The sequence below is a fragment of the Croceitalea dokdonensis DOKDO 023 genome, assembly GCF_001306415.1.
In the GTDB taxonomy this organism is placed as follows: Bacteria; Bacteroidota; Bacteroidia; order Flavobacteriales; family Flavobacteriaceae; genus Croceitalea; species Croceitalea dokdonensis.
The window spans coordinates 461,373-519,043 of sequence record NZ_LDJX01000002.1; the positions used below are offsets into that span (position 1 = coordinate 461,373).

The following is a 57,671-nucleotide window of genomic DNA, read 5'->3' on the forward strand; positions in this document are numbered from 1 at the left end:
TCAAAAGCCTCTTTGTCCAGATTAAGATCGCCCGCCTCCAGTTTTGTAATGAGGTCCAGGTCCTTTACAATATAAATTAACCGTTCCACCCCTTTGTTAGCGCGCTTTAAATATTTTTCATTGACGTTTTTATCATTCATTGCACCATCCAATAAGGTTAGGATATACCCTTGAACGGTAAATAGGGGAGTCTTTAGTTCATGTGAAACATTGCCTAAAAAATCTTTCCGATACTCTTCCCTGATTTTAAGGGTATCTATTTCCACTTTTTTATCCTTGGCAAATTTTTCAATTTCCTCCGTCAAGGTTTTCATATCCGTGGTCACTGGCTTGGAGGAAAATGAACTGGATTCCAACAGGGAAACCTCATCATATATTTTTTTGACACGCTTGTAGATAAACCGTTCCACACGGGATTGAATGATCAAAAAAGAGAGCAAAAAACTACCTGCAACAAAAGCAATCAAGATTATCCACTGAAACCGGTCAAAAAAATAGAGCAGCACCCCTAGTAGCAAGCCTTGAAATACACAGATATAAACGGAAGATCGGATGGCAAACCGATAGGATTTTTTTAATTTATTGGGCATTACAATACAAACTTATAACCAACGCCCTTCACGGTCTTAAAATGGTGGTCCCCAATTTTTTCCCTTAATTTACGGATATGCACATCAATGGTCCTACCCCCAACAACCACCTCATTGCCCCACACCTTATCCAAGATAACCTCCCGCTTAAACACCTTGCTGGGTTTGGAGGTAAGCAACGCCAAGAGTTCAAACTCCTTTCGTGGCAAAATAATTTCCTTGCCATTGTTCACAATTTTGTACTCCTCGCGGTTAATGACAATATTTCCCACGGTGACAATATCCTCAGATTCTTGCTTGTCCTCTTTAAGCCTCCGCAACAGGGCCTTTACCTTACTCACCAATACTTTGGGTTTTATTGGCTTTGTAATGTAGTCGTCCGCACCGGCATCAAAACCAGCAACCTGGGAGTAGTCCTCGCCCCTTGCGGTTAAAAAAGTGATGATGCTGTTTTCCAGACCAGGAGTCCTGCGCATAATTTCACAGGCTTCAATACCATCCATTTCTGGCATCATCACATCCAAGATGATCAAATGCGGTAATTTTTTCTTTGCCTTTGCAACACCCTCCACACCATTTTTTGCGGTATGTACCTCATAACCCTCTGCGGTAAGGTTATAACTTACAATTTCAAGAATATCCGGCTCATCATCAACCAATAGTATCTTAATATCCTTTGTTTTCATGGGAGTTGTGGTTTTATTTTTAAGGTTGGCCATATCAGTGGCACTGGCAATTGGTTATCATGGATAACAGTGCTATGTTATTTGGCATAATTCCAAAAATAAAGATAATACCATAAGAACCTAAGTCCTTAACATTGATTTAATCTGGTAACCTTTTTGTAACACTGCTGAAATAAACTCTTAACAAGTAGCTAACACGATCTTTACAGTGTCTAGCTTTATTTGCACTGATTTATTTAACGGCTTCGGCCAAAGCATAACGTAAATTAATAAGATGATGAAAAAAATGTTCTCTTTACTAGCGGTTTTTGCTGCTTTAACTTTTGTTGCCTGTGATGGTGACGATGATGACGGACCAACACCGCCAATGATTGCAGATGCAGACGGGGATGGTATTGAAGATAGTGTTGACAACTGTCCCAACCAATCTAACGCAGATCAAGCTGATGCTGATGCTGATGGTGTCGGAGATGTATGTGACCCTACGCCTAATGGTACAGGACCTCAGCCAGGGGATATCATAGTGGTAAGTTCCAACATCACTTCGGACACTACATGGGATTCTGACTTTATTTACCAATTAAATGGCCGTATAGCTGTTGAGGCGGGTGCTACCCTAACCATAGAAGCAGGAACGATAATCAAAGGTAATGCGGGTCAGGGCGAGAATGCCACTGCATTATTAATTGCTAGGGGAGCGACATTAAACGCCAATGGTACGGCTACGGCTCCAATTATAATGACGTCTACGGCAGATAATATTCAACCTGGACAAATTGAAAGCCCTAATCTTGACATCAACTTTAGGGGATTATGGGGAGGTTTGATTGTTCTTGGAAACGCTCCAATTTCTGTTGATGCCACGGATGAATTGACCATAGATGACGGAGTTGCTCAAATCGAGGGTATACCAGCAAACGATCCTAATGGAGCTTATGGAGGTTCTGACCCAATGGATAATTCAGGAACTATAACTTATGTTTCTGTTCGCTACGGAGGAACCAATATTGGGTCCGGAAATGAAATTAACGGAATCACGTTTGGAGGTGTCGGTGCTGGTACTACGGTAAGCCACATTGAAGTAGTGGCAAATGTGGATGATGGCGTTGAATTTTTTGGAGGAACAGTGAATGCAGATAACGTTATAGTATGGGCACAAGGTGATGACGCTATTGACATTGACCAAGCCTACTCGGGCACCATTAATAACGCTGTGGTGAAACAAGGGCCAACAAGCGATCATGCTCTTGAAATAGATGGCCCTGAAGGTGCCGCCTCTGGAAGTTATACTCTTGTAAACGCTACTTTATTGGGTGATCCCGATGGCGGAGCAATTGGAGATTTTAGGTCGGGTGCTACTGGGGCAAACAACAATATTTTGGTTCAGGATTTTCCCGCCGGTGCGGATGTAGAATTGGACAACCAAGGTGTTGCCGATAATTTCACCAATGGTACATTAACCTTTATGAACTGGGAGGTAGAATTAGCAGACGGAGTTACCTTAGGTGATATTTTCGATGATACCACGGGAACTACTACCGGTTTTGGTGATTTTGCCACAGCAGTTACCACGCCAACAGTAGGGGCGAATACGGCTGAATTTGCTGGATGGTCTATTGCAGGCATAGCACTCGGATTCTAATTGTGGATCAATACAAAGCTTAACAATATGTTAAAGCCCGTTGTTTATCATAACAACGGGCTTTTTATAATTTTCCGACTTTTTCAATTAGCGAACACCTTATGAAAAATCTATTCTTTAACTTTTTATTGCTATTTGTTTTGGGAACCGTTACAATGTGTGCCCAAACTGGGTTTGTTATCGGCACTATAAGCGATGGCGAATTCAATGATATATTGCCTTTCGCAAACGTCTTGGCCAAAGGAACAACCAATGGAACAACATCTGATTTTGATGGAAAGTATTCCCTTCAGCTAGAGGAGGGTACATATACTTTAGTATTCTCTTATTTGGGATACCAAACAAAGGAAATTACAGAGGTTGTTGTAGAGCCAGGAAAAGAGGTTGTGGTAGACATTACCTTAAATCCTTTGGCAAACCAATTAGAAGAGGTTGTGGTCACCACTACCGTAAGCAAAAACACGGAAGCATCCGTTCTAAACTTACAGAAAAAATCTGTAGCACTTATAGATGGTTTATCATTACAAAGTATTAAAAAAGTAGGTGCCAGCGATATCGCCAGTGCGGTAAAGAATGTTCCCGGAGTTTCCGTCCAAGGCGGGAAATTTGTCTTTGTCAGGGGACTGGGGGATCGTTATACCAAAACACTTTTAAATGGTCTTGAAGTACCCGGGCTTGATCCAGACAGGAATACGCTGCAATTGGATATTTTTCCAACCAACCTGTTAGATAATTTAATCGTTGTCAAGTCTTTTACGGCTGATCAATCCGCAGATTTTACGGGAGGTATCGTAGACATTGTCACAAAAGACTTTCCAACTACTGAACAGTTCAATATTTCCATTGGAAGTGCTTATAACCCAGATTTTCATTTTAATGATAATTATGAAACGTTTGACAGTGGAGGTCGCGCATTTGGTTTCAGGCGAAGTCTAAATAACGACCCAATTACAGAAAATATTCTCACACTCAATGTAGCTCAAAATGCCCCAGAGCTACGGGAACTAACCCAACGGTTTGACCCTCAGATGGCGGCTCAGGCCTCTACGAGCTCAATCGATAGCAATTTCAGTATTGATTACGGCAACCAATTTAGTTTAAATGAGGACAGCTCTTGGCGTCTAGGGTTTTTAACAGCACTTTCCTATAGAAACGAATCTGCATTTTATGAAAATTATATTGACGGCCAAGTATTTAGACGGGACTTTAGGGACAATACTGTACTTGAGCTACAAGCAGATCGTACTAACCAAGGCAGGCTATCTACCAATAACACACTATTAACTGGATTGGCCGGTGTAACCTTAAAAGGAGAACGCAGTAAATACAAACTTAATGTAATGCACATACAGAATGGTGAAACTAGTACCACCTTTCAAACCCAACAAAACTTCATTATCAATTCAAATCTTATTGAAAGGACTGCCTTACTTTTTACAGAACGCTCTATTACCAACCTAAGCCTCAACGGAGTGCATACGCTGGACACAGAAGCCAAATGGAACCTGGATTGGAAGGGTAATATTACATGGGCACGGGTTTACGACCAGGACTTTAGGGTATCTCCTTTCAGGGTAAATGAAGACACAGGGGAAAGAAGAATTGAACCAAGTGAGGCAGGTGACCCTATACGACTGTGGAGGGACCTGGAAGAAATCAATTATGTAGGAAAAGTAGACCTATCCAATAAACATACATTGTTCGATAACGATGCAAAACTAAAAGTTGGAGGTACCTATGTTTTTAAAAATAGGGTTTTTGACATTGCGCAATATGCATTGCCAAACCAAGATTTTGGTGCTGAATTTAGCCTACGATTTGAGGGGGATCCAGACCAGATATTAGCACCAGATAATATTTTGACCACAAACCCCTTGCAAGGAACATTTGTCCGGGAAGATTCTGGTGCGTCCACCTTTTTTGATTCAGATATCAACATTGCAGGGCTTTATGTTTCAGAAGAATTTAAACTTACGCCCAGATTTACATCAATAATCGGCGTGCGTGCAGAACAATTTCAATTAAGTTATACCGGTACTTCGCAAACACAGGGAACCTTAGAAAATGAACTGATTTTAGATGAATTTGATTTTTTCCCATCTGCAAACCTCATTTTAGAATTGGATGAAGAAGGAAATAGGAAAATAAGGGGCTCTTACGGAAGAACCACCGCAAGGCCTTCTTTTAAAGAAGCTTCCATTGCTCAAATTTTTGACCCAGTATCTGGTTTCTTTTTCTTGGGCAACTTAGATATAAAACCTACCTATATAGACAACTTTGACCTCAGGTTTGAGACTTATGGGAAAGGAACCAATTTCTTTGCAATTAGCGGCTTTTATAAAAGCTTTGAAAATCCAATAGAATTGGCATTCATCGCCGGTGCTACAGACCAGTTTACCCCAAGAAACCTAGGGGATGCCACCGTACTTGGAGCGGAAATTGAATTTAGGAGTGATTTAAGCATTATTGGATTGAACAACTTCTTTTTCAACGGAAACTATTCCTTAATTAATTCTACGCAAGATCTTAACGAAGATGAACGAATTTTGCGTGCAACAGAAACCAACTTAAGAGTAGGGGAAACACCAATTACGGAGCGCCAACTTCAAGGTCAGTCACCTTGGATATTAAATCTAGGTTTAAACTATAACAGTAATGATAATGGCTGGGAAGGAGGTCTTTTTTATAATGTGCAAGGACCCACGCTAGAAATTGTGAGTGACGGTAATATAGGAGATGTATTTACCCGTCCTTTTAACGATTTAAAGTTTAGTATAGGAAAGAGTTTTGGGCAAAATGATCAAAATAAGATCACCTTAAGAATTTCCAACCTTTTAAATGATGAAAGATTAAGTGAATTTGAATCCTTTGGGTCTACTAGAAAAACCTATTCCCTTTTGCAGCCAGGACAATCATTCTCAGTTTCTTATAGCACAAGGTTCTAAAAACCATAAAATGGTAATCACCCCCCCCCGGAAAATTCGGGGGGTTTTATTGTATTTTATCGAAAAGTGTGGCTTTTTTCCTAACGTAATCCCACATGGCCCTTCAATTTTTTTATATTTGTGGCATGGCTCTTGTAACCAATACTTTATGAAGCAATTTTACGTTGTCACCTTCTTTTTACTATCCACCCTTGCCTTCTCACAGGAAGCCCAAGGAAAAGGGGATATTGAGGGGTTTCAATTGTATCCCAACCCCACCACCAACGGTAAAATCTTTATAACCACTGCAAAACAGCAACCAAAGACGGTGTATATTTTTGATGTTTTGGGGACCAAGGTACTGGAGGCTACCATTCTAGGCAAAGAATTAAATGTTTCCGATTTGAATAAAGGCGTTTATATCTTACGCGTCATAGAAAAAGATAAGGTGGCCACACGCAAGCTGATCATAAAATAGGGAATAATTACTACCCGCTCCTTCCAAAGGGCAGCAGTTCATCGAACTTACCTACAAAGTTTTACGTTTCACAACAATTTATGGGATGTAATGGATAAGACCACTAGTTTTATAATGCTTTTGTCCCAAATTGGCATTTATGAAACACATCTACTTAATCTTTCTTATGGCATTACCTATCACTACCTCCGGTCAAGAACTGGTGAGCATCAACACCGTTGCACCAGAAGAAGTCAAAGGGTTTAAAATGTACCCCAATCCCGCTTATGGAGATGAAGTATACATTACCACGGCCAAAAATGGAAACAAGAAGATAACGGTATACGATGTCTTTGGAGAGGTGGTCCTTGTAGACAGGCTCACCACCAATACGTTGAATATTTCTGGTCTGGTACCTGGCGTGTATGTGCTGCAGGTCACTGAAAATAAAAAGACCATGACCCGTAAATTGGTCATTAAATAACTATCCAAACTAATCTTGATTAAGCCCCTTTTTAAAAAGAAGGGGCTTTCTATTTTCGGTATTTTTGTATCCAATGGATGTAGATACCTCACATATTTTTGCAATTGATGGTCCAGAAACATTTGAAACCTGCTGTTTAGCGGTATTCAACTATCAATACCAGCAAAATCCGGTATACCATACCTACTGTAAACTGCTTAAAAAACACCCGGACAACATCACAACATCGGCAGGGATTCCATACCTGCCCATTGAGTTCTTTAAATCCAAGAGTGTTGTTACCGCCAAGCTAAAAGCCAAAGACCCCATAATCTTTACGAGCAGCGGTACCACTGGCAGCACAATTAGCCGCCATATTGTGGCGGACATCACTATTTACGAACGTAGTTATCTTAAGGCATTTGAGCACTTTTACGGCCCCATTGCCCAGTATTGTGTGCTAGCACTTCTCCCTTCTTATCTTGATCGGCAAGGTTCTTCACTCATCTATATGGCCAATGATTTTATCCACCGCTCCCACCATAAAGAAAGTGGATTCTACCTAAACAATATAGAAGCGTTAAAACAGCAATTGGTGCGCCTGGACAATGAAGGCACAAAAATCCTACTGCTGGGGGTTTCCTTTGCACTCTTGGATTTTGCGGAAACCTACGGCCTTTCCTTAAAAAATACCATAGTCATGGAGACTGGGGGCATGAAAGGCAGAAGAAAAGAAATGATACGCTCCGCATTGCACCAGCGACTCTGCGAGGGCTTTGGTGTGGAACACATCCACTCAGAATACGGGATGACAGAGCTGTTATCACAGGCCTACTCCAAGGGAAACGGTATTTTTAAGTGCCCGCCTTGGATGCAGGTGAGTACACGGGATACGGAAGACCCCCTGACACCGCAAGCCGTGGGCAAGACGGGAGGGCTTAATATTATAGATTTGGCCAATGTGCACTCTTGCGCCTTTATTGCAACCCAGGATTTGGGCAAAACCTATGCAGATGGCAGCTTTGAGGTTTTAGGCCGCTTTGACCATAGCGACGTTAGGGGATGTAATTTGATGGTCATTTAATTAGGCCTAATGATCTCATAACTGCGAAAAGTACCAACTCTGCTCTTAGATATTGAAAGCATTGATGTTTGTCTAAAAAATTATCAATTACAAAGAGGATTGGGGAAATCCATGAGTAAAAACAATTTGTACACGAGTACATGAAAATATGTTTTTAGCTTAGTTCCGAAAAAGGTTGGTTTTTTGAAACATTCCTCGAAGCTGATAATAAACGATTACTTGAATTTTATAATCACTAAAAGTGATTAATCCAATAAGCCACAATCTATGGCTTTTTTAATAATCCCTACGCTATTTTTTGCCCCCAATTTACTCATTAGGTTCATTCGATGTGTTTCCACGGTTTTAATACTGACAAACAACTTTTTAGAAATTTCTTGTGTGGTCAACTCTTCACTGATGGCCTCTAAAACTTCCTTTTCCCTTCTGGTGAGTTTAGGTATAAAAGTTTCTGAATTTTGACGACCCAAAGCATAGTTCATTAATTTTTTCTCAATTTTATCTTGAAGGTATTGTCTGCCTTCCAATACAGTTTTCAAGGCTTCGATCAATTCGGTCTTTTGGGTGTTTTTGAGCAAATAACCACTGGCCCCATTACTCAACATTCTTTTTACAAAAGAAATTTCCTCAAAATTGGTCAATGCCAATATTTTAAGTTCAGGATATTGCTTAAGCAATGTTTTGCACAATTCTATACCATTTATATCTGGCAAATTAATGTCTAAAAGAAGAATATCGGGTTTGTCTAAATTTATTTTCTTCAATGTTTGTTGTCCGTTATCATAAGTTCCGACAACGTCTATCTCTGGGGTATTTGCAAGCATGGCTTTGATACCATTTAGTACCAAAACATGGTCATCGGTTATGGCTATTTTAGTTGTCATTTAAGTTGGTTGTATCTATTTCGATGCTATAGGAAGTTCCTTTTGAGTTAGAGATTACGTCTTTTGTGGCATTCAAATAATCTATTCTTGAATCTATGTTATTAAGGCCAATGCCTTTACTATCCACGTTATTTAAATCGTACCCTTTACCATCATCTTCTACGGTTACTTGGATGATATTCTCCCGACTGCTTATCTGTACTGTGATTTCTTTGGCTTCTGCATGCTTAATACTATTACTGACCAATTCCTGAATAATCCTATAGATATTTGCCTCGTTTTTTTTCGAAATTCGTGGATGCTCTCCTATATGATGGAAATTGATTTTTTGTTTCTGTAAATCATCCATAGTACTACAGTAATCGAACAAGGCCTCTACCAAATTGAATTTTTCAAGCGATGGCGGTACCAAATTATGGGAAATGGCCCTAACCTGTTCGCTGGACTTATCAATCATAGCCACTACTTCATTAATTACCACCGTATTCTGTGCTAACATTGAAGTTAGTTTGTATTTAATGGCGGAGAGGTCACCGTTAACCCCATCATGCAGTTCTTTAGCAATACGAAACCGTTCTTTCTCTTCACCTTCCATTAAAGACTCTAAAGTTTTTACCTGTTGTTCTCTTTTTAGAGCCAAAATCTCTTGATTTTTTCGCTTTTGTCGCTGTTGGTAGAGAAACCAGCCTAAAAGGGAAGAAACCAATAGAAAAATAGCGATTCCAGTCATGATACCATACTGTGTTTTCTTTTTTTGTAATTCTAACTCGTTTTTTTCTAGGGCCAATTTTTGTTCTGCTATTTCTTTGTCTTTTTTTTCTGTTTCATACTTAGTTTCAATTTCATTTATAATTTCTTCATTTGTCTCATTTAGCATACTGTCTTTATATCTAATATGAAGTTTATAACTTCCTAATGCCTTTACAGGTTGATTCTTTAAGGAATCAATATTACTTATGGCTAGATATATTTCTGAAATTGAAGGATAACTTTTTATTTTTTTTGCTAACACCAAAGCCTCATTGAAATGATTTTCAGATTTAACTTTGTTTGAAGTTTTACCATAAGTCGTCCCTAATGACATATGAGTTTGAATAAGATCATTTTCATCCCCTTGTTGTATTGAAATTTTTAGTGATTTATTCAAAAAATTTAATGCCTTTTCATAATCTCCTTTTCTGTCATATATAACGCCTAAATTGTTGTAATTTCTGGCGACCTCTTTTTTATTTTCGTTCTTTAGATTTACTTTGAGTGATTGCTCAAAATAATCAATTGCAGTATCTATTTTGTCCGTTTTACTATAAATTGTGCCAATGTTATTTAGTAAAGTTCCCAATGCAAAATTGATATTATCGTTGTTCGCTTTTTCCGATAACAATAAAGCTCTCTTGTTATACTTGATAGCATTATCATAATCCTTTTTAATATTATATAGATTGCCTATGTTTACTAGCTTAATGAACTCTCCGTAGGTGTTTCCGGTTTTTTCATCATATTTAACTCCCTGAAAATATGCTTGTAAGGCTTTTTCGTAATTATTTTGACGTTTATACATAACCCCAATAGAAGTATACAGAGCTGATTTTTCCAAGGAGTTTATTTCTGCAATTCTTAACGCCTTACTGAGATATACAAAGGCGGAATCATATTTGCCAGAAAATATAAATGCATTACCTATATTTTTATTAGCCAGCACTTTAAATTTTGCCAAATTCAGTTTTTCAGCATAACGCTCTAGTTTTTTTCCATAAGTAATAGCGGAATCAATATTTTCATACAAATAGTAATAGGCCAAGTCTCCTAGTATTTCGCCTTTAATAGTGTCTTGTTGTTTCTTTTTTAACTGTAGTTTTAAACTATCGATTACCGTAGTTTGTGAAAATCCACAAAAAGTAATTATCAGGAAGAATAGTAAGGTTGGTTTTCTCTTCAAAACACTTGAATTACAGAGTTTAAGATACATTTTTAATTTTGTCCATTCCATACTGCTAAGCTTCATTACTTAAATTAATGACAGTAATCGGAGTTTTGAACGTAATATCTTGAGTTATCCAAAAAAGTATTACCTTCTTCATTTGTTGATAGGTCGTACTCTACAATGGTTCCATCGGTGAAAGCGAGCTCTAAAACAGATATATCCCCAACGCTGTAAATATTATAGGTGCCCGAGTCGTTCTCATTGCTCCCAGCAGAACCGAATCCGTAACTTTCATCAAAGGCAATGTGTGAGTTGCCGTAATAGGCAAAGCTACCGTCAGGGCATAAATCAATGGTGCGTTTTTCAGAGCCATCGCCTCGAGTAAGTCCAAAATAGAGTTGTTTGCCCATGAGTTTTTGCTTCCAAAAAGTGGTTACATTACTATCTTCGGCTTTATAAAACTTTACTGAATTTGACAACTTATCAGCTTCTTTTTTATGTGTCGCAGTAAAGGCCGTGGTTTTGGTCACTATTAAAATGTTCATCCCTTTTCCTCTACCGTTGATGAGGCCAATTGCATAGGCTTTTACTTGCTGTCCGTTAAAAATACCGGTATAATAGCCTTCTACGCGATTATTGTTTTTCTCAACAAAATGGCTATCAGCTGAAAGCTGTACATTTCCTTCAGTGATGCCTTGTTCAGCAAAGGCCTTTAGTTCAGTTATACTTTTGGTGGTATTTGATGAAAGAATTAGTAAACCAGGTATGGTCTGATGCCCCAGTACGATATAATCACCATCTAACTGCCCTTGCCAGCCTTCTGGAATGTCAAAGCTTAGACCTAATTCTTGTAGATTTACTTGTTTTGAAAGTGTTTGTGCTTTCATCTGTATATTGCTCATTAAAATAATAAAAAGTATAAATGATTTTATAATTTGACCTATCATTTTCTTTTTGGTTTTTACAGTTTTAGATTGATTTTTGTGGTCAGTTGTTTTGTGGTTCTTTAATAAAAATGGAATTAGCATCACTCCGACCACTAGACAAAGGAATAGACACTCCATCTTTCCAGAATGTTGCAACATAATTTTCGTTACCTACTACGTAGACTACATTGTTATAGACATAAATTGATTTTGCAAAAGCGTTAGTACTTCCACCTGTTATAGAAGAAGCGATTCCATTTTTCCATGTGGTTGCCACCCATATGTTGTTGCCATTACGGACTTCTCCGGCAATATGAACATCATTATCGATGACGTAAACTGAGTTGGCGTTGGCCATGGTATTTCCATCTGTTAATGAAGTCGCTTCTCCATTTTTCCAGATTTTTGCTGTGGTAGGGCCATCGGATGTTTTTTGTTCCATACCAGCTACATACACATCATTTCCAGAGACATATACTGAATTTGCAAAACTGTTGCCAACTGTTAAGGAAATAGTTGCACTATTTTTCCAAACTGTAGCGTCAAATTGTTCATTACCTAAAATGGAACCCGTTACATACACATCGGCACCTGATACAAAGACATCCCTTCCCAAAACCTGAGCATTGACAAAACCAATACTTTCGGATAGCGTAGTGGTGACACCATTTTTCCAAAGTACTGGCATGAATCCGGTCGTATCGTCATACACATAACCAGTAGCATAGACATCAGCACCTTCAACATAGATTGAATGAGCCATGCTAATATCACTCGTTAGAGTTGTGGCGATGCCGTTTTTCCAAATAGTGGCTACCCCGTTTTGCTGACCGGCCACGTAAACATCATCATTCGTTACGTAGATCTTATTAGCGAGGCCACTACCACTTGCAAGATTAGTGACTGAACCATTTTTCCAAACCATAGCGACTGGTAAATCATTTTCATTCAGAGACCATCCAGCAATGTAAACATCCCCTTTATCGCATTCGGATACTTGTGTCTCTTCTACACTATAACACAAATCCATTTCACCCTCATCGACAACCAATTGTGCGATACCCACTAAAATATTACCACCGTTCCCTATTTTGCCTACCAAGTCAATAAACTTTAACAGGCTGGCAAATTGTTTTAGGTAATCTTCTACTTGTTCGGCACTGGTAAAACAGGCTGCAAGTGTAGTTGATTCATTAAAGAATGTATATAACACATCATGCAACAGGCCTAGTTTTTCTTGTTGTGTTGTAGCATCTTCAAAGCCGCCAAAAGTTTGCACATGCTGTTTGAAATTGGCAATCATTGGTTGTATACAATCGCCTAATGGAAGTACTTCAAGAATAATATCGCTCCCCCAGTTAATATAGTTGCTTAAAAGGGCCACTTGGTTTTCAATACTGGTGTCGGTTGATTTTCCGGTTCTTATCCTAATGTCATACTGCCCATCATTTTCAAAAGTATAGGTGTATTCAGCGGGTTGTAAGTCTCCTGGTAGCGGTGTTCCTCCATAAGCACTCGCAAAGGCGCCCATGGCTTGGCCGATAGTTGTTGGTAAAAAGGTAATGCGTTCTGAAGTAATACTTTTAATTTTCACTTCATCTTTATAGATGCCGATCTCAGTATCATATGTTTTACCAAGGTTGACAAAAGTAATTTCATTATTGGTCAACCTAATATCGACAGGGTCATAAGAATAATCCAGTTTACTGGACTTGCTAGCTTGAGGAAATAGCAGTTGATTGTAAAAAACAGAAACAGTTGTAGCTAGTTCAGGACTTGAAATATCTAAGGGACTTGTGTTGTTTTTTAGTTGTTTTTCAATGGAGTCCTCTATATTTTTAAGACCCGGATCTCCTAAAAATTTTGCTATCAATTCCTGTTTGGCCTCATCTGACATCAACAAGGAAAATGGCAAATTCATTAGCATCGCCAAAGCCGTTGATTTCGTATTAATTTCAAAATCGGTTTGTCCGGGATAGGTAAATCCCATCAACAGTACCTCGCCATTGTTATCACTCACCAATTGCGTTAAGAATTTATCTTCTTGGGTAACCATTTCATAGGTTCCATCTGATACAGTTGCTACGTCTATTGGCGATGAGATGGTGAGATTGTTAACATCTATACCGCTTTCAATCGGTACAACTATTTTCCCGGAAATGGTGCTCTGCGTAGTTGTGGGTGACGGGATTTCCGCTATGGGATCGTCATCTTTCACTATTGGTTCGTCTTTTTGGCAGCCAAAAACGGCGGCTAGAAAGAATACTACTATTGCTATTTTATTAAGTGCTGTTTTCATTTTATTTTAATATTCAAAAGTCCATACATCGTTCCATACCTCGAAACTTTGAAAACCTCCACTGCCGGCAATTTTCCAAATTTTATTAGCGTAGGTAACCGATGTGTGGAACGCTGATGCCGTATATCCAGCATTTTTTGCTGCTAGTTGCCAGTTTACCCCATCTTCGCTAAACCAAACATCGTCTAGTTCTACAAGCTCATTGGTCGCATTGTCAGAGCCACTCAACAACCAAATTTTGTCGTCCCATACGGTTATCGAGTGATTATGGCGTTGTCCATAGGGAGCATTATCTGTTTGTAAAGTCCAAACTTCTCCATCTATCGTGCTGTAAATTCTGGTATCGTTAAAACTACCTACACGCCAAATTTTATTTTGAAATACGGTAAATTCCGAGCCATTCATATTAAAGCCGGCATCATCTGTAACTTTTTGCCAATTTGTACCATCTGTACTGTTCCAAACTTGGTTGCGTGAATAGGAGTCGGCAATATCCCTGCCTCCAATGATCCACATTTTATTGTCAAAGACCAGCATTTTGTGATTAAATCTATTGTTGATATCTATGTGGTCGGTTACTTGTGTCCAGTTACTACCGTCACTACTGTTCCAGATATCATTAAACTCTTGGCTACCATTGCCGCCAATAACCCACATTTTGCCATCAAAGACTACCGAAGCATGACCGGTTCTAGCTGCGAAATTAGCATTGGCCGTTACTTGGGTCCATGTAACACCATCGGTGCTTGACCATACATCATTAAACTGTCCGCCGCAGCAAGAATTACCACCGATGACCCACATTTTGTTATCAAAAACCAAGGAATTATGGCCCCCTCTGGCTGTGAAACCGGCATCGTCCGTTACTTGAATGGCAGCTACTAAATCACGAGTTGTAAATGATTGCACGCTGCTTTCACTACTAGCATTAAAAACATCCCTTGCAACTACCTTCCAATAGTAGGTAGTATTATTTTTTAATGGACTATTGATGGTGTACGAATTAATTGTTAATTCATTGTCAATTATTGTAGTTGGGCTTGAAGATTCGTCTAGGAAAATTTCATAAACTATAGCATCGTTTTCTGCATCCGTAGCAACAGTCCAATTTAATTCAGGTGTTAACGACACTGATTCTTCATTTGCACTCGGCGCAGCTAAAACTACTGCAGATGGGGCTGTATTAGGTCGCATTTCGGTTTCAAAACTATATGGAGACTCCGAACTTAGCCCTTCCTCATCATAAGCTACAATCTTACCGGTAAATGAAGTGGAATAGGCTAAATCTGTAAAAGTGTAGGTGGTAGCCTCAATGTTTGATGCTACAGTTTGACCTTCCATTAAAACGGAATAAGAAACTTTGCCTCCTTCCGGATCATTTGCAGACGTCCAGGTGATGGTTGCAGTATTGTCCGTTATGGTTGTTGAAACAGTAAAGGCCTCAGGAGCTTCATTTTTTGTAGTATCTGCTTCGTCTTTTGAACAATTAATGAGAAGAAACATACTTAATGCTACACTCGAAATTTTTAAGCTTGTTTTCATATTTCATGTTTTTAATGGATAATTTTTTATTAGTTATTATTTACACGTAACTCCGTCATCAATTATAATTTCAGTACCATAATTAGTTAAGAGGTCACATACTGATTGTGGAATGGAAGTGAGGTAGTTTTCTTGTAACGACAATAGCGTTAAATTGGTCAAGTTTCCGATTTCGGAAGGTATTTCGGTTAGTTGGTTATTTTGTAAAGTCAAGTTTCCCAGATTAACTAAATCACCAAGTTTCCTAGGTATAGCCGTTAAATTATTTTTTTCTAATCTTAAGCTCACTAGATTTGTCAATTGACCAAGTTCTTCAGGTATTTCCGTTAAAGCATTATCGTATAACCATAAGGATCTTAAATTGGTCAATTGTCCAATTTGTAAAGGGAATGACGATAAGGAATTAGAGCTTAGAATTAAGCTCTCTAGATTTGTCATTTGACCAAGTTCTTCAGGTATTTCCGTTAAAGAATTACTGTATAACAATAAGGATCTTAAATTGGTCAATTGTCCAATTTGTGAAGGTATTGATGTTAAGGAATTTCGAGATAACACTAAGTCCTCTAAATTCGATAATCGCCCAATTTGTGAAGGAATTGATGTTATGGAATTATTATTTAGCCCTAAGGTTTTTAATTTTATTAGTTGTCCTATTTGGATAGGTATTTCTGATAAAGAATTATACTGTAACCATAAGCTTTCTAAATTAGTTAGTTGTCCTATTCGGGTTGGCACTTCGGTTAAGGAATTATGGTTTAACCAAAGGGTTTCTAAATTGATCAGTTGACCTATCTGTTCAGGTATTGATGTTAAGGCGTTGCTATTTAATCTTAAGGTATTTAATTTGGTTAGCTGTCCTATTTGAATAGGCACTTCTGATAAGGAGTTCTCCCTTAAATCAAATGTTTCTAAATTAATAAGCTCGCCTATTTGTGAAGGAATAGATGTTATGGAATTATAATCTAACCGTAGGTCTTTCAATTTTATTAGTTGTCCTATTTGGATAGGTACTTCCGATAATGAATTATTATGTAAAGTCAAACTTTCCAATTGGGAGAGTAAACCAATTTCTGGCGGTAACACATCTAAGCCTTTTTGCCCAAGTGATAAACGAGTTATAACACCGGCTTCATTTGTAGTGACCCCGGTCCAAGTACCAATATTTGGGTCGTTCAGTATCCAATCTAGTGTATTATTAGGGTTGGCATTAAAAATGGCTATTAATACGTCTCTTTCAGAATAAGAAATAGTCACCTCATAGATTGAGGAGGTATTGTCAGCCGCAGTAACCGTATAGTTCACTGGGTTTTTAAAGTTTTGTGTTCCAGAAGGGGTAATGTCAGCATTTTCAGACACTTGTATACTTGGCGTCAATGAATTGATATCTGCGGTCAATGGTACCGTTGCTGTTATGGTTTTAGCACTTTCATCTATTGTAGCAGTAATGTCCTCAGTTAGACCACTATTGTCATTGGCAGCAAAAACAAAACTTAGTATTTGTTTCCCATTACTCGGACCCAATGTGACGGTTACTTTATATATAACTGTGCTACCATCTTGAGCGGTAACAATGAACTCCTGCACTGTTGAAAAGTCTTTGGCCGTATTCAAATCCATACTCGCTTCCGGTGATAGTTCAATTGTAGGTAAAAGCGAGCTAATATCAGTTCCAAAAGGTACGGAGGCGCTAATAGTATTGGTTGTTTGGTCTATGGAAGCCGCAATATCTTCATCCAGAGCCTCATTATCCTCCGCTTTAAAGACAAAGCTCAACACTTCTTTTTCTGTGTTTGGCGCTATGTTCAATTCTGTTTCGTAAGTAGCTTTTGTGCCGTCTTCTGCCGTTATGGTATAGGTAATGGGGGTGCTGAAATCTTGTGCCCCTGTTGGAGTAACAGTAGCCTTGTCAGAAGCTGTTACGCTTGGGGTTAAAGCAGTAATAGTTGTACCGAAGGGTACAGTAGCTTCAATGGTTTTATTGGTCTCATCAATATTGGCAATTATCGCTTCAGACAATTCATTATTGTGGGTGGTATTAAACACAAAACCGGTTATTTGTTTTTCACCACTCTTTACAATTGTTTCCGTAACGGGTGACGTTACATTGCCATCATCATCTTTGCTGCAGCTTGCCAAAATCAATACCCCTATTAGGCAAATTAACTTTACGGTCGTTTTCATAACAAGACTAGTATAGAATTACAACCGCAAGCTAGGGTGAAGGGGTGAAAATAAGTTCAGGGCATATACTGAACTTTAAAAATTCAGGGTATACCCTGAGGAGAGAAGATTAGCACTAACTGGATAGTGGTAGCCATCGAGTGAAGTAAAAAAGGATATCAAGTAGTTATTGGTTTGGTTTAATTGTCATTACCCTTTAGGGAAGTTTGTAACTATACCAAAGCATAGACTGTAGTAATTCGTAAGAGTTCTTTTAAATGGCCGTTTTACGGCACAGTTCCTAAACCTTGGAAATATATCCCATCCCAGTTCCATTTTCCGTGTTTTTTAATAGTTTTAGAAATAGACCTTTTATGGGACCAAAAAATACATTGTTTTTTACCAGCAAAACAATTATTCATGGTGTTTGCCCTACTCCAAGTAGAAGATGTCTCTTGCAGTAATAGGGTCACTAGGACAATTACTTGACCACCAACACAAAATAATTCTTTTTCCCCCGCTGTAACAGTACAAACTTATGGTTCACAAGGTCTTTCTTGGTTATGGTATACGCCTCCGTGACCTTTTCCTTATTCACGGAAATGGAGTTCTGTTTCAATTCCCTGCGCGCTTCCCCATTGGAACCCAAAAACTTTGTTTTTGCAGCCAAGGCACCAATCATATCCAATCCTTGCTCTATTTCTGACATGGCGATTTCTGCTTTCGGCACCCCTTCAAAAATATCCAGAAAGGTGCTTTCATCCAACTGCTTTAAATCTGTGGAGGTAGACTTCCCAAATAAAATGCCGCTGGCCTTGATGGCATTGTCCAAATCTTCCTTGGAGTGCACCATAGTTGTGATTTCTGAGGCCAATTTCTTTTGGAGACTACGTAAATGAGGGGCCGCTTTATGTTCTTGAATAAGGGTTGCTATGGTTTCTTTGGATAAAAAAGTAAAGATTTTGATATACTTCTCGGCATCATCATCAGAGGTGTTTAACCAATATTGATAGAAACGGTAGGGCGATGTCCTTTTGGCATCCAACCAAACATTGCCGCTTTCGGTTTTGCCAAATTTGGTTCCGTCTGCCTTTGTGATCAAGGGACAGGTCAATGCAAACCCCTTTCCCCCGCCAATGCGCCGTATCAATTCCGTTCCGGTAGTGATATTCCCCCATTGATCACTGCCGCCCATTTGCAAAGTACAGTTATGGCTCCGGTACAGGTGCAAAAAGTCATACCCTTGAACCAATTGATAGGTAAATTCCGTAAACGACATCCCCTCTTTGGCTTCAGAGGACAGTCGTTTCTTTACGGAATCTTTGGCCATCATGTAATTCACGGTGATATGTTTTCCCACATCACGGATAAAATCAAGGAATGAAAAATCCTTCATCCAATCATAATTGTTCACCAAGACGGCTGCGTTATCCGCATCACTTTCAAAATCCAAAAAACGGGACAACTGTTCTTTTAATGCGGCTTGGTTATGGCGCAGGGTTTGCTCGTCCAGCAAATTGCGCTCAGCAGATTTCCCGGAGGGATCTCCAATCATTCCGGTGGCACCGCCGATAAGGGCAAAAGGCTTGTGGCCGGCCAACTGAAAGTGGCGCAACATCATTACACTCACTAAATGACCTATATGTAGGGAATCTGCCGTGGGATCAATACCAACATAAGCCGCCTGCATCCCAGATAACAGATGTGCTTCTGTGCCGGGCATGGCATCATGCAACATCCCCCTCCACTTTAATTCCTCCACAAAATTTTTGGTCATGGTTTTTTCCTTTTGAATAAGGTGCAAATATAACTTCTAGAATTTATTTGATGCCTCAAATTCAACCTACAAATAGTACATTTGAATATGGTATTGGTAACAGGGGGAACAGGTTTGGTAGGATCACATTTATTGCTGCAATTGGCAAAAGCAGGCCACCAGGTTCGTGCCCTGTACCGAACAAAGGAAAAAATTGCCCTGGTTGAAAAAATTTTTGGTTACTATGAGACCAATGCCAAACCATTGTTGGATAGGATAGAATGGCTAAAATCAGATATTCTGGATATCCCAAATCTTACGGTGGCCTTTACGGGCATTGACACGGTATACCATTGCGCCGCTTACATTTCTTTTGACCCTAAGGACCGCAAAAAATTACTTAAAACCAACATTGAAGGAACGGCAAATGTGGTAAACCAGTGCATAGACTCCAAAATTAAAAAACTATGCTATGTAAGTTCCATTGCCGCTATTGGCGGCACCCCAGATGATAGCTATGTTACTGAAAGTACGGAATGGAACAATACGGCTGGGTATGGCTATGCACTTTCCAAACATGGGGCAGAATTGGAGGTTTGGCGGGCTTCACAAGAAGGGGTTCCAAGCGTTATCGTAAATCCTGGAGTTATTTTGGGCCCGGGGTTCTGGACCTCTGGAAGTGGGCTTTTTTTTAAAGCAGCCTTTAAAGAACCAAAATATGCCCTGCCCAGTGGAACGGGATTTGTTACCGTAAGGGATGTAGTGAACGCTATGGTACTACTTATGGAACAACGCATTGAAAACCAACGTTTTATTCTGGTAAGCGTCAACAGGACGTACCTAGACGTAATGGCTGCTATGGCAAAAGCCATGCACAAAAAACCACCAAAAAAGGTGCTGAGCCAACTGGCCCTGCAAGTTGGATGGCGATTGGATTGGCTCAAAGGGACGATTCTCGGCAAAAGACGCAAACTGTCCAAGGCAACTGCGGCCTTGTTCTCCACACAGGAATATTATGACAGTAGCAAAATACTAAGTGTGCTTAAAGACTTTACCTTTGAGGATATAGATGCCGAAATAAAGAGAACAGCCGTTATTTTTTTAGCGGAGCAACGCTCTTAGGGGCTTTATTGGAGTCTACTTTTAGAAGGCTGTCCTTTACCGCTTTCCTAGCTTGATCAGTGCTGTCCTTTTTACGTTCCCGTTCTGCGTTAATTTCTTGGATACGGGACTCCAAACGTGCTTCCACGTTTTTATAAATGGTTTCATAGGTTAGTGGAACGGAAGCATAATACAGATCGCTTTCCGTAAACTGAATGCTGTCAATATCATATTTTTCGAACAAATAGGGCATTAATTCTATTTGGTGCTTTTCCAAGATTTGGATGTTCGTGGATTTAATGGAATTTAAAAGGGCCAGATCATAGAGAATATCGGTCATCTTTTCCTCACCAATTAAATCTTTTGGGGGTTCTATGACCTTTTCCGCGCAAGCAAGCACCCCAATAAAAAGTAATATGGAAAGTACTTTTCTCATCCTATCATCTATCAAAAGTTAGCCGTTGCCCATGTCTTGCTGGCAAAACCTTCCCGTTTTCAAAGGCAAGGTTCCCGTTCACAAAGGTTCTTTTCACTTGGTTGTTAAATGTGGTTCCCTCAAAGGGAGACCAACCACAGTGATAAAGAATATTATCCTTACTTATGTTAAGCGGACTGTCCATGGCCACCTCTACCAAATCTGCCTGGTATCCTTCCCTTAAAAATCCACGTTTGGCCACATCAAACAGCAAGGCAGGGTTATGGCACATTTTCTGCACCATTTTTTCCAATGAAATAACCCCTTCTTGGTATTTCTGCAACATAGCCAACAGAGCGTGTTGTACCAATGGGCCTCCAGAGGGGGCGTTACAATAGTTGTTTTCTTTTTCGGCAATGGTATGTGGGGCGTGGTCTGTGGCTATAACGTCTATGCGGTCATCCAGAAGGGCTTGCCACAAGGCGGTTCTATCTTCCTTGGTCTTTACGGCGGGGTTCCACTTGATCAAGGTTCCTTTTTCTTGGTAGTCTTCATCTGAAAACCATAAATGATGGATGCAGACCTCTGCAGTGATCTTCTTGTCCTTAAGGGGCACGGCATTGGTGAACAACTCCATTTCCTTTCCGGTGGATAGGTGAAAAACGTGTAATCTGGCACCGGTACGTTTTGCCAGGGCAATGGCCTTGGAGGAAGATAAATAACAAGCCTCCTCACTGCGTATCATTGGATGGTATTTTATAGGAATGTCTTCTCCATACTGTTCTTTATAACGGGCAAGGTTGGCCCTAATGGTACCTTCATCTTCGCAATGGGTAGAAATGACCATCTCTGTATTGGAAAAAATCTGTTCCAGTACTTTTTCATCATCCACCAACATATTACCGGTAGATGAACCCAAAAAGAGCTTTACCCCGGAACAACTGTTTTTATCCAATCGTTTTAACTCCTCAAGATTATCATTGGTTCCTCCAAATAGAAAGGAATAATTGGCGTAGGAATTTCCTTTGGCCAACCCATGTTTCTGTTCCAATTTTTCAATGGTAGTGGTTTGTGGATTGGTATTTGGCTGCTCCATAAAAGAAGTGATGCCCCCAGCTACGGCAGCCCTGCTTTCCGATGCAATATTGCCTTTATGGGTGAGGCCGGGCTCCCTAAAATGCACTTGATCGTCTATAATACCTGGAATCAACAGGTTTCCCCCAAAATCTATGGTTTTTGCGGAAGGGTGCGAAATAGACGTATCCATTTTAACTATGATTTGATCCTTTATGAGCAAATCTGTTTCAAATATTTTGCCTTCGTTGACCGCTTTGGCATTTTTCAGTAAAATACTATTCATAATCCTATGTACTTAACCTTATTAAAACCTAAAAAGAATTTCTTCTAAAAATACTTCTGACCCGCATACTGACCACCCCAAAAATAGCCTCCCAAACAATATTGGAACTCATTTTAGATTGCCCATTGATCCTGTCCGTAAAAATAATGGACACTTCCTTGATCTTAAATTTTTTTAAATAGGCCCTATATTTCATTTCTATTTGAAAGGCATACCCCACAAACCTGACTGAATCCAGATTTAGGTTTTCCAATACTTTTCTCTTGTAACACACAAATCCCGCGGTAGGGTCATGCACCCACATCCCAGTGATCAATTTCACGTAAAACGATGCGCCGTAGGAGAGTAAAACCCGGGAAAGCGGCCAATTAACCACATTTACCCCTTTTTTATATCGGGAGCCAACGGCAACATCTGCCCCGTCCAAACATGCCCTGTGCAAGCGTAAAAGATCACTGGGTTTGTGTGAAAAATCGGCATCCATCTCAAAAATATATGGGTAGTGTCTTGCCAATGCCCATTTAAATCCATGGATGTAGGCCGTACCCAAGCCAGATTTTTCCTTTCTGACCTCCAAAAAGAGGCGGTCCGGAAATTCTTCCTGTAACTGCCTAACATTGGCAGCGGTGCCATCCGGTGAATTATCATCAACAACCAGTAGGTCAAAGTCCTTTTTTAGGTCAAATACCGTCCTGACCATGGCTTCGATATTTTCTATCTCATTAAATGTGGGTATGATTACCAAACCTTCTGACACAAAAACCAATTTTAAGCTTCAAAAATAAGGTTTTAAAACGTAAAGAAATTTACAGGTGTTTCGTGCTTATAGCCAATGATTTGTACATTCGCATTACCGAATGACCAGCTTCATGTCCAATAAGTTTTCAAGGCTTTTTTTTATTTTTCTGGGAATCCTTTTTGTCCTTAACCTCATCCAAGGCTCCGTTACGGAACTGTTGTATGACGAGGCTTATTATTGGTACTATGCCCAAGATTTAAGTTGGGGGTATTTTGACCATCCGCCCATGGTGGCCTTCCTCATTTGGTTGAGCAGCCTAGTGTTTGACGGTGAAATGGGCGTTCGGTTTATGAGCTGTGTTTTAGGAATTGGTACCGTAAGCATCCTATGGCTATTGATTGAAGACCCAAAAAAGAAACAATATATCCCACATTTTTTTTTACTTCTGTTTTCAATGACACTGTTTAATGCCTACGGCTTTTTAACATTGCCAGACACGCCCTTGTTATTTTTCACGGCCCTTTTTTTACTGGTTTATAAGCGGTTCATCTCCAATCCCACTTGGCCTAAGGCCTTGGTCCTAGGGTTGGTCATGGCGTGTTTAATGTACAGTAAATACCACGCAGTTTTAGTTATTCTTTTTACCCTGCTATCCAATATAAGCCTGCTAAAAAACAAATATGCCTGGGTGGCCGTGCTATGTTCCTTGGCCTGTTACAGCCCACATTTTTTATGGCTATACCAAAATGACTTTGTGAGTTTGGAATACCATATCTCCGAGCGTCCCAACCAACCGTATTCTTTTTCTGGTTTTACCCTTGGGTATCTCCTAAATTTACTAGTGAATTTTGGTTTGCTTTTTCCTTGGTTTTACTACGCACTTTTCACTGCAAAACCTAAAGATAAATTCACTAAAGCCCTTGTATACGTAACTTTTGGGGTCATTCTGTTTTTCTTTTTATCCACCTTCCATAGACGAAGCCAGGCACAATGGGTCATTGTCATCTGTATTCCCATGGCCATTTTGGCCTACCAACTTTTACTGGACAATGCCAAGGCAAGAAAATGGATGTTTGGCTTATCTATCGCAAGCCTGGTGCTGCTTTGCTACGCAAGGGCATGGTTGGTTTACCAACCTTTATTACCCAAAATATTTGAGACCCATGGCACCGAAAATTGGGTCCATACGCTAAACCGCAAAGTTGAGAATGTGCCCGTGGTTTTTGAAAATAGCTATAGGACCTCATCCATGTACCATTTTTATTCCGGTGAACCCTCCTTCTCCCTTAATAATATTTTTTACAGAAGAAACCAGTACTCCATTGATGCATCTGAGGCTAAAATACAGGGGAAACGCATTGCTTACGTGACCAAATATGCGGACTCTGGGGATTTTTATTTTTATTATCCGGATGGCACCAAAATGTTTGTGAAATACAAAGATAATTTTAAGAGTTACCGCAGACTCAAAGGCTTTTTTGACCAAAACCAAGTAAAACGCAACAAAGCGCCACAGCTCCTTAAGGTGTATAATCCTTATGCAGAAAAAATACCTTTGGATCAACTGGTTTTTAGGTTGGCTTTTTTAAACGCCTACAAACAAATACAAGAGACCCAAACCATTACAATACAACCTGTGGAGGAAAACACCCTTGTTTTAAAACCTAGGGACACTACTGAATTTAGCTTTCGACTGCCCGCCCATAAAACCAAAAAGCCACAGTTTGTAAAGTTTTCAATTTCTGAGTTTGGACTTCCTACAGGAATCAACAGCCCTAGCATCCCCTTGGACTAATGGAAAGTATCTACCGAAACATAGTGCACCTAGACGGATTCACAATTGCCATGACCGTTTCATTGGCACTTTTGGCATTGGCAAAAAGTATGTTCCCAAGTTCTTTTTCCTCTTTCATTATCCTGCCTTTTAATGACAAATATGTGAAACTCACAAAAGACAAAGGGAAAATACGGAGCGGTTTTCATGTATTGCTCACCCTCTTTCAACTGCTTAATTTTTCCTTGTTCTGTTTTCTTTCCAATAATATCCTTAATGGACACCAAATTGATTTTTATCCCTTGGTGTTCTGGATCATGTTTGCAGGATTGCTATTTTTTGTGCTTGTCAAAATTGTGCTCCAATTTGGTAACGGTTATTTTTTTCAAAACCAATCCTTGATGACCAACCTTATTTTTGAAAAACTGAGCTATTTTAATTACAGTGGGCTCATTGCTTTTTTTGGCAACATCATCCTTACCTATATTTTTATTCAATCAGTTCCTACGATTTATATAATTTTCTTACTTATTGCCATGGTAAATCTCATTGGTATTGTAAATACCTTGAGAAACCGGCAAAAGTTAATTCTTAGCAACTTAATCTATTTTATTTTGTACCTTTGCGCACTCGAAATTTCACCCTTGGTGATACTTATTAGTTTTCTAAAAGACTGATTCTTATGAAAGTAAAAACGATTTTAGTCTCACAGCCCGAGCCAAAAATGGAAAACTCCCCATATGCCAGACTCATAGAGAAATCCAAGGTAAAAGTGGACTTTAGACCCTTTATCCATGTAGAAGGTGTTGATGCTAAAAACGTTCGCCAACAAAAGATAGATTTAAAGGATTTTACCGCCATAATCTTAACCAGCAGAAACGCTGTGGACCACTTTTTTAGAATTGCTGATGAAATGCGGTTTAAAGTGCCAGACTCCATGAAATATTTTTGCCAATCAGAGGCGGTAGCCTACTATCTGCAGAAATATGTGGTGTACAGAAAGCGCAAAATATACGTGGGCAAGCGTTTGTTCAGTGAGTTGACCCCAATGTTTAAAAAATATAAAGACGAAAAGTTTTTGCTTCCCTCTTCGGACAGTTTAAAACCAGATGTCCCTAAACTTCTTGATGAACTTAAACTAAGCTGGACTCGGGGGATTTTCTATAATACCGTGGTCAGCGATCTTTCTGATTTAAAAGAAGTATATTACGATGTCCTCGTTTTCTTTAGCCCGTCTGGAATAGAGTCATTACTCAAGAATTTTCCAGATTTTGAACAGAAGGATACCCGTATTGCCGTTTTTGGCAACAGTACCATTAATGCTGCCACAGAGGCTGGTCTGCGCATAGATATCAAAGCGCCTACACCGGAAACTCCGTCTATGACCATGGCGTTACAGAAATACATCACTGACGCCAATAAGGCATAAAACCAATTAGTTTTAGATAAAAAAAGCCCATGACAGCGAGTATCATGGGCTTTTTTTATTTGGTACGGCAACTTACTTTCCGCCGTCCAGCTTATCCTGTAACGTTTTTAGTTGCTCCCATTTCCCGGCAGCTGCCAATTTAGCTTGCTTGGGCCATGTGCCAGGTTTGTGCATGGTGTAGCGCGGGCCGGCTTCCCTCAATATTTTTTTGAGTTGGGCCACCTTGGCCTTCCCTAGATCGTTAAAGGTATGGATGCCGTTATCCCCCAATATGCCAGCTATTTTTGGACCAATCCCTTCAATTTTCCTTAAATCGTCCTTGACTATCTTCTTGGCCGTTTTAGCCTTGGCCACACTTGCCTTTTTTGGTGCCACCTTGGTTTTTTTGACCGTGGTCAAATCTACCACACAATTATCTATGCCATAAAAGGGAGAAGGCACATAGGCATCGGCAGACTCATCATTAAACCACATAAAATCGCGGTTTACATACCTAAACTCATACTTTTGACCGATTTCCAACTCAACCGTTTTGGTATAGTTACCACGCTTTTTCTCCAGTTGAAAATCAGGGTCGGCCATCTGCCAATTATTAAAATCGCCCAAAACAAAGACGTCAGCCTCGGATGGATTATGCTTTTCATTGATTTTAAAGGTGACCTCAGCCTTCTTTCCAGAGGTTTTTGTTTTCTTTGTAATTGCCATACTTCTTAAGTTAGTGACCTACAAAAATACAGGTACAACTAATTTAAAATCAACTATTAAGGTTAATTAATTGTTGTCATTTGTTTACGGTAATATCACCGCCGTGCCCAAAAGTTCGGCTTAAAAGGCGTACCGTTGCGGTCCACCACGACGAATTTCCTCATTGGCATCAGCCTCAAACTTTTTAAAGTTTTCCCGGAAGGCGTTAGATAACTTAAAGGCCGTCTTGTAATAGGCCTCATCATCATTCCAAGTGGCCCTTGGACTCAATACTTTGGTAGGGACTCCAGGACACGACCTTGGTTGCGCCACTCCAAAAACCGAATGGATATGGTAGGCATCATAACTGTACAGCCCCAAATCACCGTTAAGGACGGCACTTATCATGGCCCGGGTATATTTTAATTTCATCCTGGTTCCCACGCCATACGGTCCTCCGGTCCAACCCGTATTCACCAACCATACGTCTACCCCGGACTCAATCATTTTTTTACTGAGCATTTCCGCATACTTTGCAGGGTGCAGGGGCATAAAAGGTGCTCCAAAACAGGCCGAGAATGAAGGCTGTGGTTCTACCACACCAGCTTCCGTTCCCGCAACTTTGGCCGTATATCCAGATATAAAATGGTAGGCTGCTTGCGATGGTGTCAATTTGGAAATGGGAGGTAGTACCCCAAATGCATCCGCCGTTAAAAAGAACACATTTTTAACATTTTCCCCTATGGAAGGTTCCTGTATATTTTTAATATGATAAATAGGATAGCTTACCCTTGTATTCTGCGTAATACTGGTATCCGTAAAGTCCACCTCGCCAGAATCATCAAGGATTACATTTTCTAAAATGGCCCCTTTTTTAATGGCACCATAAATTTCTGGTTCGTTTTCTTTTGAAAGGTTGATGACCTTGGCGTAACAACCCCCTTCAAAATTAAAAACAGTGTTTTTTGAAGTCCAGCCATGTTCATCATCACCAATTAATTTTCTGTTTGGGTCAGTGGACAAGGTAGTTTTTCCTGTGCCAGATAATCCAAAGAAAATAGCAGTATCCCCGCCTTTACCAACATTTGCGGAACAATGCATGGGCAAGGTGTTCTTAAACACGGGTAAAATGAAATTTAGGGCAGAGAAAATTCCCTTTTTTATTTCACCGGTATAGCCCGTGCCACCAATTAACGCAATTTTCCTTGAAAAGTTAAGAATGGCAAAATTGTGCTGTCTGGTCTTATCCACTTTGGGGTCTGCCATAAATCCGGGCGCATTTATAACTGTCCACTCTGGGGCAAAACCTTCAAGCTCTTCCTCAGTGGGCCGCAAGAACATATTGTAAGCAAACATATTGGACCAAGGATATTCATTGATTACCCTAATGTTTAAACGATACTCCTTTTCTGCGCAGGCATAGGCATCCCTTACAAAGAGTTCCTTTTTATTTAAATAAGCAATGACTTTTTTATGTAAGGCATCAAAATCATCGGCGGCAAAGGGAATATTGATATTGCCCCACCAAACTTTATCTGCCGTGATGTCATCTTTAACAATAAAACGATCTAGGGGTGAACGCCCCGTGAACTCCCCCGTATTTACCGCCAATGCTCCCAAAGAGGACTCCACGCCCATATCCTTTGCAATGGTCATATCATGAAGTTGGTCTGAGCTAAGCTGATAGTGAATATTGTGGTGTGCAATTCCCAGATCCTGAAGCGAAATCGATTTCGTAGTTTGGGCATTTAAAGCCATATAGTTTAGTTTTTTGTAGTGCAAAGCTAAAAAAATATAACCCTTTACACTTTAGATTATTGTTTTAAAACCTTATTTCCTAGATAAAACGTTGTAAAGCAAAACCCCCCAAGCGGCAATGAGCAGCGTACCGCCTATGGGCGTTATAAAACCTATTTTTTTAAAATCGAATGAGGTCAATACATTGGTGGCCAGTAAGTAAATAGAGCCCGAAAAGAATATTAAACCAAATACCACCAAGTAAAAAACCGTTGTTTTTACCGTAGTGGCCACGTTGGGCAGGGCACTCAACAGCATTAAAAACAAAGCGTGGTACATTTGATATTTTACGCCAGTCTCAAACGTATTGATTTCTTCCGGACCAATCACTTTTTTTAAACCATGTGCCCCAAATGCCCCCAAAATCACTGCCAAAACCCCAAATACTAAACCCGTAGCCAAAATTGTTTTGTTCATAACTCAATCCTTTCAATCTTTTAAAAATATAACAATTTGATATCTTTAAGCCTATAAAATACAAAGGTAACCTAATCTTATGATGCGAAAAATTTTGCTGATCGGCGCAGGAAAGTCCACCTCTTACCTCATTGATTATTTTTTGGCCAAAGCTCCTATGGAAAATCTAAAATTGACCATTGGGGACCTAGACCCACAGACCATAAGCGAAAAAGTTCGTTCCCACGAACATTGTGAAGTCATTACCTTGGATGTCTTTAACCAAACAGATAGAAAAAAAGCTATTGAGGGCTCTGATATTGTGGTGTCCATGTTGCCAGCTCGTTTTCATATACAAGTAGCCAAGGACTGTATAACCTATTCCAAACATTTGGTGACGGCCTCTTATGTAAGTAATGAGATTAGGGAATTAGATGCCGAGGTAAAAAAGAAAGGGTTGGTATTTATGAACGAGATTGGGCTAGATCCAGGAATAGACCATATGAGTGCCATGGAAGTGTTGGACCGTGTCCGCGAGCAAGGTGCCAAAATGCTGTTGTTCGAGTCTTTTACCGGTGGTCTGGTAGCACCAGAAAGCGATGATAACCTTTGGAACTACAAATTTACTTGGAATCCCAGAAACGTGGTAGTCGCAGGCCAAGGGGGTGCCGCGAAATTTATCCAAGAAGGAACCTATAAGTACATTCCCTACCACAAGCTGTTTAGACGAACAGAGTTTTTAGAAGTAGAAGGCTTTGGTAAATTTGAGGCTTATGCCAATAGGGATTCGCTGTGGTACCGCGAGGCTTACGGATTACATGATGTTCTGACCTTGTATAGGGGAACCATGCGCCGGGTAGGCTTCTCCAAAGCTTGGAACATGTTTGTACAGTTAGGGATGACGGATGATACCTATATCATTGAAAATTCTAAAGGCATGTCGTATCGGGAGTTCGTTAATTTATTCCTCCCCTACTCCCCTACGGATTCTGTGGAACTAAAGTTAAGGCATTACCTAAAAATAGACCAAGACGATATCATGTGGGAAAAATTGTTGGACCTTGACTTGTTTGATGGCACAAAGAAAATTCAGAAAGCACAGGCCACCCCAGCTCAGGCGCTGCAGGAAATCCTTGAAACCAAATGGAGCCTAAAACCTGAGGAAAAGGATATGATCGTCATGTACCACAAGTTTGGTTTTGAACTCAATGGGGTAAAACAACAGATTGATGCCAACATGGTAGTGCTCGGTGAAACAAGCACCCATACCGCCATGGCAAAAACAGTTGGCCTACCGGTAGCCATGGCTACCCTTCAAATCCTAAATAAGAAAATCACCACAGCTGGGGTGCAAATCCCCATTTCAAGGGAGGTTTATCAACCGATATTAAAGGAGTTGGCTACATACGGTGTCACTTTTAATGAATTTGAGGTACCGTACTTGGGATATAATCCAGATTCCATCGCAGGCTAATACCGCCCACTGATGCCATAAGACGGCTGCATCATCATGCGATCACAAATGTTTGTGGATATACTAGTTCCAAAGCATATTTGGGTAATGATATTTCCAAAACCCCTCATTAGCCTTATTTTAGCCATACATTAAAGGTTAAATAATGAATAAGCCTAACAGTCTTGTGAAGTTAGATGGTATCGACAAAAAAATATTAAGGTTTCTGATGAAGGATGCCAGAAGGCCTATTTTAGAAATTGCCAGAAATATCGGTATTTCTGGTGCTGCCATCCACCAACGGCTAAAAAAACTGGAGGCCTCTGGTTTATTATCGGGCTCTAAGTTTGTGATCAACCCAAAAGTATTGGGCTATACCACAATGGCCTATATTGGCATCTTTTTAGACAAGGCCATGTCCAATCCCAGAGCGGTAAAGGCATTGGAGAAAATCCCCGAAGTCTTGGAATGCCATTACACCACGGGCAACTGGTCCATCCTTATTAAAGTATTGTGCAAGGACAATGAGCATCTCATGCATTTACTGAACAAGGAAATTCAGCAGATTGAAGGGGTTTCCCGTACGGAAACCTTTATTTCCTTAAACCAGCAAATAAACAGACAGATCAGTATATAAAAAAAGTCCCATGGAAACCCTGGGACTTTTCATTACGCAATTTATCTTTTTTATCAATCGCGGCTAGCCACCTTCATCGCAAAGTACAATAGGGTTGCCAGCGCTCCTATAGCTGCGACCACATAGGTCCTAGCGGCCCACTTTAGCGCATCTTCCGCTCCTGCATATTCTTCTTGGCTCACCATATTCTTATTTTTTAACCATGCCAAAGCCCTGTTACTGGCATCATATTCTACTGGCAAGGTTACAAAGCTGAACAAGGTACCAATGCCATACATGGCAACCCCGGCCCAAGCAATAGTACCGCCTATCGCAGTTGTTCCCATTAAGGCCAAACCGCCAAAAATGACCCACATGGACATATTAGAGGTTAATTTTAAAATAGGCACCATTTTAGAACGCATTTGCAACCAACTATAGGCCTGTGCGTGCTGTACGGCATGCCCTACCTCATGGGCAGCAACCGCTGCAGCAGCTGCATTTCTTTGGGCGTAGACGCCTTCACTGAGGTTTACGGTCTTATTGGCAGGGTTGTAGTGATCGGACAACATCCCCGGGGTTGATACCACCTTTACATCCCTAATACCATGGTCATCCAACATTTTTTGGGCAATCTCCGCTCCGCTCATCCCATTTCTTAACTGCACTTTGGAATAGTGCTTAAACTTACTTTTTAAACGGCTACTGACCAACATGCTAAAAAGGCCAAAAGCCCCAGCGATAATAATGTAACCCATATCAAATCCAAACATAGTAGTAGTTTTTATGTATTAAAGATAACTTGTTTTCCTAAATTTTATGCTTGGTATAAAACAAAAACCCCGCCAATTTTAAAAAATATATTGGCGGGGTTAAAAAGCTGACAAAATGTACGTTACACTAGGGCCGGTGTTCCCAAATCAAAGGTTTCTGCAATTTCTTTATAGACCACCTTGCCTTCTACAATATTCAGTCCTTTTTCCAAGGACGCATCATTTTGGCAAGCGGACTGCCATCCATTATTGGCCAATTTTAACACATAGGGCAGGGTTACGTTGGTCAATGCAACCGTAGAAGTGTACGGGACGGCACCCGGCATATTGGCCACACAATAATGGACTACATCATCAATAATATAAATGGGGTCTTCATGGGTAGTGGCCTTGGTGGTTTCCACACAGCCGCCCTGATCTACGGCCACATCCACGATAACGGCACCGGGATGCATGTCCTTAAGCATATCACGAGTAATCAAATTCGGGGCTTTTGCACCTTTTAACAATACCCCACCAATGATAAGATCATGTGTTTTTATATGCTTTCGGATATTGAACTCGTTGGAAAATTCAGTGACCACATGGGGTGGCATTACATCATTGACGTAGCGCAAACGCTTCATGTTCACGTCCATAATGGTAACATGCGCGCCCAATCCCGCAGCCATTTTTGCCGCTTGGATGCCCACGGTACCCGCACCTAATACCAGTACCTTACCGGGAGCCACACCAGGTACTCCCCCCAATAATACACCACGGCCCTTTTTGGGCTTTTCCAAATATTTTGCGCCTTGCTGAATGGCCATACGTCCAGCAACCTCGGACATGGGCGTCAACAAAGGTAGGCTGCCGTCCTCATCCTCAACGGTTTCATAAGCAATGCAAACGCCCTTTTGCTTGATCATGGCCCGGGTCAAGGTTTCACTGGAAGCAAAATGGAAATAAGTGAACACAATTTGGCCTTCTTGCACCAAATGATACTCCTCCTCAATAGGTTCTTTTACCTTCACTATCATTTCACTAATGGCATACACCTGGCCTATAGTGTCTAAAATAGTGGCACCAGCTTTTTGGTAGTCGCTGTTAAAAAATCCACTACCTTCTCCCGCACCAGACTGCACGTAGACCGTGTGGCCGTTTTTGATCAGTTCAAAAATGCCCGCTGGTGTCATGCCAACACGGCTCTCATTGTTCTTAATTTCTTTAGGTACCCCGATAATCATTTTACTACAAGTTTGGTTTATCATTCAAATGTGGCGCAAAAGTATATACCATGGAAAAATTTTCGATGAAATGCAGGGGTATATGTTTTAAATAGTATCAATTTACTTAAGTGACCCCAATTTTTTTAGGGTTATTAAAATTAAATAAGATATATTTTTAATTGTACCCCAAAATTTTATAGGGTTATTTTAAATTAGTTGTTTACGCAATAAGGAAGTGAATTTGTTGTAAATGTTCCATACCATCAAAAATAGAGACCTACTAAGCGGGTGCGGCTAGGCGCTAAACAAGCATTGCAAAAACCGAGAACACCCTACTTAAACCGGAGTTTAGCCACAATAATGGCAATGGCCAAAAGTAAGGTCACCACATTTGCTGCAATGATACTGATGCTGTCTATGGCAATACCGTAAAAAAGCCATAACAGTACCCCAACAACAAACACCAAATACATCAGCAAAGAAATGTCCTTGGTGGAACGGTGCTTCCAAGCCTTGTACACCTGGGGCACAAAGGCAGACGTGGTTAATACCGCTGCGGCCAAGCCTACTAATTCTACATTTTCCATTTTTTATGTGGGCATTACCCAACGATATTAACAATCTTGCCTGGCACTACAATCACCTTTTTAGGGGTGCGGCCAGCCAATTGTGCTTGGGTTTTTTCATTGGCCATAACAGCATCCTCAATTTGTTCCCTGGACATATCCAAAGGAAGCTCCATGGTAAAACGCATTTTACCATTAAAGGAAATGGGGTATTCCTTGCTGCTTTCCACCAAATACTTTTCCTCAAACTTGGGAAAGGGCGCATCGGAAATGGACGTGCCATGACCCAACTTTTCCCAGAGTTCTTCGGCAATGTGTGGCGCATAGGGTGATATCAAAATCACCAATGGCTCCAAAATGGATCTGCTGGTACATTTTTGTGAAGTAAGCTCATTAACGCAGATCATAAATGTGGATACTGAGGTATTAAAGCTAAAATTCTCAATATCATCTTCTACTTTTTTGATGGTTTTGTGCAAGGTTTTAAGAGACCCTCCCAGCCCTTCTGAAGAAGGGGAATCAGAAACGTAAAATGTTCCGTTCTCTCCAGTATGGTACAATCTCCAAAGCTTCCGTAGAAAGGAATGTACTCCCGTAATACCGGCTGTATTCCAAGGTTTGGATTGCTCCAATGGCCCAAGGAACATCTCGTACAACCTAAGACTGTCTGCCCCATATTCTTCACAAATAGCGTCTGGGTTAACAACATTAAACCATCTTTTCGACATTTTTTCAACTTCCCGACCGACTATGTATTTTCCATCTTCTAAGATGAATTCAGCCTCTTTATAATCTGGTTGCCATTGTTTTAGTTCTGTAATATCCACTTCGTCAGAGGCATTTACCAGATTGACGTCAATTCTGAGTTCTTCCACCTCATAATCATTTTTCAATCCAAATGAAACATACGTGTTTGTCCCTGAAACTCTATAGACTAATGCACTCGTCCCCGTAATCATGCCCTGATTGATGAGTTTTTTGGCAAACTCATCTTTGGGGGCGATACCCCTGTCAAACAAAAACTTTTGCCAAAAACGGCTGTACAATAAATGGCCAGTGGCATGTTCGCTACCGCCAATATATAGGTCCACGTCCTGCCAATAATCAACAGCCTCCTTAGCATAAATGACCTCCTTGTTGTGCGGATCCATATAACGGTTAAAGTACTGGGAACTCCCGGCCCATCCTGGCATGGTGTTCAGTTCTAGCGGCCCTCCGAGCCTTCCTTCAGGTGAGGAGTTGGCAAACTCCGCTTCGGACACTATGTTTCCTTCATCGCCGTACTGCAACCAATGCCATGCTTTGGCATTTCCCAAAGGGGGTTCGCCCGTTTCCGTGGGCAGATATTTGTCCACCTCCGGCAGCTCTAAGGGCAAATGCTTTTGGTCTAACATCTTTGGCATTCCATGGACATCGTAATAGACCGGGAAGGGTTCTCCCCAATACCGTTGCCTGCTAAATACCGCATCCCGTAATCTGTAATTGACCTTTCCTTTTCCCTGTCCAATCTTTTCCAACTCAAAAATGGCCCTTTTTACAGCCTTCTTATAGGATAATCCGTTTAAAAAGTCAGAATTGGCAATAATGGTTTTATCCTTATCTGCAAAAGCCTCGGCCGTAATATCGACCCCTTTAAAAATATTGGGGATGGGAATATTAAAGTGCTTGGCAAAGTCATAATCGCGTTGATCACCACAGGGCACAGACATCACGGCCCCGGTACCATAACCGGCCAACACGTAATCACCAATCCAAATGGGAATGGGTTCTTTCGTAAAAGGGTGTTCCGCATAAGCCCCCGTAAAAGCTCCCGAAATGGTTTTAACATCTGCCATACGGTCGCGTTCCGAACGTTTGGCAGTAGCTTGGATATACGCTTCCACTTCAGCTTTTTGCTCTGGTGTAGTTATTTTTGCCACCAGTTCATGCTCGGGTGCCAAGGTCATGAAAGATACCCCAAAAATAGTATCCGGGCGGGTAGTAAATACCTCAATAAAGCTTCCAGATTTCTGGGTGCCATGCGAATGGTCTTTGTGATCCGCTTGGACGTTTGGACTTAGGACTTTAAATTTAACCGAGGCCCCTTCTGAACGGCCAATCCAATTGGTCTGTGAATCCTTTAACGGCTGTGGCCAATCTATCGTATCCAGGCCATCCAACAAACGCTGCGCGTAGGCGGTAATACGCATCATCCATTGGGTCATTTTCTTGCGAATCACGGGGTGCCCGCCACGCTCAGAAACCCCATTGACAATTTCATCATTGGCCAAAACGGTTCCCAAGGCCGGACACCAATTAACCTCTGCATCGGCCAAATAGGTCAGACGGTATTTTAACAGCACTTCCTCTTTTTCTTTTTGGGGATACCCTTTCCATTCTTCCGCTGAGAAAATCACCACGTCATCATCGCAAGCGGCATTAACATTTTTGTTCCCTTCTTTTTCAAAGATGGCGATGAGGGAATCCATGCCTTGGGCCTTATTTGCATCCTTATTGTACCATGAATTGAACAATTGAATAAAAATCCATTGCGTCCATTTGTAGTAATCAGGGTTAGAGGTACGGACCTCACGGCTCCAATCAAAAGAAAAGCCCAACCTGTCCAATTGTTCACGATAGCGCTTAATATTGGTCTCTGTCGTAATCGCTGGATGCTGGCCAGTTTGGATAGCATATTGCTCCGCAGGAAGCCCAAAAGAATCGTACCCCATTGGGTGCAGCACATTAAATCCCTTATGCCGTTTGTACCGGGCGTAGATATCCCCGGCAATATAGCCCAACGGATGCCCAACATGTAGTCCGGCGCCGGAAGGATAGGGGAACATGGAAAGCACATAATATTTTTGCTTGGATACCGCTCCGCTCTGTGAAGACTCTAGGGAGTCGGTTTTAAAGGTTTGGTACTTTGCCCAATGGGCCTGCCATTTTTTTTCGATTTGCTTAAAATCGTAATTCATCTCACTGCTTCTTTTGTCATGCGCAAAAATAGGGGTAATGGCATTAAAACCGATTTACTTTTCTATTTTTACTCGATAAATGAAGGTGGTCCCCAAAAGACGCTTTTGTCTGTAACCCATGGATTTTTTATTTGTTTGCCTTGTTGGTACACCTTAAGGCGATGCTTAGTTGAGAAACACATATGGCCCAATATATTGAACGATACCAAAAACGACGATTGATATCGTCCTATTTTTCCGTAGTGCTTAGTATAGCCCTCGTACTTTTTTTGTTGGGCATTTTGGGGATGTTGGTGCTTAACACCAAGAAATTGGGGGATCATTTTAAAGAACAGATCACCATCTCTGTCTTTTTAAAGGACAACGCCAAACCTGTGGAGGTAGATCAATTGCAAAAGAGCCTTGCTCTAGCGGAGTACACTAAATCTGCCGTGTATGTTTCCAAGGAGGATGCCGCCGAACAATACAGCGAGGACATCGGCGAAAATTTTCAAGAGTTTTTAGGGTATAACCCCTTAAAAAATTCGGTTGATGTGAAACTGAAGGCCAATTTTGTTTCTCCGGAACAGATAGCCACCATTGCTGCTGAACTTTCCGAAAAAACCTATGTGAGTGAGGTAAACTATGACAAACCCCTGATCACCCTTCTCAATGACAACGTTAAAAAATTGAGTTTTTGGATATTGATAGCCAGTGCTGCCTTTACGGTCATTGCCGTTTTGCTGATCAACAGTTCCATTAGATTGTCCATTTACTCCAAGCGTTTTATCATCAAGACGATGCAAATGGTTGGTGCCACCAAAACATTCATAAGGAGGCCATTTATTGCCACCAATATTAAACTAGGCTTCCTTGGGGCGCTTCTTGCCATTATAGCCCTTGGTAGTGTGCTGTATTATGTACATCTAAATTTTCCGGAGTTAAACCTGTCTGGAGACATTCCCGTATTGGCGGGGCTGTTTTTGGCGGTTATGGGCCTAGGGCTCTTAATTTCTTACCTTAGCACCTATTTTGCGACCCAACGTTTTCTAAATTTAAGAACTGACGACCTCTACTATTAAAACAAAATTGACTTTTTGCCGTTATGAGTAAGAAAAATAAGACAAAGGAACAGCCAAGAATGGAATTCATTTTTCAGAAAAAAAACTATACCTTTTTGTTTATAGGTTTGGCGCTGATTGCCCTGGGGTTTATTCTAATGGCAGGTGGCGGTAGTGACGATCCCAATGTGTTTAATCCTGAAATCTATAATTTTAGACGTATTCGCTTAGCCCCCACCTTAATTCTTATTGGATTGGGCATACAGATTTATGCCATATTACTCAACCCCAATAAAAGGAAAAAATAATTTTGGAAATCATAGACGCCATTATTTTAGGCATCATTCAAGGACTCACGGAGTTTTTACCAGTTTCCTCTAGCGGACATTTAGAGTTGGGGAAAGCCATTTTAGGGGATAATTCCGTTCCGGAAGAGAGCCTTTTGTTTACCGTTGTTTTACACTTTGCCACCGCCCTAAGCACCATTGTGGTCTTTAGAAAGGACGTTTGGGAAATCCTTAGGGGCCTATTGCAGTTACAATGGAATGAAGAAGCGCGGTTTTCCCTAAAAATCATCATCTCCATGTTGCCTGCAGTTTTTGTGGGCCTTTTCTTTGAAGAGGAATTGGAAGCTTTTTTTGGAGGCAATATTCAACTGGTGGGCTTTATGCTCATTGTCACTGCGGTATTGCTTTATTTTGCAGATAAGGCCAAGGATACAGAAAAAAAAGTGAGTTTTGGCAATGCCTTCATTGTTGGTTTGGCCCAGGCCATTGCCATGCTGCCCGGAATTTCCAGAAGCGGTGCCACCATTTCTACCTCCGTTCTATTGGGCGTGGACAAAACCAAAGCAGCCCGTTTCTCCTTTTTAATGGTAGTCCCATTGATATTCGGCAAAATTGCAAAAGACATTATGAGTGGTGACCTCACTGCAAACGGGGACAATAACATCGCTATGATAGCAGGTTTTGTGGCAGCCTTTGTAGCCGGTTTGGCCGCTTGCACTTGGATGATACAATTGGTTAAAAAAAGTAAACTCAGTTATTTTGCCATTTACTGCCTTATTGTAGGCCTTATAGCTGTTGGATTTAGTATTTGGGGAAACCCTTAGAAATTCTAATTTAGCTTAAAATAAGCGTTATGATGACATTGGGTATGTTGGGTCCATGGCAAATTATCTTAATTCTTTTAATATTTATCGTAATACCTGGCCTATTTATCTATTGGTTGGTCAAAAAATTAAAAAAGTAATCCAGACCCTTGAATTTTAAAAACACCTCCAAAGAAGACTTTTTAGATGGGCAGATTATTTTGGTTGATAAGCCGCTGACCTGGTCCTCTTTCCAGGCAGTGAATGCCTTAAAGTGGGCCATCCGCAAGAAATTCCAATTAAAAAAAATCAAAATTGGCCATGCCGGCACCTTGGACCCATTGGCCACGGGACTTCTCATCATCTGCTGTGGAAAGTTTACCAAGCGCATCCCAGATTTGCAAGGGCAAATCAAGGAATATACCGGAACGTTTACCCTTGGTGCCACAACCCCATCATACGATTTGGAGACGCCAATTGATGCCTATTTTGACACTTCGCATCTTACCGAAGCACTACTTCATGCAACAACCAAACAGTTTCTTGGAGCTATTGAACAAAAGCCACCCGTATTCTCAGCTCTAAAAAAAGACGGTAAACGGCTCTATGAATATGCCCGCGAAGGGGAAACGGTGGAAATTCCGGCAAGAAAAGTACATATATCCACTTTTGAACTAACCCGTGTTAACCTTCCCGTAATCCATTTTAAGGTAACATGCAGCAAAGGAACCTATATCAGGTCCCTCGCCTATGATTTTGGAAAGGCCTTGGGTTCTGGCGCGCATCTTTCTAGCCTAAGACGAACCAAAATAGGGGATTATAACGTAGATAATGCAATAAGTCCCGAAGCTTTTAAAATACAGCTAGAATAGTTGACTTCGCTAAAGAGCAGCGCATTCACAAAATATTTTTAGTAAAACTGGGTTATTATACCACTATGAGCCTCAACAGAAAGCAATTATCCTTAATGATCACCATTTTTTCCATGGCGATTATCCTATTGCTATTGTACAATGTACATTTAGGAAGTGAACGGGTAGAGGAATATGTGATTGAGATGGCCCTTGCCGATGAGGATATTGAAAAACTGTTGGAAGAGGAGCAAAAAAGACTTGAAGAGCTAACCGATAAGGCAGACCCCATTAAATCCCATATGGCCTATAATGAGACGGCAAAACCTAGTGTTTCGGAACCAGAACCCTTAAAAACATTGGATCAATTACTACAAGAACGTGATATGGGACAAAACCCCAATGAGCCGCTGACCAATAGTGGTGGATACGCTGCAAATTTAAAGGAACTAGCAAAAAAACGGAAAGAGCGAAAAGAACAACTGAGCGAAAAAGAGGCAGAGAAGAAAACCTTCACCAACAACCTTAAGGACAAACGTACCTCCATATCCTATTCCTTGGTAGATAGGAATGCCTATGACCTACCACCGCCAATTTATACTTGTATACGCGGCGGAAAAGTAGTCATTAATATAGAGGTAGATGCCAGTGGCAGTGTAACGGATGCTTACCTAAACGAAAAAAGTTCCACGACCTCTGATTATTGTTTGATTGAAAATGCGATTGCCTATGCGCTAAAAGCACAGTTCAACAGTGGCAACAAAGCCACCCAAAAAGGCACTATTACCTATTTGTTCCAAAGTAAGTAAATGAACTAAAGGGAGGTTAACAGCTCCATTAGATCATCAAACACATCTTGCCCTTTATTTTTATTATACCATGTCTGCAGGTCTTGCTTTAAAGCTGCCCCCACGGTTCCATGCTGTTTCTTGTAGTCCTGCACCATCTTTGTGGGCACCGTGGAACGCGGGCCCCAATTGCCCAAAACCTCATGGGTAAGGGCATCCAACATAATCAATTTGGGAATGGACATGGCACCATTGGTCAGGAATGCGTTCATGAGGTCTACGTTTTCATCCCTAAAGACGATTTTTAGTTCTAAATCCTTTATAGCTTGCGCCATCTTGTGCATCACCGGCAAACTGGGAGATGCATCACCGCACCAACTTTCCGTAATGACCAGCCAAATGATTTTCCTTGGCAGTTGTAGCTCCCTTAAACGCTCTCCATCCAATTTTAAGGTCTTGTCCCAACGCCTCATGCGCCTATCGTTCAGCTGGGTATAATTGGCCAAGGCTTCGGTTTTTACCGGGCCCGAGTTGGAGGCCGTTTCTGACCAATGCTGCACCATTTTTCTATAGCTAAGGTAGTCTGTAGTATGGTTAAGGGCATTCTCAATAATTTCGGCAGTGGTTTGCAATGATTTTTCCATAAATTTTAGCATTAACAAAAGCTACTAATGTGTACAACTTACCAAGATATAGTCGTAGAAGCAAAAAAAACCTGACAATCATCATTGTCAGGTTTTTACTTTTATTGTCCTACATAGGGGCTAAACGTTTCTAGCAAATCCATCTCAGGTTCGTCCTCCTGATTTGCATCGTCCCAGACATCATGGAAATGGATTTCGCGCATATCAAAAATCATCCCTTTAAAGGCATCAAAGTCGTCCGGCAAATATTGTAACACCTCGTACCCCAACTCGGGTTCCTCATCCACTTCCACAAACTCTACTGTGCGGATAAATGCAGCGCGATCAGCCTCTGACATCTGCTCCACCCTGTCATTGTTGTGGTTCCCCATAGCGGTATAACTTGTGGCCGCTAACACTAGCATTGATAACATAGTCCTCTTCTTCATACTCTTGGCTTTACCTTGTTTCATTAAATTTAACTGTTGTACTCTTTCTTTATGTAATTACGATTTCTTGGCTTGTGACCGCTTTTTTACGGTCTATAAATAACTTTGCCGCATTGTGGTAAAAAGGTTTACCGCTCTTTTTCTTAAGGATGGCTATCTCTTCCCCATTACCCAATTTTATGATACCGGTAACATAGGCATGCACGCCCTCCAATTCCGATAATTCTTTTAAATCAGATATTTTAAGATTAAAGAAATCCAAGGAGCCATAGATATATTGAAAATATCGGTTAGAGGGTCTACCTATGGTCACCCCCGATCCTATGGTCAATTCCTTTAGGGATTGCCCTTGGTTTTCAGTATCATCTTTTGGAAATAAAACTGGGTATTCTTTTTTGCCTTTGAGCGATTTTTTTCCCATTCTCAAATCTTTTTGCAAAGATACCGTAGGAAAATCTACCTCAAAAGTATTACAACGTTAATCAATAGTTAAACATTTTATAGTAATAGTTCTACTATTAATAATGCCTTTTCTTTATCATACCGCCACGGGTATCATTTATACTGCTCATTACCACAAAGGCCTTGGGGTCAATACGCTCCAGTTCTACCGTAAGTTTTCTGATTTCCAGTCTAGTAATAACGGTGTATATGACATCATATTCATTATGTTCCCCCTTTTTTCCATAGCCGCCTTTTGCCTTGTAAATGGTAAGTCCGCGCCCCAGTTCTTCAGAAATCATAAGTCTTACCTCTTCACTTTTTCCTGAAATAATGGTTACGCCCGTATATTCCTCAATACCGTCCACCACAAAGTCCAACGTTTTTGATGCCGCCAAATACGTAAGCATGGAATACAGTGCTGCTTCAATGGAAAGAAGGTAAGCTGCGGCCAAAAAGATGAAAATGTTGATCAATATGATGACATCACCAATCTTAACCCCAAGTTTCCGGCTCAGATAAATGGCCAATACCTCGGTACCGTCCAAAACCCCACCGCCACGAATGCTCAACCCAATACCGGCACCCAAGAAGAAACCGCCAAAGACGGCCACCAGTAATTTGTCCTGCGTTACCTCAGGAAAACTTACCGTTGCCAATACCAAGGCCAAACCTAAAATAGCACATAGCGTTTTTACTGCAAATTGCCTACCTATGACCCTATAACCCATAAAAAGAAAGGGAATGTTCACAAGAACGATCAAAAGGTACAAGGGTAAGGTAGTGACCTCCGTTACCAACAGGGAAATGCCCGTGGCCCCGCCATCTATAAACCTATTGGGCAACAAAAAACTTTCCAGGCCAAAGGCCGCAGAAAATATACCGGACACGATAAATAAGGTATCCTTAAGCAAACTGTTGAACTGCACACCGGACCTACCGGTTTTTAATAGCCTCCGTTTTTCAATAATACCATTGTCATTGGCCATGTACTCTTATTTAAAGGTTCTCTGGGTTAATGGCCAAGCTTTTGAACAAGTTGGCCTTGGCCGTAAAGTACTTGTTCTGTACATCATTTTGTTTTAATTCTGACTCAATTAATTTGCTCTCTCGGGAATTGATCAAAAACAGGGAGCTTTCTCCAAAGCTGAACTTTCGTTCCTCGGCACTCAACAATCGTTGGGAATTCTGGACAATATCAAAAATAAGTTCGTTCTGAAGAATAAAGGAATCCAGTTCTTGGTACAATGCCAGTACTTTGTTCTGTATCTCTACCTCGGCATTATCACGCTCAAACTCCGCATCCTGCAGTTTAAATTTTGCCAAACGCAGATCACCGCGTTCCTTTCTTAGAAAAAGTGGAAACCTAAAACTTAATCCCCCTTTATATTCCTGCGTTTCAAAACTTCTGATCTGGTTGGGTGTTTCCGTCAAAAAATTATATTCTGCATCAATCTTTGGCAATAATTTATTGGCCTTTAACCTGCGGTCCACGGTAAGGCTTTCTACCTTAAAGTTCAACGATCTTAACTTAGGGTGGTTATCCACGGTAAAGCTATCCAAGGGCTTGCCCATAATCTCCAGGGTCATATCAATATCACCCGCAGGATCGGCATCTGGTATAACGTTTTCTTGCACCTCCACAGGAACATCCTCTATCCATAAAAAATTAGAAAGTTCCAAGGTCCTCTTCATAAACTTTACCTTGGCCTGCTCTAAACTCAATGCCCTGTTCTGCACGGCAATTTTAGCCTCTACCGTATCAATTATGGCTCGATCACCGGCCAAGGCGCTGCTTTTTACACCTTGAAACCTAATACTGGCATTTTCCAGAAAGTTCCTGAAAATTTCGGTTTCATTATAGGCTTTTAGCCATTCAAAATACGCCAAGGATGCATCATATAAAATCTGGTTGACCAGTAAATCCTGATCTGCTTTGGTCTGCTCCCTAAAAAACTTGGCCTTTCGTAGGGTGGCCATACGTTCATTGATCCAAAAACCTTGTCCCAAGGACATGGAAACCCCGGCGCTATACAGCCCATCTTCCGGGACAAATTCATCTGAACTGATAAAATCACCATCATTCTGCTCAAAATTCCCTTTGAGCTCAATCCCGTAATAGGTGGGTATTTTAAAGGTGGCGCTCAACCTATCCCAATACTCGGTATCCTTAAACTGTTTACGGTCGTAGTCCACCTCTAATTTAGGATCAAAACCTCCCCTTGCCTTCATTAGGTTGGCCTGGCCTATAGAAATGGTCAACTGTGCCTGTTTGGCAATTGGGTGGTACTTTTTTACATAGCCCAAGTATTCATTGAAGCTAAGGACCAAAGAGTCATTCTGGGCATATCCGATAGTAGCTATCAAAAATGCTGTTACATAAAGAAAATGCCTCATTCTCATTTCTTTTTGGCTTTGGCCATATCATTTTGGGGCTGATAATAGTTTGGAGGGAAACCGTTTAACTGTCGCCATAACTCAAACCAAATGGGCACATCTTCCAGTAACGCGATGGTCTGTGCTCCGGAGCCTACCCTTAAATCTTGCGGCCAAGGATGGTCATCGGGATCTGGGGCCAACAGGATACGATATTTTCCATTGTCACTAATAAATGTTTCTATGGCTACGACTTTTCCACCATAGGTTCCATAGGATACGTTGGGCCAACCACTAAATATGATAACGGGCCAACCATCAAACTGGATACGGACTTTTTCACCAATATGCATCAAAGGCAAATCTATAGGTTCCACAAAGGTTTCCACCGCCATATCATACTTAGCGGGCATGATACCCACCAACCGATCGCCCTCTTTAAAGGTCTCTCCAAGACCGCCCTGGATGGCGCGGTTAATATAGCCGCTTTGCGGCGCCCTTATGTAGTAAAGATCATTCCTCATGGAATAGTTGGTAAACTCATTCTCCAGTTTGGTAACCTGCGCCTCTGAATTAAACTGACTTGCCTGTGCCGTGGAGCGATCACTCTGGGCCTTGGAGATTTTATCCGTGTACTCTGCTTGCACCCTGGTAATCTCTACTTGTGCATTAAGCACCTCGTTTTTACTGGCCAATAGTTTGTTTTTCTGTGAAATTAACTTGGCTTGTGTCTCCTGTAATTTTAATCGCTTTTCTTCCACATCCGTCACCGCCTTTAAGCCTTCAGATTCTAACTGGGTGGTACGATCAAACTGGCGTTGAGCAATGAGAATATTGGTCTCTGCCGCTTCCAAATCTATGCTATCGCTTTGTACCTTAAGTATTGCCTGTAGCAATTTATTCCTTGCTTGCTCTAGTTTTAACCCCCGCTCTGTTATCAAGGCCCCAATTTGGTTGTTAAGGGCGCCTACTTTTTGTTCATAGGAAGTAACGGACATTGCCTTGGCCTTGATCTGCTGTCCGGTACGTTCTACCAGCATAGGGTCAAAATACTCGTTCTTTATTTCGGAAATGAACAAAATGGTATCCCCTTTCTCCACAAAGTCACCTTCCTTGACATACCACTTTTCTATACGCCCAGGAATCTGGGACTGTATGGTCTGTGGACGTTGATCTGGCGTTAGTGTGGTTAAAAAACCACTACCCTGTACATTCTGTGTCCATGGCAAGAACAGGATGATTACAAAAATGATGGCAAATACAATTAAAAACCTATTGAAATGTTTATTGTGCTTGCGTTGGGAAACCCGCCTAACTGCTTTGAACTTGGACAGGTCCACCGTTCTATTTAAGGGAATCTTAGAAATATTCAACATGTCACTAAGCGTTAGATTTAATTTTTCCGTTTTCTATGGTCAAAATCCTACCACATTTCTTAACCCATGTCTTATCGTCACTTACCACAATGAGGCTCCAAGGCTGTTTGGGGTCCACCAAGAAATCCATAATACGTTCTGCCTCATCTTCATCAAATTGGTCCAAGGGATCTCGTAACACCAACAATTTTGGTTTTTTCACTAAGCTCCTTGCCAACACAATCTTTTTGGCAACGGTATAAGAAATCTGCTTCCCTTCAGGATAAATAATGGTATCCAAACCGTTTTCCATCTTTTTGACTACTTTGTCAAGGCCGGTCACTTCTAGTACCCAAAGGATGTCCTCTTTGGTAATATCCGGATTATTAAATGTAATATTCTGCATCAAAGTTCCCTCAAACGGTGTTTCCAATTTAAGGGACTGCCCAACCTTGGAACGGAAATGGTTAAGGTTCTCTGTTTTAAGGCGTACCCCATTCACATAGATGCTGCCAGCTGTTGGCTCTATTAAACCAGAGATTACATGCAGTAAGGTAGATTTCCCTGCACCATTGGAACCTTGTACGAGGATTCTATCTTGTTTCTGAATGGTCATGGAAAGACCATCCAGAATATTTCTTTCCATATCGGGTACCTGATACTCTAAATGGTCCAATTCCATGGTAAAATCTTCTTGATCAAACAATTGCAAGTCTTTTTGTTCTGCCTCCACTTCTTTATCCACCACTTGACCCAATTTTTCAAGTGCTGTTAAGACGTCATAAAAGGACTCCAAACCAATGATCAACTTTTCTACCGAACTAATGACCAGAAGTATGATGATTTCCGCAGCAACAAACTGTCCAATATTCATTTCCTGGTTGAGTACCAGGAGCCCTCCAATAATCAAAAGACCGCCTGTGACCAGAATTTTAAAACCAACCATTTGGATAAACTGAAGTACTAAAATCTTAAAGTGGTTTTCTCTGGCTTCCAAATAGCCGCTCACCAAATAATCGTTTTTTTCCAGTGCCAAATTGGTTTTTCCAGAAAGTTTAAAGCTTACTATGCTCCTAGCCACTTCCTGTATCCAATGTGCCACCTTATATTTTTGCTTGGACTCAATAAGGCTGGTCTCCAAACCACGTGTGATGGTATATTTAAATACCACATAAATCAATACCAATAATAGAATGCCGTAAGCAATAAAAAAAGGGTGGTACAAGGAAAGGAGCAACAGTCCAAAAATAATCTGCAATAGGGCAGTAGGAAAATCTATCAGTAATTTAGAAACCCCTTTTTGAATGTTTAAAGTATCAAAAAAACGATTCGCCAATTCTGGTGGGTAAAAATTCCGCAACTCTGACATCTTTATTTTTGGAAACCTATATGCAAATTCAAAGGAACTGCGCGTAAAGATTTTTTGTTGGATATTTTCAATGATACGTATCTGCATCAACTGTAATACACCGCCAAAAGCAACCCCCAGAGTAACCAAGACCACAAGAACGATCCATGATGTACTTACCTGCGCACCTTGGATTAAATTGATTATGGCCTGTATGCCCAAGGGCAGGGTCAAGCTTACCAATCCCGCAAAAATTGCATAATAGAATACTTGACGAACGTCCTTTTTGTCCAACTTTAAAAGTTTGACCAGGCGCTGCCAAGCCGTTAATATATTTTTAGCCATTTGAGTTGTTTTGGTTTAAGGTTTTAAATACCAAGTCTTTAAAATAAGAGCCTGCCGTCTTTCCTTGGTGGCAACTGGTCAATGTTGGAAAATGCTTTTGTAAAAACAACTGGTGCAACACCCCCTCAAGAATGGTGCTGGCCAAACTTCCGGCATATTCGTAGGTAGGGTCGTATTCCTTTATCATTTCCTCAAAACGGTTTACCATACGTTTATAGATAATAAAATATCCTTCCCTATTTTCTTCATCTACCTCTTTGGTCAAAAAGGATTTAGAAGATTCGTTCACAACAATGTTACTTAATTTTGGCTCATTGATGTGTGCAAAGGTACTGTCTTCATGTATGGTACTGCTTACAATTTCTATAGCTTTTTCCAGTTTTAAACGGGAATCCCCTATACTATTGGTAGAAAACACCAATTGGTACTCCAACCACCCCCAATACCAACTGGTTAAATAAATCAAAAGCTTGTGTTTGTTTTCAAAATAGCGGTAAATGGAACTTTCATTGGACCCAATGACCAGACCAAGCTTCTTAAACGTAAAGCTTTCAAAACCAATATCGTCTATTAAGAGGATACTGTGCTCTATAATCCTTCTGCCCAAGTCCGACGACTCTGGGTCTTTCAGATATATCTTATCGTTGATGGCTATTTTTAGGGTTTGCAAAAGTTTATCCATAAGGCGATCGCTATTCATTAAAAAAGCTAATATAATAGCATTACTTTTATTAAATAATAGTTTAACCTACTTTTAACTAAGGAGTAACTTACCGTTTCTTATCTTTACTTTTACCTAAAGATGAAATATGAGATATATTTTTACGCTATTATTTTTTGTCATACTTAACACCCAAGCACAGGAACAAACGGTTAATTACGTAAAAAAAATTGATCATTTTCCGGAGAGCCGTGGAGATGCTGAAAACGGCCTTATTCTTAGCTTACCAAAGCAAGAGATGGTGCAGTTGGAGCAACAGTTAAATTCCAAATCTGGCCTTGGCCCCATGTTTAACTATTATGGAACCGTTGTGGTGGTCGATCAGATGGATACGCTTCCCAATGGAAACCGTCTACTTGTCCTTCGCAGGGAAGATGGCAAGAAGTTTTATGGTTATAAGGATACGATTAAAGCAATTTTATTGTCCAATCAGAATAAAGAATTAAGTCTAACATTAAATCAACAGTAATATGAAAAAAGTATTTTTTGTAGTAATGATGGCCTTATCAATTTCTTCTATCACGGCCCAGGAAAATTTTGCCAAAGATGTACAAGTTGGGCAGCAAATGATGATCACAGTACCATCATCTGGCAGCTTTCAACATGTAAAGATTCCAAAGAAAAACTTTATCATCAAAAAAGGCGGAATTTGGAATATGGATTCCGTTGACAATGCAGTAGTGAACGTTATATCCATAAGCAACGGTGAGCAACCAAAGGTAACCTTGGAAAGAGCGGACGGTAAAAAGTTCTTTAATGCCTACCGGACTATAAAAGCAAACTTTAACAGTGCTGTGAACAGTGGCGAACTTCAATTTATGAAAGGGTCTCAAAAAGCCAGTATTACCAGATAATAACGACTCCTTTAAAAACACTTTTCATTATTTAGCTAATTAGTATTAATTGGTTTTGAAAGGTGTTTTTTTTGTTCCCATGCAAGATAAAAAAGCACACAATAAACAACAAACTGCAAATGGTGGGCCCTAGAATTAAAAAAGACATAAAAAATTCCTTTACCTATTGTTCTACAACACTTTTAAGCGATTTCATGACTGGCTTTTATCAAAAAAATACGACATTTGCGCAAATTTAAAATTAACAGAATGGATGTAATCACTATTGCAAAAGGAGACGGCATAGGTCCTGAAATTATGGACGCAACGCTTGCAGTATTAGAAGCTGCCGGAGCCCAATTAAAAACCGAGGAAATTCAAGTAGGTGAAAATGTATATTTATCAGGGAACACCTCTGGTATTGCAAAGGAATCTTGGGATACCATAAGAAGAAACAAGGTATTCCTTAAAGCGCCTATCACCACTCCCCAAGGTGGCGGCTACAAAAGCTTGAACGTTACTACAAGAAAATCTTTAGGTCTTTATGCAAATGTGCGCCCTTGCCGCAGCATACATCCCTTTGTCCATACTAAACATCCGGTGATGGACGTGGTCATTATCCGTGAAAACGAAGAAGATCTTTATGCTGGTATTGAACACCAACAGACGGATGAAGTGGTACAGTGTTTAAAATTGATCAGCCGTCCTGGTTGTGAAAAAATCGTGCGCTACGCTTTTGAGTATGCTATTAAGTACAATAGAAAAAAAGTGACCTGCTTCACCAAGGACAATATCATGAAGCAGACCGATGGTCTTTTTCACCAAGTTTTTGATGAGATAGCCAAGGAGTATCCCCAAATAGAGAACGAACATTGGATCATTGATATAGGTGCGGCCAAACTGGCGGACACGCCCGAAGCTTTTGATGTGATTGTAATGCCAAACCTTTACGGTGATGTACTGTCTGATATTGCCGCACAAATCACAGGATCTGTGGGTCTTGGAGGTTCTGCCAATATTGGCGAGGAATGTTCCATGTTTGAAGCCATTCATGGTTCTGCTCCAAGAAGGGCCGGACAAAACTTGGCTAACCCATCCGGACTGCTACACGGTGCCATTATGATGCTTAACCACCTAGGACAGAACGATGTTGCGGAAAAAGTACAGAACGCCTGGTTAAAAACCATGGAAGACGGGATACATACCTATGATATTTATGATGAGAAAACCAGCACCAAAAAAGTAGGCACCAAGGAATTCGCAGAGGCCGTTATCGCGAATCTTGGCCAAAAGCCAAAAACCTTAAAAGAGGTACATTACGATAAAACTGGACCTTTGGTTCTTCCAAAAGTACAACGCAGGCCACCAGCCAAAAAAGAATTGGTGGGTGTTGACCTTTTTGTGCACTGGAGCGGAAAAGATCCAGACGAGTGTGGTGCCATGCTTCAAAAACTTAATAATGATGTGGTCACCATTTCCATGATCACCAACAGAGGCGTAAAAGTCTGGCCAAATGGTTTTGAAGAAACGTTCTGCACCGATCACTGGAGATGCCGCTTTAAAGCAGAAGCTGGAAAAACCATCACCAATGATGAGATTGTACGCTTACTAAGTGATGCAATCAAAGAAAACATCGATGTGATAAAAACGGAGAACCTATACTTTTTTGATGGCAAACAAGCTTTTTCAATGGGGCAAGGGCAATAAGTCCAAAGGTAAGAAGAACAACACCCAAGAAACCATTCAGTTGGTTGAGGGTGTTTTTTCACCTGCCGAGGCGGCGGATGTCCTTCTTACGCTTATCAATGACAAAATTAAGTTCCATACCATACACGCCCTAAAACTAAAAGGGGAACAAGATAGTGATGTAGATCATTCTGAACAGCGGATTTCTGAACTTAGGGAGGCCAAGAAAAGAGTTCATGATTTGGTGATCAATGCAAGGAACAAAGGCCTCAAACTTAACATTAACAGTGTTATCAGTATCTCAGAACAAACTGATGCACCCTTGTCTTAATGGATTTACACCTATTTATAGACAACCTTACCAACCCAGCCCTACTCTTTTTCTTTTTAGGTATTATCGCGGTACAACTCAAAAGCGATTTGGAAATACCTCCAAATTCTTCAAAATTCATTTCCCTTTACCTTTTGTTTTCCATCGGGTTTAAAGGTGGACTGGAACTATCTCACAGCCATTTAAATATGGAGATTCTTTGGTCGTTGGTATTTGGCATCGTGCTAGCCACCTGCGTACCCGTTTATTCCTATTTTATTTTAAGGCGTAAGTTTTCCGTGGAAAACTCAGGTGCCATTGCTGCGGCATACGGATCTGTAAGTGCTGTGACCTTTGTCACTTCCATTTCTTTTCTTGAACTGGAAAACATCACTTTTGGAGGGCATATGGTTGCCGTTATGGCCTTAATGGAGGCTCCTTCCATCATCGTTGGTGTGCTATTGATGTCGATCTTTAAAAAAGAAAAGCAGAAAAAGGGCGATTTTAAAAAAGTAATACACCATGCCGTCACCAATGGCAGCGTCATTTTAATTCTTGGAAGCCTCGCCATTGGGTTTTTGGCAAGCGACCAACAGGCAGAGGGCATTACACCTTTTACCACGGATATATTTAAAGGTTTCTTGGCCGTATTTCTATTGGATATGGGCATTACCTCTGGTAAAAAACTTAAGGATTTTATCAAAAAGGGAAAGTTTGCACTTGGTTTTGCCATAATCATCCCGATCATCAACGGCATTTTTGTGGCATGGTTCAGTCAATTTTTAACCTCGGTTGACGGCAACCGCTTTCTTTTTGCCATACTTGCGGCCAGCGCGTCCTATATCGCTGTTCCTGCGGCCATGCGCATTGCGGCGCCCAAAGCGAGCCCAAGTTTGTACCTGCCCATGGCCTTGGCCATTACGTTCCCCTTTAACATTACCTTGGGCATGCCCCTTTATCTCTATATTGTACAAAACTTTTAACCATTATGGAAAAGCAAAGATGCGGCTGGTGCGTTGGGGACCCTCTTTATGAAGCCTATCACGATAAAGAATGGGGGATTCCTGTGAAGGATGACGCTATTTTATTCGAGTTTTTGGTACTGGAAACTTTTCAGGCAGGTTTAAGCTGGATTACCATTTTAAAAAAGCGGGAAAATTTCAGGACTGCTTTTGACAACTTTCAATATGCACACATTGCCAACTATAAACAACCTAAAATAGATGCCTTACTAAAAGACAGCGGTATTGTTAGAAATCAACTTAAAATACGGGCCACAATTGGCAACGCCAAGGCATTTTTAGAAATACAAAAAGAATATGGGTCCTTTTCTACCTATTTGTGGTCTTTTACCGAGAATAAATCAATCAAGAATAATGTGATAGATTATACCGAGGCCCCAACGACAACCGCCATTTCCGATAGCTTGAGCAAAGACCTTAAAAAAAAGGGCTTTAAATTTGTTGGCAGTACCGTAATGTACGCATTTATGCAGGCCATTGGCATGGTAAATGACCATGAGATAACATGTTTTAGATATGATGAAGTTTAAGTTTTTAGGCTGTATTTTTCTTTTGACCTTAGCGGCACAGGCACAGCTAAAACAAGAACAGGAGTTCCGTGTGGACCGGGAGCAGCTTCCCAATGAAGTTTTACCCTTGTTGGAACCCTACCTTATGGGAGCCAAACGTATTCGTTATTACCAAGAAATAGATGGCGACAAAGCTTCCTTTGAGGTGAAATTTAAAAAAGGTCGTCTTCTCTATAGCGTGGAATTTGCTGAAACTGGAAACCTGCAAGATGTAGAATTTATCATAAAGCCCAAGGATATCCCTGAAGATAGTTTTAATAGGATACTGGCGTACCTATCAACTACCTATGAGTACCATCGCATTAAAAAAATACAACAGCAATACCTTAATCGAGACAACCCAAAAGAAACCCTATACGAAGCGTTCCAAAATCTTTTAATGCCACATTTAAACTATGAATGCATCGTTGCCACCAAAGAAAACGGCAACTATACCACTTATGAAATCACCTTTGATGCATCTGGCACATTCATGGCGGCCAGAAAGGTAGTCAACCCAAACTATGACCATGTACTCTACAATTAAAAGGTGCAAATGGCTTACACTTTTGCTGTTAGCGTATACCTCTGTTTGGGGCCAAGAGAACCTAACGGTCTATTGGCAACCCTCGCTTGCGCTAAACTACAAGGTGAAGAAGAATTACTCCCATAATTTTGCGCTCATCAACAGGAACTTCACCTTTAAGGAAGCGTCCGTTACCTTGGATACCAGGCATGTAGATATCGTCCATTTTTCCAACCTAAAAATCCGGGAGAACCAGAGTATCGCCTTTGGAATCTTGTACCGGTTTAGGGATGCCTTTGATGATGCCGGAAATGAATTACGGCTTACCCAACAATTTAACCTGGTACAACGCCCATTGGTGGTGCGGTATGGCCACCGGTTTAGGACAGAACAGCGCATTACCAACACCAATACCATCCATAGGTTTAGATACCGCTTTACCCTAGATTTTCCGTTAAGGGGTGAAGCGCTTGATCTTGGGGAACCATACCTTGTAGGCAATATAGAAAACCTGCTAAGCGTTGGCAGGCAGGCCAAACCGGAATATGATACCCGTTTTACCCTGAACCTAGGCTGGAAAATCACGGATAGGGCAAAGTTTCAAATTGGTGCGGAATATCGTTTGGAAGACTACGCACAAAACTTACAACACGTCTGTTTTCTATTGACTACGCTAAACTATTCCCTTTGACCATTTGCACAACTTCCAAGAATACAAATGGTTTGGGCATGTGTTCAACAGCATCTAAAGTGATAATCCAACCCTCCAAAAACTCCAACTATTTTCTTTACTTTAGCAAAAACCTACTAATTTACCACATGGTAAGGCATAGGGATAGTCTTAGGAAACAACATTGAAATTAAAAGGCAAGCCCGGGGCGGCATCCCCATTGTTGGTGGCCATAAAATAAAACACATCTTGGGAGCATTAACCATTATTTCATTTATAGGATTTACATTATTTGTTGCTGTCGTATCTTGGTTTGCCACCCGAAAAACCGATGAAAAATCTGCAGACGGGTATTACCTTGGCGGACGTAGCCTAGGTGCAGTTACCATTGCCGGTTCCTTGTTGCTGACCAACCTTTCTGCGGAACAGATTGTAGGCCTCAACGGTCAAGCATTCTCGGAGGGACTCATGGTGATGGCCTGGGAAACCTTGGCAGCAATTGCCATGGTGTTTACGGCCATCTATTTGTTGCCCAAGTACATGACCAAAGGCATTACCACCATTCCAGAATTTGTTGAAAAACGATTTGATTCCCAAACCAAGGCACTGCTTTCCGTTTTGTTCCTTTTTGCATACGCATTAGTGCTTTTGCCTACCATATTATACTCCGGGTCTTTGGCCTTTAGTACCATGTTTGATTTGCCAGAATTGCTCCAAATGGACTCTTGGACGGTAATTTGGATGTGTGTGCTGGCTATTGGGAGTATTGGTATGTTTTATGCCATCTTTGGCGGGTTAAAAGCGGTGGCCGTATCCGATTTGATCAATGCAATTGGCCTATTGATCGGTGGCCTTCTTATCCCAATTTTTGGCTTAAGCCTCATTGGGGACGGAAGTATAGGTGATGGTCTGAGTATCCTTTGGAATGAAAATCCCGAAAAATTTAAACTAAAGGGAGAAGTGGATTCTTCAATCCCGTTTGGTACTATTTTCACAGGGATGATGTTGGCCCAAATCTACTACTGGGGTACCAACCAATCCATTTTGCAACGTGTTTTTGGAGCTAAAAGTTTAAAAGAAGGCCAAAAGGGAATGCTCTTGGCCGCATTTGTAAAGTTTGTGATTCCTATTGTTGTGGTGCTACCCGGTATCATTGCCTGGCATGTGTTCCAAGGAGACTTGGAAAATCCCGATCAGGCCTACCCGGCCTTGGTGGCCAAGGTGCTCCCTGGTGTTTTTACAGGATTTTTTGCCGCTGTGCTCTTTGGTGCAGTGCTGAGTTCTTTTAATAGTCTTTTAAATAGTAGCGCCACCTTATTTGGTTTTGATTTGTATCAAATGCTCTTTAAAAAAGACGCAACGGAAAAACAAACGGTAAAAGCAGGAAAGACTTTTGGCTTTTTTCTGGGTATTGTTTCCATGGTCATTGCTCCCTTTATTATCTATGCTCCAGACGGGCTTTTTAGTTACATCCAACAGTCTTTGGGAAGTTTGAGCGTACCCATATTAGCCGTGGTCATTACAGGCGTCCTCACCAAAAAAGTCCCGGCCATAGGTGCCAAAGTGGTTATGGTTGTTGGGGTGCTCCTTTATCTATTGAGCCTACTGGTCCTTGAACCCCACTTTAGGGAAACCGCCGTGGAAACAGCCATGGCAAGTGGCATTACGGATGGTAAGGATCTAAGCATCATCAAAGCAAACGCATACCCGCACTACTTGCACGTCATGGGAATTTTATTTGTCTTTAACGTTGCGGTCATGTTGGTGTTTGGTGCCTTGAACCCTAAATCTACCACAGCGGTTGAAGAAAGCACCAATGCCATTGACATCACCCCTTGGAAATACGCTTTTGTCATTGGGGCCATTATTTCCGTTCTAGTGGTTAGCACTTATTTTATTTTTACTTAAGGCCTTAGGAGCCTATTAGGGGTTGGGTATCACCGCCAATTACTGCTTGGTATGCGATAACTTTTTGTTTGGTACAGGCTTTGGCAATGCCGAGTGGATTAGGGTGTACTTGAACCCACTGCAATTGTGGTTAGCATTGTTGGCTGCTGGCTTTTCCCAAGTTCACTTTAGTTTCTTAAAAATAATTGGCATAGTCTCCCCGTCAATCGTATTCATATCAATTAATTTTAACGAATTAACCATTTTTAAAGTTGCTGTTTTGTAATATTTAAAATGTGGTGTTTCCAAGTGCGATTCATACGCTTTTTTATCCTCATAAATTTCCAGTATTCTAATTTCCGTCGGATTTTCCTTTTGATACATAGGATAAATAGAAATTACTCCAGGTTCCAGTTCCACCGAAGCCTTAGATTCTTCTTTAAGAATTGATAGGTATTCATCTAGATATTCAGGATTAATCCCAATTTCCGAAATTCTAATCATCATTTCATCCGAATTAAAATTCTCGCTCCATTGTTCATTCTGTTCACATGAAGAACAGACAATTAATACTAGCAATATCAGGATATATTTTTTCATCTATTAGTTATTTAGTTTTCTGCCAACGTTTCGGCTAATCGTAGTGCGGGTGGCAAGGAAACGTAACGTTTTAGCCGTAGCACGAAGCTAAAGCTTTTTGTTTAGTTTTTATTTTTCTTGTCGCAAGCTAAACCGGAAAGATTTAGCGACATTATAAATATACACAGACCCTTCGGCTTTGCCCTAAAGTCTGCATTACGTTAAGGTTTTGTTAGCAAAAGTACTTACATTCCGACAGATGTATTAGCCTTACCCCAATGCCATTTTTTTGAATTTTTTGATTTATCAAGAACATAGGTTTTACTTTGTTCATAGATAAAATCAAACATCTCATAATCACCTTTTAATTCCGTTGTAATAAAAATATTTTTTAGTGTAGGATTGGAATTAATCAATTCAAAATCCGATTCATTTATTGGTAGATAGTTAAAATACTTTGAATTCGCAGGAAACGCATTTGAGTTATTACAATTCAATTCATTTTCACTTGGAATTACTTTTTTAGGGAAGATTGCACTCCAATTTGGATTGGCAATTTTGTTTCCAATGGTTATTTCAATAAACTTGATTAATCCAATGGTTTGATTCTTTTCAGATAAGCAGCTAACAAATTCAGAAATACCTACCTCTGGTGAATAGGAGAAAAAGTCAGGCGCTATGCTTATTGAATATTCTTTTGTTCGTAAGGAACCGCGTCCATTTGTTTGTTGATTTATTTTTAGAACCTTCCTTTCACACAAGTAGATTAGAGTTTGAATAAAATAAATTTCTAATGAAAAACCTTTAATATTCAAGAAATAGTTTAGTTCAGTTGGGTGAACATAAATGTAATTTTCCATTCAGGTTTTATATTTTTGCTAACGTCTGAGCTAAGCGTATTGCGCAAGTAAGGAAACTTTTCGTTTCCGTCTCCGAACAAAGCTAAAGCTTATTGTTTAGTTTTATTTTTTCTTGTCCAAAACTAAATCCATAAGATTTAGCGACATCATAAATATACACAGACCCTTCGGCTTTGCCCTAAAGTCCGCATTACGTTTAGGCATTGAGGCACAGGCTTTATCCGCTAGTAGTCTTGAACTAAAACCTCCGTTGGAATATGTAAAGTCGTATTGAGTTTTCTGATCATGTCCAAAGTCAGTTTTCTTTTTTTGCTTAAAATTTCGCTAACCCTGCTCTTAAATCCCACAACCTCTGCCAAGTCCTTTTGTTTCATTCCCATTTGCTCCATGCGAAATTTGATAGCCTCGATTGGGTCTGGCATTCCAATAGGGAAGTTCTCATTTTCATAACGGTCAATTAAAATAGAGAGGATTTCAAGTTCGTCACCCTTTTCGCTCCCTTTTTTGGCGTCAAAAATCAGTTCAAGCCGCTTAAGTGCATTTTGATAGTCTTTTTCGTTTCTGATAGGTGCTATTTTCATCTTAATTTTCGTTTGCGTTTATTTTATCATATTCCGCGTGGGTTCCAACAAAGCGAATCCAACAGATTTGATAATCGAAATTGATTTTTACTATTAAACGGTATCTATTTCCCTTTATGTTAAAAACAACCCGATTGTCT

The 57,671-nt window shown here is 40.6% G+C and carries 56 protein-coding genes (2 of these 56 cut by a window edge); 25 read left to right on the forward strand and 31 right to left on the reverse strand.

Features of this window, described 5'->3' with window-relative positions:
- Positions 1 to 590 carry the 5' portion of a sensor histidine kinase gene (locus tag I595_RS05490; protein WP_054558380.1) on the reverse strand. Its footprint begins 487 nt before the window's first position, so only the first 590 of its 1,077 coding nucleotides appear in the window; the start codon lies at positions 588 to 590; its stop codon lies beyond the left edge, outside the window.
- Positions 590 to 1,276: a response regulator transcription factor gene (locus tag I595_RS05495; protein ID WP_054558689.1), complete on the reverse strand. Its 687-nt coding sequence runs from the start codon at positions 1,274 to 1,276 to the stop codon at positions 590 to 592. Before I595_RS05495 ends, I595_RS05490 begins: the two co-directional genes overlap by 1 nt.
- A 274-nt stretch (positions 1,277 to 1,550) precedes the next feature.
- Here I595_RS05495 and I595_RS05500 point away from each other — a divergent pair, with 274 nt between their 5' ends.
- The 5 genes from I595_RS05500 (at position 1,551) to I595_RS05520 (ending at position 7,846) form a co-directional block, all read left to right on the forward strand.
- Positions 1,551 to 2,918 carry a thrombospondin type 3 repeat-containing protein gene (locus tag I595_RS05500; protein WP_054558381.1) on the forward strand — a complete coding sequence of 456 codons (1,368 nt, stop codon included), beginning with the start codon at positions 1,551 to 1,553 and terminating at the stop codon, positions 2,916 to 2,918.
- Positions 2,919 to 3,019: 101 nt separating this feature from the next.
- On the forward strand, positions 3,020 to 5,863 hold the full coding sequence (locus I595_RS05505) for a TonB-dependent receptor (RefSeq protein WP_054558382.1): 2,844 nt from the start codon (positions 3,020 to 3,022) through the stop codon (positions 5,861 to 5,863).
- Positions 5,864 to 6,011: 148 nt separating this feature from the next.
- A complete protein-coding gene (locus tag I595_RS05510; protein ID WP_054558690.1) occupies positions 6,012 to 6,320 on the forward strand; it encodes a T9SS type A sorting domain-containing protein in 309 nt (102 codons plus the stop codon).
- Positions 6,321 to 6,459: 139 nt separating this feature from the next.
- Complete coding sequence (locus tag I595_RS05515) at positions 6,460 to 6,783, forward strand: T9SS type A sorting domain-containing protein (protein WP_054558383.1); 324 nt, start codon at positions 6,460 to 6,462, stop codon at positions 6,781 to 6,783.
- A 73-nt stretch (positions 6,784 to 6,856) separates the two neighbouring features.
- On the forward strand, positions 6,857 to 7,846 hold the full coding sequence (locus tag I595_RS05520) for a LuxE/PaaK family acyltransferase (protein WP_054558384.1): 990 nt from the start codon (positions 6,857 to 6,859) through the stop codon (positions 7,844 to 7,846).
- A 245-nt stretch (positions 7,847 to 8,091) separates the two neighbouring features.
- Here I595_RS05520 and I595_RS05525 read toward each other — a convergent pair whose 3' ends face one another.
- The 7 genes from I595_RS05525 to tyrS all read right to left on the reverse strand — a co-directional run bounded on the left by I595_RS05525 (position 8,092) and on the right by tyrS (position 19,355).
- Positions 8,092 to 8,730, reverse strand: coding sequence for a response regulator (locus I595_RS05525; protein ID WP_054558385.1), 639 nt, complete (start codon positions 8,728 to 8,730; stop codon positions 8,092 to 8,094).
- Complete coding sequence (locus I595_RS05530; protein ID WP_054558386.1) at positions 8,720 to 10,732, reverse strand: ATP-binding protein; 2,013 nt, start codon at positions 10,730 to 10,732, stop codon at positions 8,720 to 8,722. The genes I595_RS05525 and I595_RS05530 overlap by 11 nt, the downstream gene beginning before the upstream one ends.
- An 8-nt stretch (positions 10,733 to 10,740) precedes the next feature.
- Complete coding sequence (locus tag I595_RS05535) at positions 10,741 to 11,553, reverse strand: hypothetical protein (protein ID WP_157449649.1); 813 nt, start codon at positions 11,551 to 11,553, stop codon at positions 10,741 to 10,743.
- 85 nt (positions 11,554 to 11,638) lie between these two features.
- Positions 11,639 to 13,876 (reverse strand): hypothetical protein, encoded by a 2,238-nt coding sequence (locus tag I595_RS05540; RefSeq protein ID WP_054558388.1) that lies wholly within the window; start codon positions 13,874 to 13,876, stop codon positions 11,639 to 11,641.
- Between the two features lie 6 nt (positions 13,877 to 13,882).
- Positions 13,883 to 15,418: a Kelch repeat-containing protein gene (locus tag I595_RS05545; protein ID WP_157449650.1), complete on the reverse strand. Its 1,536-nt coding sequence runs from the start codon at positions 15,416 to 15,418 to the stop codon at positions 13,883 to 13,885.
- 36 nt (positions 15,419 to 15,454) lie between these two features.
- A complete protein-coding gene (locus I595_RS05550) occupies positions 15,455 to 17,599 on the reverse strand; it encodes a leucine-rich repeat domain-containing protein (RefSeq protein WP_054558390.1) in 2,145 nt (714 codons plus the stop codon).
- A gap of 460 nt (positions 17,600 to 18,059) precedes the next feature.
- Positions 18,060 to 19,355, reverse strand: a complete 1,296-nt coding sequence (gene tyrS, locus I595_RS05555) for a tyrosine--tRNA ligase (RefSeq protein WP_054558691.1) — start codon at positions 19,353 to 19,355, stop codon at positions 18,060 to 18,062.
- Between the two features lie 87 nt (positions 19,356 to 19,442).
- Here tyrS and I595_RS05560 point away from each other — a divergent pair, with 87 nt between their 5' ends.
- Positions 19,443 to 20,456 carry an NAD-dependent epimerase/dehydratase family protein gene (locus I595_RS05560; protein WP_054558391.1) on the forward strand — a complete coding sequence of 338 codons (1,014 nt, stop codon included), beginning with the start codon at positions 19,443 to 19,445 and terminating at the stop codon, positions 20,454 to 20,456.
- Here the strand turns inward: I595_RS05560 and I595_RS05565 are convergent.
- The 3 genes from I595_RS05565 to I595_RS05575 are packed head-to-tail and all read right to left on the reverse strand — an operon-like array spanning position 20,428 to position 22,967.
- Positions 20,428 to 20,871, reverse strand: coding sequence for a DUF4296 domain-containing protein (locus I595_RS05565; protein ID WP_054558392.1), 444 nt, complete (start codon positions 20,869 to 20,871; stop codon positions 20,428 to 20,430). The two genes, I595_RS05560 and I595_RS05565, sit on opposite strands and share 29 nt — an antisense overlap.
- A 4-nt stretch (positions 20,872 to 20,875) precedes the next feature.
- A complete protein-coding gene (locus I595_RS05570; protein ID WP_054558393.1) occupies positions 20,876 to 22,210 on the reverse strand; it encodes a dihydroorotase in 1,335 nt (444 codons plus the stop codon).
- A 28-nt stretch (positions 22,211 to 22,238) separates the two neighbouring features.
- The gene (locus I595_RS05575; protein WP_054558692.1) at positions 22,239 to 22,967 is read right to left on the reverse strand and encodes a polyprenol monophosphomannose synthase; all 729 of its coding nucleotides are present in this window, start codon (positions 22,965 to 22,967) and stop codon (positions 22,239 to 22,241) included.
- 112 nt (positions 22,968 to 23,079) lie between these two features.
- Between I595_RS05575 and I595_RS05580 the strand changes: the two genes are divergently transcribed.
- From I595_RS05580 to I595_RS05590, 3 genes are read left to right on the forward strand one after another with little or no spacing between them, the layout of a single operon-like run.
- On the forward strand, positions 23,080 to 24,744 hold the full coding sequence (locus I595_RS05580) for an ArnT family glycosyltransferase (RefSeq protein WP_054558394.1): 1,665 nt from the start codon (positions 23,080 to 23,082) through the stop codon (positions 24,742 to 24,744).
- On the forward strand, positions 24,744 to 25,400 hold the full coding sequence (locus tag I595_RS05585; RefSeq protein WP_054558395.1) for a DUF4271 domain-containing protein: 657 nt from the start codon (positions 24,744 to 24,746) through the stop codon (positions 25,398 to 25,400). The genes I595_RS05580 and I595_RS05585 overlap by 1 nt, the downstream gene beginning before the upstream one ends.
- A gap of 5 nt (positions 25,401 to 25,405) precedes the next feature.
- Positions 25,406 to 26,152, forward strand: coding sequence for a uroporphyrinogen-III synthase (locus tag I595_RS05590; protein WP_054558396.1), 747 nt, complete (start codon positions 25,406 to 25,408; stop codon positions 26,150 to 26,152).
- Positions 26,153 to 26,224: 72 nt separating this feature from the next.
- Here I595_RS05590 and I595_RS05595 read toward each other — a convergent pair whose 3' ends face one another.
- The 3 genes from I595_RS05595 to I595_RS05605 form a co-directional block, all read right to left on the reverse strand.
- Positions 26,225 to 26,857 (reverse strand): helix-hairpin-helix domain-containing protein, encoded by a 633-nt coding sequence (locus I595_RS05595; RefSeq protein WP_054558397.1) that lies wholly within the window; start codon positions 26,855 to 26,857, stop codon positions 26,225 to 26,227.
- Between the two features lie 120 nt (positions 26,858 to 26,977).
- Positions 26,978 to 28,594 (reverse strand): phosphoenolpyruvate carboxykinase (ATP), encoded by a 1,617-nt coding sequence (gene pckA / locus I595_RS05600; protein ID WP_054558398.1) that lies wholly within the window; start codon positions 28,592 to 28,594, stop codon positions 26,978 to 26,980.
- A gap of 72 nt (positions 28,595 to 28,666) precedes the next feature.
- On the reverse strand, positions 28,667 to 29,050 hold the full coding sequence (locus I595_RS05605; protein WP_054558399.1) for a DUF423 domain-containing protein: 384 nt from the start codon (positions 29,048 to 29,050) through the stop codon (positions 28,667 to 28,669).
- Between the two features lie 79 nt (positions 29,051 to 29,129).
- Here I595_RS05605 and I595_RS05610 point away from each other — a divergent pair, with 79 nt between their 5' ends.
- Together I595_RS05610 and I595_RS05615 are read left to right on the forward strand one after the other, a co-directional pair.
- Positions 29,130 to 30,503 carry a saccharopine dehydrogenase family protein gene (locus I595_RS05610; RefSeq protein ID WP_054558400.1) on the forward strand — a complete coding sequence of 458 codons (1,374 nt, stop codon included), beginning with the start codon at positions 29,130 to 29,132 and terminating at the stop codon, positions 30,501 to 30,503.
- A 145-nt stretch (positions 30,504 to 30,648) separates the two neighbouring features.
- Positions 30,649 to 31,119, forward strand: a complete 471-nt coding sequence (locus I595_RS05615; protein ID WP_054558401.1) for an Lrp/AsnC family transcriptional regulator — start codon at positions 30,649 to 30,651, stop codon at positions 31,117 to 31,119.
- Between the two features lie 53 nt (positions 31,120 to 31,172).
- Here I595_RS05615 and I595_RS05620 read toward each other — a convergent pair whose 3' ends face one another.
- The 4 genes from I595_RS05620 to leuS form a co-directional block, all read right to left on the reverse strand.
- Positions 31,173 to 31,871, reverse strand: coding sequence for a zinc metallopeptidase (locus tag I595_RS05620; protein WP_083467503.1), 699 nt, complete (start codon positions 31,869 to 31,871; stop codon positions 31,173 to 31,175).
- A 122-nt stretch (positions 31,872 to 31,993) separates the two neighbouring features.
- A complete protein-coding gene (gene ald, locus I595_RS05625; RefSeq protein ID WP_054558694.1) occupies positions 31,994 to 33,097 on the reverse strand; it encodes an alanine dehydrogenase in 1,104 nt (367 codons plus the stop codon).
- A 314-nt stretch (positions 33,098 to 33,411) separates the two neighbouring features.
- Complete coding sequence (locus I595_RS05630; RefSeq protein WP_054558402.1) at positions 33,412 to 33,666, reverse strand: SemiSWEET family sugar transporter; 255 nt, start codon at positions 33,664 to 33,666, stop codon at positions 33,412 to 33,414.
- Between the two features lie 14 nt (positions 33,667 to 33,680).
- Positions 33,681 to 36,602 carry a leucine--tRNA ligase gene (leuS, locus tag I595_RS05635; RefSeq protein WP_054558403.1) on the reverse strand — a complete coding sequence of 974 codons (2,922 nt, stop codon included), beginning with the start codon at positions 36,600 to 36,602 and terminating at the stop codon, positions 33,681 to 33,683.
- 182 nt (positions 36,603 to 36,784) lie between these two features.
- Between leuS and I595_RS05640 the strand changes: the two genes are divergently transcribed.
- The 5 genes from I595_RS05640 to I595_RS05660 all read left to right on the forward strand — a co-directional run bounded on the left by I595_RS05640 (position 36,785) and on the right by I595_RS05660 (position 40,392).
- Entirely contained in the window at positions 36,785 to 37,663 is an 879-nt protein-coding gene (locus I595_RS05640) for a cell division protein FtsX (protein ID WP_054558404.1), read from the forward strand.
- Between the two features lie 23 nt (positions 37,664 to 37,686).
- Positions 37,687 to 37,950 (forward strand): DUF3098 domain-containing protein, encoded by a 264-nt coding sequence (locus I595_RS05645; protein ID WP_054558405.1) that lies wholly within the window; start codon positions 37,687 to 37,689, stop codon positions 37,948 to 37,950.
- 2 nt (positions 37,951 to 37,952) lie between these two features.
- Positions 37,953 to 38,753 (forward strand): undecaprenyl-diphosphate phosphatase, encoded by an 801-nt coding sequence (locus tag I595_RS05650; RefSeq protein WP_054558406.1) that lies wholly within the window; start codon positions 37,953 to 37,955, stop codon positions 38,751 to 38,753.
- A gap of 149 nt (positions 38,754 to 38,902) precedes the next feature.
- The gene (gene truB / locus I595_RS05655; protein WP_054558407.1) at positions 38,903 to 39,604 is read left to right on the forward strand and encodes a tRNA pseudouridine(55) synthase TruB; all 702 of its coding nucleotides are present in this window, start codon (positions 38,903 to 38,905) and stop codon (positions 39,602 to 39,604) included.
- Between the two features lie 65 nt (positions 39,605 to 39,669).
- Positions 39,670 to 40,392, forward strand: coding sequence for an energy transducer TonB family protein (locus tag I595_RS05660; RefSeq protein WP_054558408.1), 723 nt, complete (start codon positions 39,670 to 39,672; stop codon positions 40,390 to 40,392).
- A gap of 5 nt (positions 40,393 to 40,397) precedes the next feature.
- Here the strand turns inward: I595_RS05660 and I595_RS05665 are convergent, their stop codons facing one another.
- From I595_RS05665 to I595_RS05700, 8 genes are all read right to left on the reverse strand, one after another.
- Complete coding sequence (locus I595_RS05665; protein WP_054558695.1) at positions 40,398 to 41,015, reverse strand: thioredoxin family protein; 618 nt, start codon at positions 41,013 to 41,015, stop codon at positions 40,398 to 40,400.
- Between the two features lie 101 nt (positions 41,016 to 41,116).
- The gene (locus tag I595_RS05670) at positions 41,117 to 41,443 is read right to left on the reverse strand and encodes a hypothetical protein (RefSeq protein WP_157449651.1); all 327 of its coding nucleotides are present in this window, start codon (positions 41,441 to 41,443) and stop codon (positions 41,117 to 41,119) included.
- 49 nt (positions 41,444 to 41,492) lie between these two features.
- Positions 41,493 to 41,864, reverse strand: coding sequence for a hypothetical protein (locus tag I595_RS05675; RefSeq protein WP_054558410.1), 372 nt, complete (start codon positions 41,862 to 41,864; stop codon positions 41,493 to 41,495).
- Between the two features lie 97 nt (positions 41,865 to 41,961).
- Positions 41,962 to 42,873, reverse strand: coding sequence for a YitT family protein (locus I595_RS05680; protein WP_083467504.1), 912 nt, complete (start codon positions 42,871 to 42,873; stop codon positions 41,962 to 41,964).
- 10 nt (positions 42,874 to 42,883) lie between these two features.
- On the reverse strand, positions 42,884 to 44,281 hold the full coding sequence (locus I595_RS05685; protein WP_054558411.1) for a TolC family protein: 1,398 nt from the start codon (positions 44,279 to 44,281) through the stop codon (positions 42,884 to 42,886).
- Positions 44,282 to 44,283: 2 nt separating this feature from the next.
- The gene (locus tag I595_RS05690; RefSeq protein WP_054558412.1) at positions 44,284 to 45,636 is read right to left on the reverse strand and encodes an HlyD family secretion protein; all 1,353 of its coding nucleotides are present in this window, start codon (positions 45,634 to 45,636) and stop codon (positions 44,284 to 44,286) included.
- A gap of 4 nt (positions 45,637 to 45,640) precedes the next feature.
- Entirely contained in the window at positions 45,641 to 47,308 is a 1,668-nt protein-coding gene (locus tag I595_RS05695; RefSeq protein WP_054558413.1) for a peptidase domain-containing ABC transporter, read from the reverse strand.
- A complete protein-coding gene (locus I595_RS05700) occupies positions 47,301 to 47,990 on the reverse strand; it encodes a TetR/AcrR family transcriptional regulator (protein WP_054558414.1) in 690 nt (229 codons plus the stop codon). The genes I595_RS05695 and I595_RS05700 overlap by 8 nt, the downstream gene beginning before the upstream one ends.
- 127 nt (positions 47,991 to 48,117) lie before the next feature.
- Here I595_RS05700 and I595_RS05705 point away from each other — a divergent pair, with 127 nt between their 5' ends.
- The 9 genes from I595_RS05705 to I595_RS05745 all read left to right on the forward strand — a co-directional run bounded on the left by I595_RS05705 (position 48,118) and on the right by I595_RS05745 (position 55,532).
- Entirely contained in the window at positions 48,118 to 48,498 is a 381-nt protein-coding gene (locus I595_RS05705) for a hypothetical protein (RefSeq protein ID WP_054558415.1), read from the forward strand.
- Between the two features lies 1 nt (position 48,499).
- Complete coding sequence (locus I595_RS05710) at positions 48,500 to 48,883, forward strand: hypothetical protein (RefSeq protein WP_054558416.1); 384 nt, start codon at positions 48,500 to 48,502, stop codon at positions 48,881 to 48,883.
- Positions 48,884 to 49,132: 249 nt separating this feature from the next.
- Positions 49,133 to 50,569, forward strand: a complete 1,437-nt coding sequence (locus I595_RS05715) for an NADP-dependent isocitrate dehydrogenase (protein ID WP_054558417.1) — start codon at positions 49,133 to 49,135, stop codon at positions 50,567 to 50,569.
- A complete protein-coding gene (locus tag I595_RS05720) occupies positions 50,532 to 50,879 on the forward strand; it encodes a hypothetical protein (protein WP_054558418.1) in 348 nt (115 codons plus the stop codon). The genes I595_RS05715 and I595_RS05720 overlap by 38 nt, the downstream gene beginning before the upstream one ends.
- On the forward strand, positions 50,879 to 51,841 hold the full coding sequence (locus I595_RS05725) for a sodium-dependent bicarbonate transport family permease (RefSeq protein WP_054558419.1): 963 nt from the start codon (positions 50,879 to 50,881) through the stop codon (positions 51,839 to 51,841). Before I595_RS05720 ends, I595_RS05725 begins: the two co-directional genes overlap by 1 nt.
- 5 nt (positions 51,842 to 51,846) lie before the next feature.
- Positions 51,847 to 52,410 (forward strand): DNA-3-methyladenine glycosylase I, encoded by a 564-nt coding sequence (locus I595_RS05730; RefSeq protein WP_054558420.1) that lies wholly within the window; start codon positions 51,847 to 51,849, stop codon positions 52,408 to 52,410.
- Complete coding sequence (locus I595_RS05735; RefSeq protein WP_157449652.1) at positions 52,397 to 52,975, forward strand: hypothetical protein; 579 nt, start codon at positions 52,397 to 52,399, stop codon at positions 52,973 to 52,975. The genes I595_RS05730 and I595_RS05735 overlap by 14 nt, the downstream gene beginning before the upstream one ends.
- Positions 52,959 to 53,645 carry a DUF2490 domain-containing protein gene (locus I595_RS05740; RefSeq protein WP_157449653.1) on the forward strand — a complete coding sequence of 229 codons (687 nt, stop codon included), beginning with the start codon at positions 52,959 to 52,961 and terminating at the stop codon, positions 53,643 to 53,645. The genes I595_RS05735 and I595_RS05740 overlap by 17 nt, the downstream gene beginning before the upstream one ends.
- 228 nt (positions 53,646 to 53,873) lie before the next feature.
- Entirely contained in the window at positions 53,874 to 55,532 is a 1,659-nt protein-coding gene (locus I595_RS05745) for a solute:sodium symporter family transporter (RefSeq protein WP_054558423.1), read from the forward strand.
- 162 nt (positions 55,533 to 55,694) lie between these two features.
- On the opposite strand, the gene I595_RS05750 is transcribed toward I595_RS05745, so the two are convergent.
- The 4 genes from I595_RS05750 to I595_RS05765 all read right to left on the reverse strand — a co-directional run.
- The gene (locus tag I595_RS05750; RefSeq protein ID WP_054558424.1) at positions 55,695 to 56,111 is read right to left on the reverse strand and encodes a putative quinol monooxygenase; all 417 of its coding nucleotides are present in this window, start codon (positions 56,109 to 56,111) and stop codon (positions 55,695 to 55,697) included.
- 224 nt (positions 56,112 to 56,335) lie between these two features.
- The gene (locus tag I595_RS05755) at positions 56,336 to 56,950 is read right to left on the reverse strand and encodes a hypothetical protein (RefSeq protein ID WP_054558425.1); all 615 of its coding nucleotides are present in this window, start codon (positions 56,948 to 56,950) and stop codon (positions 56,336 to 56,338) included.
- A 224-nt stretch (positions 56,951 to 57,174) separates the two neighbouring features.
- On the reverse strand, positions 57,175 to 57,531 hold the full coding sequence (locus I595_RS05760; RefSeq protein ID WP_054558426.1) for a helix-turn-helix domain-containing protein: 357 nt from the start codon (positions 57,529 to 57,531) through the stop codon (positions 57,175 to 57,177).
- 1 nt (position 57,532) lies between these two features.
- Positions 57,533 to 57,671 carry the end of a type II toxin-antitoxin system HigB family toxin gene (locus I595_RS05765; protein WP_054558697.1) on the reverse strand. The gene runs 155 nt beyond the window's last position, so only the last 139 of its 294 coding nucleotides appear in the window; its start codon lies off the right edge, out of view; its stop codon occupies positions 57,533 to 57,535.

Bases quoted from the DNA above. Each gene is read 5' to 3' on its own strand.
- I595_RS05495 (WP_054558689.1), bottom strand. From the start codon at position 1,276: ATGAAAACAAAGGATATTAAGATACTATTGGTTGATGATGAGCCGGAT.
- I595_RS05500 (WP_054558381.1), top strand. From the start codon at position 1,551: ATGATGAAAAAAATGTTCTCTTTACTAGCGGTTTTTGCTGCTTTAACT.
- I595_RS05505 (WP_054558382.1), top strand. From the start codon at position 3,020: ATGAAAAATCTATTCTTTAACTTTTTATTGCTATTTGTTTTGGGAACC.
- I595_RS05510 (WP_054558690.1), top strand. From the start codon at position 6,012: ATGAAGCAATTTTACGTTGTCACCTTCTTTTTACTATCCACCCTTGCC.
- I595_RS05515 (WP_054558383.1), top strand. From the start codon at position 6,460: ATGAAACACATCTACTTAATCTTTCTTATGGCATTACCTATCACTACC.
- I595_RS05520 (WP_054558384.1), top strand. From the start codon at position 6,857: ATGGATGTAGATACCTCACATATTTTTGCAATTGATGGTCCAGAAACA.
- I595_RS05525 (WP_054558385.1), bottom strand. From the start codon at position 8,730: ATGACAACTAAAATAGCCATAACCGATGACCATGTTTTGGTACTAAAT.
- I595_RS05530 (WP_054558386.1), bottom strand. From the start codon at position 10,732: ATGAAGCTTAGCAGTATGGAATGGACAAAATTAAAAATGTATCTTAAA.
- I595_RS05535 (WP_157449649.1), bottom strand. From the start codon at position 11,553: ATGAGCAATATACAGATGAAAGCACAAACACTTTCAAAACAAGTAAAT.
- I595_RS05540 (WP_054558388.1), bottom strand. From the start codon at position 13,876: ATGAAAACAGCACTTAATAAAATAGCAATAGTAGTATTCTTTCTAGCC.
- I595_RS05545 (WP_157449650.1), bottom strand. From the start codon at position 15,418: ATGAAAACAAGCTTAAAAATTTCGAGTGTAGCATTAAGTATGTTTCTT.
- I595_RS05550 (WP_054558390.1), bottom strand. From the start codon at position 17,599: ATGAAAACGACCGTAAAGTTAATTTGCCTAATAGGGGTATTGATTTTG.
- tyrS (WP_054558691.1), bottom strand. From the start codon at position 19,355: ATGACCAAAAATTTTGTGGAGGAATTAAAGTGGAGGGGGATGTTGCAT.
- I595_RS05560 (WP_054558391.1), top strand. From the start codon at position 19,443: ATGGTATTGGTAACAGGGGGAACAGGTTTGGTAGGATCACATTTATTG.
- I595_RS05565 (WP_054558392.1), bottom strand. From the start codon at position 20,871: ATGAGAAAAGTACTTTCCATATTACTTTTTATTGGGGTGCTTGCTTGC.
- I595_RS05570 (WP_054558393.1), bottom strand. From the start codon at position 22,210: ATGAATAGTATTTTACTGAAAAATGCCAAAGCGGTCAACGAAGGCAAA.
- I595_RS05580 (WP_054558394.1), top strand. From the start codon at position 23,080: ATGTCCAATAAGTTTTCAAGGCTTTTTTTTATTTTTCTGGGAATCCTT.
- I595_RS05585 (WP_054558395.1), top strand. From the start codon at position 24,744: ATGGAAAGTATCTACCGAAACATAGTGCACCTAGACGGATTCACAATT.
- I595_RS05590 (WP_054558396.1), top strand. From the start codon at position 25,406: ATGAAAGTAAAAACGATTTTAGTCTCACAGCCCGAGCCAAAAATGGAA.
- I595_RS05595 (WP_054558397.1), bottom strand. From the start codon at position 26,857: ATGGCAATTACAAAGAAAACAAAAACCTCTGGAAAGAAGGCTGAGGTC.
- pckA (WP_054558398.1), bottom strand. From the start codon at position 28,594: ATGGCTTTAAATGCCCAAACTACGAAATCGATTTCGCTTCAGGATCTG.
- I595_RS05605 (WP_054558399.1), bottom strand. From the start codon at position 29,050: ATGAACAAAACAATTTTGGCTACGGGTTTAGTATTTGGGGTTTTGGCA.
- I595_RS05610 (WP_054558400.1), top strand. From the start codon at position 29,130: ATGATGCGAAAAATTTTGCTGATCGGCGCAGGAAAGTCCACCTCTTAC.
- I595_RS05615 (WP_054558401.1), top strand. From the start codon at position 30,649: ATGAATAAGCCTAACAGTCTTGTGAAGTTAGATGGTATCGACAAAAAA.
- I595_RS05620 (WP_083467503.1), bottom strand. From the start codon at position 31,871: ATGTTTGGATTTGATATGGGTTACATTATTATCGCTGGGGCTTTTGGC.
- ald (WP_054558694.1), bottom strand. From the start codon at position 33,097: ATGATTATCGGGGTACCTAAAGAAATTAAGAACAATGAGAGCCGTGTT.
- I595_RS05630 (WP_054558402.1), bottom strand. From the start codon at position 33,666: ATGGAAAATGTAGAATTAGTAGGCTTGGCCGCAGCGGTATTAACCACG.
- leuS (WP_054558403.1), bottom strand. From the start codon at position 36,602: ATGAATTACGATTTTAAGCAAATCGAAAAAAAATGGCAGGCCCATTGG.
- I595_RS05640 (WP_054558404.1), top strand. From the start codon at position 36,785: ATGGCCCAATATATTGAACGATACCAAAAACGACGATTGATATCGTCC.
- I595_RS05645 (WP_054558405.1), top strand. From the start codon at position 37,687: ATGAGTAAGAAAAATAAGACAAAGGAACAGCCAAGAATGGAATTCATT.
- I595_RS05660 (WP_054558408.1), top strand. From the start codon at position 39,670: ATGAGCCTCAACAGAAAGCAATTATCCTTAATGATCACCATTTTTTCC.
- I595_RS05665 (WP_054558695.1), bottom strand. From the start codon at position 41,015: ATGGAAAAATCATTGCAAACCACTGCCGAAATTATTGAGAATGCCCTT.
- I595_RS05670 (WP_157449651.1), bottom strand. From the start codon at position 41,443: ATGAAGAAGAGGACTATGTTATCAATGCTAGTGTTAGCGGCCACAAGT.
- I595_RS05675 (WP_054558410.1), bottom strand. From the start codon at position 41,864: ATGGGAAAAAAATCGCTCAAAGGCAAAAAAGAATACCCAGTTTTATTT.
- I595_RS05680 (WP_083467504.1), bottom strand. From the start codon at position 42,873: ATGGCCAATGACAATGGTATTATTGAAAAACGGAGGCTATTAAAAACC.
- I595_RS05685 (WP_054558411.1), bottom strand. From the start codon at position 44,281: ATGAGGCATTTTCTTTATGTAACAGCATTTTTGATAGCTACTATCGGA.
- I595_RS05690 (WP_054558412.1), bottom strand. From the start codon at position 45,636: ATGTTGAATATTTCTAAGATTCCCTTAAATAGAACGGTGGACCTGTCC.
- I595_RS05695 (WP_054558413.1), bottom strand. From the start codon at position 47,308: ATGGCTAAAAATATATTAACGGCTTGGCAGCGCCTGGTCAAACTTTTA.
- I595_RS05700 (WP_054558414.1), bottom strand. From the start codon at position 47,990: ATGGATAAACTTTTGCAAACCCTAAAAATAGCCATCAACGATAAGATA.
- I595_RS05705 (WP_054558415.1), top strand. From the start codon at position 48,118: ATGAGATATATTTTTACGCTATTATTTTTTGTCATACTTAACACCCAA.
- I595_RS05710 (WP_054558416.1), top strand. From the start codon at position 48,500: ATGAAAAAAGTATTTTTTGTAGTAATGATGGCCTTATCAATTTCTTCT.
- I595_RS05715 (WP_054558417.1), top strand. From the start codon at position 49,133: ATGGATGTAATCACTATTGCAAAAGGAGACGGCATAGGTCCTGAAATT.
- I595_RS05720 (WP_054558418.1), top strand. From the start codon at position 50,532: ATGGCAAACAAGCTTTTTCAATGGGGCAAGGGCAATAAGTCCAAAGGT.
- I595_RS05725 (WP_054558419.1), top strand. From the start codon at position 50,879: ATGGATTTACACCTATTTATAGACAACCTTACCAACCCAGCCCTACTC.
- I595_RS05730 (WP_054558420.1), top strand. From the start codon at position 51,847: ATGGAAAAGCAAAGATGCGGCTGGTGCGTTGGGGACCCTCTTTATGAA.
- I595_RS05735 (WP_157449652.1), top strand. From the start codon at position 52,397: ATGATGAAGTTTAAGTTTTTAGGCTGTATTTTTCTTTTGACCTTAGCG.
- I595_RS05740 (WP_157449653.1), top strand. From the start codon at position 52,959: ATGTACTCTACAATTAAAAGGTGCAAATGGCTTACACTTTTGCTGTTA.
- I595_RS05750 (WP_054558424.1), bottom strand. From the start codon at position 56,111: ATGAAAAAATATATCCTGATATTGCTAGTATTAATTGTCTGTTCTTCA.
- I595_RS05755 (WP_054558425.1), bottom strand. From the start codon at position 56,950: ATGGAAAATTACATTTATGTTCACCCAACTGAACTAAACTATTTCTTG.
- I595_RS05760 (WP_054558426.1), bottom strand. From the start codon at position 57,531: ATGAAAATAGCACCTATCAGAAACGAAAAAGACTATCAAAATGCACTT.